Raw genomic sequence first — 57,671 nt, 5'->3', positions numbered from 1 at the left:
GACAGTTTGTACCTGAAGCAATTAGTCGAGCAAGGAGAGCTTGGAGAAATTTATCTGGGCAAAGCCATTGCTCTACGCCGTCGCGCGGTTCCGACTTGGGGAGTATTCTTGGATGAAGAGAAGCAGGGCGGTGGTCCTCTTATTGATATTGGCACGCATGCACTAGACCTGACACTCTGGCTGATGGATAATTACAAGCCTAAAAGCGTACTAGGTTCAACTTTCCATAAGCTAGGGGATCGTAAAGATGCGGCAAATGCCTTTGGGCCTTGGAACCCTGAGGAATTTAAGGTAGAGGACTCAGCTTTTGGTTTTATTACGATGCAAAATGGAGCTACGATTGTACTGGAATCCAGCTGGGCATTGAACGTTGTAGAGTTTGGCGAAGCGAAGACACTGTTATGCGGTACCGAAGGCGGAGCCGATATGCAGGATGGATTGCGCATTAACGGAGAAAAGAACAGCCGTTTGTTTGATACGAAAATAGATCTGGATGCAGGTGGTGTTGCCTTTTACTCTGGGGAGACGGAAAATGAAGCAGACCGCGAAGCCCGCCTGTGGATCGAATCTATTCTGGACGACAAAGAACCTCTTGTGAAGCCGGAACAGGCACTGGTTGTTACTGAAATTTTGGAAGCTATCTATGAATCGGCACGTACGGGAAAAGCTGTCTATTTTGACTAAGCCGTAATTATCCCGAATAGACCATCGTTATAATGAAAGCAGCTTTTTTCACATATGATACAGGGGGGATTTCTTTTGAAACTTGGAGTATTTATGGTGTTGTTCGGTGGCCGTTCGCTGGAGGAAGCGTTGGATTATGTGGCTTCTCAAGGATTGGATGCTGTAGAAATCGGTACAGGCGGCAACCCGGGGGATAAGCATTGTAAGCCGGATGAATTGCTGGAGAATGATGCAGCGCTCAAAAATTTTAAAAAGGCAGTAGAGTCCCGCGGACTAACGATTAGCGCACTTAGCTGTCACGGCAATCCTCTTCATCCGCAAAAGCATTTGGCCCAGGCTGATCATGATACGTTTCTTAAAACCGTTCGATTGGCAGAAAAGCTGGAAGTTCCAGTTGTGAACACTTTCTCCGGCTGTCCGGGAGATCATGAGGATGCGAAATATCCAAACTGGCCTGTGGCTCCGTGGCCTAATGATTTTCAAGAAGTGTTGAAGTGGCAATGGGAGAATAAAATTATTCCTTACTGGACCGAGACGGGGAAATTTGCAGCAGATCATCATGTTAAAATTGGATTGGAGCTACACGGAGGCTTCTCCGTTCATACACCAGCGACCTTGCTTCGTTTACGTGAAGCTGCGGGAGAGGTTATTGGTGCTAATCTCGATCCGAGCCATATGTGGTGGCAGGGAATTGACCCTGTGCAGGCAGTTCAAATTTTGGGCCGAGAGGGAGCTATTCACCACTTTCATGCCAAGGATACGACGATTGATCCGATTAATGTAAATAAATATGGACTTACCGATATGCAGGAATATACGAAAATGCTAGATCGCGCTTGGCAGTTCCGTACTGTGGGTTATGGACATGATGTAAAAACCTGGGCAGATATTATCAGTGCTCTGCGCCTGGTGGGATACGATCATGTAGTGAGTATTGAGCATGAAGATGGTCTGATGTCCGTGGAAGAGGGCTTTACTAAGGCTGTCCACAATCTTCGCCAGGTACTGATTGAAGAACCGCTGAGCGAGATGTGGTGGGTCTAACCTAATAGGGGGAAATGTTGATGATTAACGTCACCATTTGGAATGAATTTTTGAACGAAAAGTTGAATGATGAAGCCAAACAGATATACCCTGACGGGATACACAAAGCGTTGGCTGACGGCCTGGCAGGAGAGGGATTTGCCATTCGAACAGCTACACTGCGTGATGATGCAGAGCATGGTTTGGGAGAAGAAGTCTTGAATTCCACAGATGTGCTGCTGTGGTGGGGGCATAAAGCCCATGATCAGGTGAGCGATGAAGTTACGGCGCGTGTTGTCAAGCGAGTGCAGGAAGGAATGGGCTTAATCGTGCTGCACTCAGGCCATTTTTCCAAGCCATTCAAAGCCCTGATGGGCACTAGCTGCGATCTGAAATGGAGGGTGGCAGGTGAACAGGAGATTATTTGGTCGGTGAATCCGTCACATCCCATTGCAGAAGGCATTGACGCCAAAATATTGTTGAAGCAGGAAGAGATGTATGGCGAGTTCTTTGATATTCCAGCGCCAGATGAATTGGTATTTGTTAGTAACTTTGAAGGTGGCGAAGTATTTAGAACCGGATGTACTTTCCGTCGAGGTAGTGGTAAAATATTTTATTTTCGCCCAGGCCATGAGACCTATCCGACTTATTACCAGCCTGATATTTTGAAGGTTATTGCCAATAGTATTCGTTGGACTTCTCCAACAAGTATTAACAAACCAATATATGGTAGAAGTGAACCGGTAAGACCTCTCGGTGGAGTGTTGGTATAATGACAATCATCACATTTTGATGAGCTATATAATGAATAGATTGAAAGGCGGAACCTCTAGGGGATTCCGCCTTTTTTGATTTAACGATTTAGACATATACCTGCTGTGTTGGTTTGTTGTATAATCAGTTTTGGTCATGGCAACTTTATCGGCGCAGGTATTTAATTTAAGAAGAAAGTGTTTTCTTTCGGGATAAAGTATGCTAAAATGATATATACTAACAAAAGGAAAGCTTTATCAAACCGAAATGCAAAAGAAGGTGAAAAATTTGGAGAGTCAACCGCAATGTACAAAAATGTGTCCGCGTTTTGAAACCGCCTTTTCATGTTTGGGCAAGCGTTGGAATGGATTAATTATTCAATCCATGATGAGCGGTCCTAAGCGGTTTAAGGATATTTCCAATCTGATTCCCACAATGAGTGACAAAATGTTATCAGAGCGGATGAAAGATTTGGAAAATGAAGGAATTCTTACACGTCATGTATATCCAGAAACTCCTGTCCGCATTGAATACGAGCTAACAACCAAAGGCCGTGCACTTCAGCCGGTTATGGAACAGATTCAATTTTGGGCTGAGGAATGGATTAGATGAGCACCAAACTAAATAAGTGTTTTTCATAGCAAAACAGCCTTTTCCTAGAAAAAAGGCTGTTTTTTATATTGCGTTTAGGACTACTTATCCATTTTGCAGAAATGATGTGCTTAGGCAGCACGACTTAATAGCCTTTGACGCGCCCTGCAACTGAGAATAATGCTGCTGTTGCACGGCGAGGCACACGGGTTTGAATATCCAGCGCGGCCGAACGGAATGTACCCAGACAGGAATGACAAAGTCTCCCTGCATAAATAGGGGAACGGCAGGACTCACAAGGATAATCAAGCTGACTGTATGTGGAGGGAAATTTGCCTGCTCTTACCCAATCTGTGAGCAATTCTATAGGTGTACCAGTTACGTCACTGAGCTGGCGAGTATGAGTAGAAGGATGCTTCCATAGATAGTTAGAACAGCGGTCCAAGAATATATTTTCTTCCTGAATACAAGTACTACAGAGGTTTCTAAGGTTTTGACGAAAAACGGAACCGCATTTTGGGCAATTAGAAGTATGTATCTCCATGGAAACCAGTCCTTTGTATCGAAATAAAGTGAAATTTTAAAATTTATTAGTTACATATTACTATGACATTATACCTATATCAATCTTTATTTATAGAATCTTTGACCTTTAAGTGTATGTTAAAATCTGTGTTGACATGACTCTGTTACTTATGTATCATTACTTACATAAAGTTACTTGATGAATAAAATAAATTGTTGATGATAAGGGGATCTTTATATGATGCCATCTTTATTTTTGGCCCATGGCTCACCGATGCTTGCTATTGAACAGACGGACTATACTTCATTTTTAGAGCAACTGGGGAAAAGTATTCGTCCTAAAGCAATAGTTATCTTTACTGCTCATTGGGAAACACAAACGTTGACGATCAGTTCGATGGATGACGTGTACGATACCATTTATGATTTTGGCGGTTTTCCACCGGAACTGTACACAGTGAAATATCCAGCACATGGTTCTGTGGAACTGGCCAATAAGCTGAAAAAATTATATGAACAAAAGGGCATTGACGTAGAAACTGATCGGGTGAGGGGTTTGGATCATGGATCTTGGACATTGTTGCATCGTATGTATCCTGAGGCAGACATTCCGGTAGTTCAGATCTCTGTAAATCCATATCTCTCGCCCAAAGCACAATATGCTATTGGTGAAGTGCTGCGAGGACTGGGAGAACAGGATATTCTGGTCATTGGTAGTGGCGTGACTGTTCATAATCTGCGTATCGTCAAATGGGGGGAAACGAAAACAGAACCTTGGGCTATAGATTTTGATGATTGGATTATTGAAAAAGTACAAAGTAGAGATATAGAGGCTTTGGATCACTATGAAAGCGAAGCACCGTATGCTCGCCAGGCCGTACCCAGAGCAGAACACTTTGTACCGTTGTTTATTGCAATGGGGAGTGGCAATCCTGCAAACAAAGCCAAGGTTATCCATAGAAGCTATGAGATGGGGAATTTAAGTTATCTATGTTTACAGTTTTAAAGAGTGTTGCCAGAAGAAGGACTGTCATTAAAATGCTTCGCTACTGCTCCTGTATAAGTAGGGGAGTGGAAATAAATTAGGGAGTGTTATAAGCTATAGTGGCTTATAACACTCCCTTTTACATAAAAAAACGATTTATTATATCCGGCAAATCTCACGAGGGCATAGTTCACAATGACATACACCTTGCAGCATTTCCAAATCTTTGACAACAATCATACCATTATCATATTCAACTGCATTTTTCTTACGTAGATCACTAAGCATCCGGTTTACGCTTTCCCGGGTCGCACCGATCATATTTGATAAGTCAGTATGAGTAATTTTTTTATGAATCAGGATATGTTCGCCGTGAGGCTCACCATAGGTATTGCATAGACGAATGAGCGTTGAACATAAAGCGCCTGGCTTGCCGTACATCATCAAATCGCGGAACTTAGTCTGAGTAATGCGGTGATGTGAACCCATCCATTTCATAAAGTCAATCGCAAAATCACAATGCTGGCAAATAAGCAGTTCCAAATCTGTATGATCGATTACGCCAATATCACTGTCTTCCAGAACCTCAGCAGAAAAGGAATGCTTAGTACCGAAAAATGGATCGGCTTGACCAACAAGATCGCCGCTTTGATACATATATAGAATAAGTTCCTTGCCCTCATCCGTTGTTTTGGTTACTTTCACGCGTCCGCGCTTAATATAAAACAGCTTATCCGCTGTATCTCCTTCCCAGAACAGATGCGAGCTTTCTGGCATAACTCGATCTTTCATCATTACTTGCAATCGGTTGAAGCTGGCCTCCGAGAAGCAACAGGTGTTGCCGCGGGCTTCCATTACATTTGTAGGGTTTCTCATCGTCCATTTCCCCTTTGTATCCTATGTTTTTTATCTGCAACTTGATCAATTCAAATTCATTATATACTTGTGCAATGAGTTTTTGGGGCAAGAAGAGGGGGTAAAAGTGGCAGAATTCCAAACTTTGTGATTTAATTCACTTCATAAAATAAAATTTTAAATAGATTGTGAAAAAAATCACAATATATCTTGAAAAGCTGTGTTACGATCAGTGCGTGAACAAGAGATAGTACACGAGATAACAGGAGGATGAGGGAAATGGCTGTTAAAAACGAGGTTATTCAAAAAGAGCAAAGCGCAGAGCAGTATATTCAAACGCTGATTGACCGGGGGAACCGGGCACAGCAAGCTTTCATGAGTATGAATCAGGAACAGATTGACGAAATCGTACAAGCTATGGCACTCGCAGGGATGGATAAACACATGTACCTGGCGAAGTTGGCTGTTGAAGAAACAGGACGCGGTGTGTACGAGGACAAAATCACCAAAAACATGTTTGCAACAGAATATATCTATCATAGCATCAAAAATGAAAAAACCGTCGGTGTCATTGAAGACAATGATTTTGACAGTTTTCAAAAGATAGCAGAGCCAGTCGGTATTATCATGGGGATCACTCCAGTGACAAACCCGACTTCGACTACGATGTTCAAAGCGCTGATTGCCATTAAAACACGTAACCCAATCATTTTCGGTTTCCATCCATCTGCTCAATCGTGTAGTGCGGAAGCAGCCCGCGTCTTGCTCGAAGCAGCTGTTAAACATGGTGCTCCGGCCGATTGTATTCAATGGATTGAAGCACCTTCGATGGATAAGACCAATGTATTGATGAACCACCCTGATGTGGCGCTAATTTTGGCAACTGGTGGATCAGGCATGGTTAAGGCAGCTTATAGCTGCGGTAAACCAGCACTTGGTGTAGGTCCTGGTAACGTGCCTTGCTTTATTGAAAAAACAGCAGATATCAAACAGGCCGTGAACGATCTTATCCTCTCGAAATCTTTTGATAACGGTATGATTTGTGCTTCGGAGCAAGCGGTTATTATCGAAGAGCCAATCTTCGAACAAGTGAAAAAATTGATGATCGCTAACGGTTGCTATTTTGTAAATAAAGAAGAAGCAGCTAAGCTCACTCAAGGAGCTATGAATGTCGAGAAATGTGCAGTGAACCCAGCTATTGTCGGGCAGTCTGCTGTGAAAATTGCTGAAATGAGTGGTATTACAGTACCAGCAGGAACTAAAATTTTGGTCGCTGAGATTGAAGGGGTAGGAACAAAATTCCCATTGTCTGCGGAAAAATTGAGTCCTGTATTAGCTTGCTATAAAGTAAAAAATGCGGAACAAGGTATTCAACGCGCTGCTGAAGTCGTGGAATTCGGGGGCATGGGTCACTCGTCCGCTATTCATTCGAACGATGAGGATGTTATCGCTCGGTTTGCAAACCGTTTGCAAACAGGACGTATCATTGTAAATGCACCTTCCACACATGGTGCGATTGGCGACATTTACAACACCAATCTTCCTTCGTTGACACTTGGTTGCGGTTCGTACGGTCGTAACTCGACTTCGTCGAACGTATCGGCAGTCAATCTGATTAATGTGAAAAGGGTGGCGAAACGGACGGTGAATATGCAATGGTTCAAAGTACCTTCCAAAATCTATTTTGAAAAAAATTCGACACAGTATCTTGCTAAAATGCCTGATATCACACGTGTAGCTATTATCACAGACCCTATGATGGTACAACTGGGATATGTAGATCGTGTTATTCATTATCTGCATCAGCGCCAAACACCAGTAGCTATCGAAGTGTTCTCTGAAGTAGAGCCAGATCCATCGACAGTTACGGTAGAACGTGGTACTGAAATGATGAGACGTTTCCAACCGGATTGCATCATCGCACTGGGCGGCGGTTCGCCAATGGATGCCGCTAAAGGCATGTGGATGTTCTATGAATATCCAGATACTGATTTCAATAACTTAAAACAAAAATTCATGGATATCCGTAAACGGATTTACAAGTACCCACGTCTGGGCCAAAAAGCACAATTTGTAGCTATCCCTACAACATCGGGTACAGGTTCCGAAGTTACATCGTTCGCAGTAATTACGGACAAAAACCTGGGCGACACGAAGTACCCACTGGCTGACTATGAGTTGACTCCTGATGTGGCAATTATTGACCCAGTGTTTGTATATTCGCTGCCTAAAACAGCTGTAGCGGACACAGGTATGGACGTTCTGACACATGCTATCGAGGCTTACGTGTCCGTAATGGCTAATGACTACACAGATGGTCTGGCAATTAAAGCCATTCAATTGGTATTCCAATACCTAGAACAATCGGCTCTGACCGGTGATAAGCTGGCTCGTGAAAAAATGCATAATGCTTCCACACTTGCTGGTATGGCGTTTGCTAATGCATTCTTGGGCATTAACCACAGTCTTGCACATAAATGGGGTGGACAATACCATACAGCGCATGGCCGCACGAATGCCATTTTGATGCCGCACGTTATTCGTTATAATGCGAAAAAACCGACAAAATTTGCTTCGTTCCCTAAATATTCGCACTTTGTTGCGGATGAGCGTTATGCAGAAATCGCGCGCATACTGGGACTGCCTGCACGCACCACCGAAGAAGGGGTTAACAGCTTGATCGAAGCGATCCGTAAAATGAACAAAACACTCGGTATCGAGGAATCGTTCCAACAAATCGGTTTCGATGCGAAAGATTTCGAATCACGTGTAGATTATCTGGCTGACCGCGCATTTGAAGATCAATGTACAACTGCGAATCCTAAGTTGCCACTGGTTACTGAGTTGGCTGATGTCTATCGCAATGCCTTCTACGGACGTTTTGACCAATAATATAATAGGTAAGAAGAGGCTTGTGAAAAAGCATTTTCTCGTTCAATACCGATGCAGGCTCTCTATATAGAGGGCCTGTTGGTTTGGGAAGGGAGGTGAAAGGCAAGGCTAAGGATATAGGCGCGAAGCTAGGGAAAATAAAGTGACAAAAATCACTCATATTGTGATTTTTGTCACATACTACACTCTATCATTATTCTACAATAAGGGTGTAAGAAAGGTCCCGACACTGAGCGTAAGGCATCGGTGAACAGGCCGGGCTCAAGAAATAGCTTTATCGTGAAAAAAATCACAAGTCCGGAAGACCAAACAATTTGGAGGGATTTACATGTCGGTGATTGAGAGAGAATTACAAGAGCAACAATCTGGCTGGAGAGGTTTTAAAAAAGGCAAATGGACTAAAGAAGTCAACGTCAACGATTTTATTGAAACCAATATCTTACCTTATGTTGGCAATGAAGAATTTTTGGTTGGTCCTACGGCCAACACAACTGCATTGTGGGATATTGTATCCGATCTTACCAAAAAAGAGTTGGCAAACGGCGGCGTGCTTGATGTAGACGTGAATACGCCATCCACTATTATTTCACATAAACCGGGTTATCTAGACCGGGATAAAGAGCAAATTGTCGGTGTACAAACAGATGCTCCATTCAAACGTTCTTTACAGCCGTTTGGCGGAATTCGAATGATGATCGACGCTTGCAAAGCCTATGGTTTTGAAGTGCCAGAAAGTATCATTGATATCTTCACTCATATTCGTAAAACTCACAACCAAGGTGTATTTGACGCTTATACAGATGAAATGAGAGCAGCTCGTAAAGCTGGTATCATTACTGGTCTGCCAGATGCATACGGCCGTGGTCGTATTATCGGTGACTATCGTCGTGTAGCTTTATACGGTGCAGACTTCTTGATCCAAGATAAAAAGCTGCAACTGAAAAGCCTTGAAGTTGATTCCATGGAAGAAGACGTAATTCGTCTGCGTGAGGAAATTTCCGAGCAAATTCGTGCTTTGAATGAACTGAAACAAATGGCTGCTGAGCACGGTTTTGATATTTCAAAACCTGCTAACAATGCGAAAGAAGCTTTCCAATGGGTATATTTTGGATATCTTGCAGCAATCAAAGAACAAAATGGTGCAGCAATGTCCTTAGGACGTGTATCTTCCTTCCTTGATATTTACTCTCAACGTGATATGGAAGAGGGTACAATGACAGAAGAACAAGCTCAAGAACTGGTCGATCATTTTGTTATGAAATTGCGTATTGTTAAGTTCTTGCGCACACCTGACTATAATGAACTGTTCAGTGGAGATCCAACTTGGGTTACTGAGTCCATTGGTGGTATGTCCGTAACTGGAGAAACTCGGGTAACTAAAAACAGCTTCCGTTTCCTGCACACCCTCTACAATCTGGGACCTGCACCGGAACCGAACCTGACTGTACTGTGGTCGGAAAAATTGCCTGAAGGCTTCAAAAAATATTGTGCGAAAGTTTCTATTGAAACTAGCTCCATTCAGTACGAGAATGACGATCTGATGCGTCCGATTTATGGAGACGACTATGGTATTGCTTGTTGTGTATCGGCAATGAAAATCGGTAAACAAATGCAATTCTTTGGTGCTCGTGCTAACTTGGCTAAAGCTCTGCTGTATGCAATTAACGGTGGTAAAGATGAAAAATCTGGCGTCCAAGTAGGGCCTGAATTCCCAGCCATTACAGGTGAAGTTCTGGATTATGAAGAAGTGTTGAGTCGCTTCAAACCTATGATGGAATGGTTGGCAAAACTGTATATGAACACTTTGAATGTTATTCACTACATGCATGATAAATATAGCTACGAACGCATTGAAATGGCGTTGCATGATCGTGATATTCTCCGCACCATGGCTTGTGGTATTGCGGGTCTGTCAGTTGCTACCGACTCCTTGAGTGCCATTAAATTTGCAAAAGTTAAACCAATCCGTAACGAAAAAGGGATTGCTGTGGACTTTGAAATTGAAGGCGAATACCCTTGCTACGGTAACAACGATGACCGTGTAGATAACATCGCTGTGGAACTGGTAGAGAGCTTCATGAGCATGATTCGCAAGCATAAAGCTTATCGTAATGCGCTTCCTACTCAATCTGTACTGACTATTACTTCTAACGTGGTGTATGGTAAGAAAACAGGTACAACACCGGATGGACGTAAAGCAGGCGAACCGTTTGCACCAGGGGCAAACCCAATGCACGGCCGTGATAAAAAAGGTGCTTTGGCATCTCTGAGTTCCGTAGCCAAATTGCCTTATGAACACAGTCTGGATGGTATCTCGAACACCTTCTCTATCGTGCCTAAAGCACTGGGTAAAGAAGAAGAAACACGCAAAACAAACCTCGTTTCGATGATGGATGGTTATTTTGGAAGCCACGCACATCATCTGAATGTCAATGTGTTTGCTCGCGAACAACTGTTGGATGCAATGGAACACCCAGAAAACTATCCACAGCTGACGATCCGTGTTTCCGGTTATGCCGTTAACTTTATCAAGCTGACTCGTGAACAACAATTGGATGTTATTAACCGTACTTTCCACGGTACAATGTAAATAAGTATTACAATGACGCACGCATAGCGGATGCGGGAAGGATGATGCAACATGTTGAAAGGACACATACACTCATTGGAAACCTTCGGGACCGTCGATGGTCCCGGCATCCGCTTCGTGCTCTTTATGCAAGGATGCTTGTTGAAATGTCAGTATTGCCATAATCCGGACACTTGGGCCTTGAATGAAGGCAATCCAATGACCCTAGAGGAAGTATTGGCTGAAATTGAACCGTATTTAGCCTATTACCGTTCTTCGGGAGGCGGATTGACCGTATCCGGTGGAGAACCGACATTGCAAGCTCATTTTGTAGCAGAGCTGTTCAAAGAAGTGAAACGTCGCTGGAATTTGCACACGACACTGGACAGTAATGGCTTTAATGATGCGGGCCGTATCCATGATCTGCTGGACGTAACAGACTTGGTGTTACTTGATATTAAGCATATTGACAACGACAAGCATATTAAGCTTACAGGCAAGTCCAACGACCGTATGCTAAGCACAGCTCGCTGGTTGTCTGAGCAAGGGCGTAAAATGTGGATTAGACACGTATTTGTACCGGGTATTCATGATGACGAGCAAGATTTATTGAATTTGGGACGGTTTATCGGAACGTTGAACGGAGTCGAGAAATTCGAAATTTTACCTTACCATCAAATGGGTGTTTACAAGTGGGAAATGCTCGGTAAGGAGTATCCGTTGGAGGGAGTTCCATCTCCTACAGACGAAGAAGTTCAACGTGCTTACCGACTCATTGAAGAGGGTCGTCTGGAGACTGCAGGAAAGAATGCTGTCTGTCGTCCATCATAATGTAAATGGTGCAAAAGCTATTTCTTAGTAATGAAGCCGCCGCCACATCAGGTCAGATGGGTGGCGGTTTTTTGTTGTTGAATTTTTTGCAGTCACAGGAGAAAGTTCCCTTTTTTTCATGATAAGCAAAATTTCCAGAAACTTTTTAACAACTGACGCGTCTAATAGTATGACTTTTTACGGGAATGATAATAATTTGGTGATAGAAGGAGACAGACAATGAATTTCAAGAAATGGACCATGCTCACCGCTTTGGCGGTAGCTCAGGTGGCCGCAGTAGCCCCTGTAGGAGCAGAAGCAGCATCAACAACCGTTCAATCCACCGATTCGGTTAGCGCACAGCAGGCTCAGACCAATGTTGCTGATTCCAGCGTTCAGAATAGTATCGGAGCTCAAGAGGGAACAGGCACACAAAACAACACGGTAACACCAGATAACACAGGCGTAACCAATGATCCATTGACTGGCCTACCTACGGATACAACCAACGGATCGAACGTATCCAATGATGTATACGGTGGAGACGGAACGATCACCAATCCTGGTGGAGCTCCAACAAACATGGGTGCTAATCAACTGATTTTGTATTTAAACAGCGCGAAAATGGAACAAAACGGACAGGTGTATACGGCAACTCAGCCGATGACTGTTAAGGACGGAGTTTCCTATGTAGCTATCCGTTCACTTGTCAGCCGTGTCGGATTGCAGTTTAGTTATGACACTGCCACCAAAGAAACCGTAATCACACAAGGAACAAATGTCATGCGCTTCAAAACAGACAGCAAGGTTTATACGGTTAACGGTGAAGCCAGACAAATGAAGGGACCGGCTTTTCAGCAAAAGAACGTATTTATGGTGCCGTTGACCTCGATTACACAGGCCTTAAATATTCCTTATACTGTGAATAATACGACTAAACAAGTTATCATGGATTTGAATCAGAAGCCTAAAGCTTCCTTCACGGTTCAGCAAAAAGATATCTATGCGGGCGAAACCCAAGTTACGTATTTGACGAAGGAATCTTCTCCTACAGGTCTACCGATTGTGAACCAACGTTGGGAAGGTAAGCAGGACGTATTTCAGGAGCCGGGTACATATGTAGTTACCTATTCTGTTCTTGACTCTGCTGGAAACTGGAGTGATCCTTACTCAGTTACAATTACAGTAAGACCGCCGAACCAACCGCCAGTCGCTCTGTTTACTACAGATAAAAAAGAGTACAAGATGGGTGAAAAGATCACCATTACGGACCTGAGTACGGATGATGAGAATGCTATTACTAAGCGTGATTGGGAGAACAAGAAACTTGCCTTCTTCCAACCAGGTGATGTAACGATTACGTTAACCGTGACTGATAAGCACGGCGCAACAGGTACCAAAAGTGAAACGATTAAAATTACGAATGAACTGCTGTACAACGAAGATGATTTCAATAAAATCTTCACACCATATGGTGATAAATATACAGTAGACGGCAGTCAGGTGCCTACCATGGCTACCATTCCTTTGACAAGTACATCTTCACCGCGTCTTTTGATCCGTGCTAACAGCCCGGAACGTGTATTTCAGGACGGAATTGTGTATCAGGAAACCGGATCAGGAAGCACGCGCATACTCGTCCATCATGTGAATGAAACGGGTCGAGATGTGAAAATGTACGTGATTGCAACCAACAACAATATTACTCCTGCCAACATGAATGTCGAAAATTCCGGTTTTGCCGGACCATCTGAATTTGCAACGGCTGCGGGTAAAGTCTCGATTCAACGATATTTTCAATCCATGCAGGATGGAAGCAAGCGTTCTAGCACAGTTCTAAATCCTGGCGAAAGCCGCGTTATTTTACAGGATCTGAACGCACAAAAAATCAAGCAAAAACAAGTCATTTCTCTGTTATCCGATTTATATACGGATCAACCTATTCAATACACGGTTATTGTGTTAGATGCAAATACAGATCCGTTGACCGTGTTGCCTACTTTGGCAAAACTGCCTAAGGACGGTATTCATAACCGTGGAACGTACGCTAATTCGGATATCTCACTCAATTATACCGAAGAGGTTGGTAAAACAGCTCAACGTATCGTTCTTGGCGATAATAAGGTAGACCCGAACCTGATTGGTACGGATGGTCTGGACGGCTCTTCTGCTTCCAATGCCGGTAATTTTGGTGTTGTATATAAAGTTAAATTGGATCATGTAGCGCCGTATTCACTGATTACGTTCAACCCGCGTGGAGGCGAATATTCCGGCTATGCGATGGTAAACAATCAGGTTGTGGGTATCCCGACAAACGGCTCGGTATGGGCTCCAAATGAGATGAGTGTGCTGTATCGCACAGGGCATATCGAGGAAAGTGTAGAGATGTATTTCACTGCTGCTGCAGGAAGTAACTTGCCGGTTTCCGTAGTAGTTATGCCTTTACCAGCTATTAAAAATTAATATGAATTAACCGGTACTGTTTACCGGCTTAGACCTTGGGTCTCGTCATTCACCGTTTAAAAGTCGATGTCACTTGCAGAATATAGGCGTTCTCCTGCTGCGAATTTGATCGTAGCGCTGGAGAGCGTCTTTTTCTTATGTATAGATGCGAATATCTCTTATAATATTGACTTTAATCGTGGTATAATAAATAGATGCAAGCCTAAGCCTGCATCAGAAAACCTGAAACTACAGACAGGGGAGGGTGAAACGCATGCTGACAAAGGATGAGATTATTGCAACAATGTCCGCTCAGGGGCTGCGTATTACAGATCAGCGCAAAACGTTGGCCACGTTATTTTCCGAGAATGAAGGGTATCTGTCCCCCAAAGACGTTTATGAATATATGGGTAAGAAGTACAGTGGACTTAGCTTTGATACAGTTTATCGTAATTTGCGTGTAATGCAGGAATTAGGTGTGCTGGAACAGGTATCTTTTGAGGATGGAATGAAGTTCAAGGTGAGCTGTAATGAGCATCATCACCATCACCATATGATTTGCTTGAGCTGTCAGAAAACATTACCGATTTCTTTTTGCCCAATGCAAATGACGGATACAACGGATCAATTCCAAATCGTCGAGCACAAGTTTGAAATTTTTGGTTATTGTAAAGAATGTCAACAGAAGAATGGACATACTGATAGTAATTCGGATGGGGGATTCAGACAGACGAGCAGTCACACTCACACTCACAGCCACGGGGGCTACTGAAATGAAAATCACCACACGCAGAGTGGTACAGGCTCCGATTAAGTTTTATCGTTCCTATATTTCACCGTTAAAGCCGGCTACCTGCCGATTCTATCCAACGTGTTCAGCGTACGCGTTGGAGGCGGTAGAAGTGCATGGTGCGCTCAAAGGTTCATGGCTTGCTACTAAGCGTATAGCCAAATGCCATCCCTTTCATCCAGGAGGCGTAGATTTGGTTCCTCCTGCAAAAAAGGAGACAGACAGGTCTAGCGAAGATCGTTTGGCTACTCATTCCGAGAAGAGTCTGACTTGACAGCGCTATGCGGATTTGGTTATATTTTGGTTAATATTGTTTTCCTGCGAAGGGATGAGTAGGGTGAATTGTCCAGTACAGAGAGCCGGGGTTAGCTGCAAACCGGTCTGGAGCGAAGCCTGAATATGGTCCTGGAGGAACCTTTTTCGAGCGTATTTGCCACAGTTATTTGTGCACGGGAGGCAAACGTAAGGGGGAGGCGTGTTCCAGCGTTAATGGGCGGTCAGATGTGACCGGTGAAGCCTGTAGTCTGCGAGGATACAGGAAAATTGGGTGGTAACGCGTGAGGTGACTCTCGTCCCATAGGGGCGGGGGTCTTTTTTGTGCCCAATTTGTTCCAAATTCATAAATTGGAGTACCATCATGTCAGCAGGTCTTATCGAGCTGCCGTGAACAAAACAGGAGGCAACATACATGTCCAATGAGAACACATTTTACATTACGACACCGATCTATTATCCGAGCGACAAGCTACATATAGGTCATGCTTACACGACAGTTGCGGGAGATGCAATGGCCCGTTACAAGCGGCTACGCGGTTATGAAGTGCGTTATTTGACAGGAACGGATGAGCATGGTCAGAAGATTGAGCAAAAGGCAAGTGCAGCTGGCAAAACGCCACAACGTTTCGTAGATGACATTGTGGCAGGCATCCAAGACCTGTGGCGGAAGCTCGACATTTCCAATGACGATTTTATCCGTACTACGGAGGAACGTCATAAGGCTGTCGTACAGGAAATTTTTGATCGTTTATTAAAACAAGGCGATATTTACAAGGGAGAATACGAAGGCTGGTACAGCATCCCTGACGAGACGTACTACACAGAAACTCAGCTGGTTGACGTGGTGAAGGACGCTAAAGGCAATGTGACTGGAGGTAAGAGCCCGGATAGTGGACACCCTGTAGAATTGGTCAAGGAAGAGAGCTACTTTTTCCGCATGAGCAAGTATGCTGATCGGTTGCTGCAATTTTATGAAGAGAACCCGCAGTTTATCCAACCGGAATCCCGGAAAAAAGAAATGATTAACAACTTCATCAAGCCGGGGCTAGAGGATCTGGCTGTTTCCCGTACAACTTTTGACTGGGGTGTTAAGGTCAAGGGGGACCCGAAGCATGTCGTATACGTTTGGATTGACGCACTTTCCAACTACATCACAGCCTTGGGATATGGTTCTTCTAATACTGAGCTGTACGATAAATTTTGGCCAGCAAATGTGCATATCGTGGGTAAAGAGATTGTACGGTTCCACACGATATATTGGCCAATCATGCTGATGGCATTGGATCTTCCGTTACCTAAAAAAGTATTTGCACATGGTTGGTTACTTATGAAAGATGGTAAAATGTCGAAATCTAAAGGCAATGTGGTAGACCCGGTAACGTTGATTGACCGTTATGGTCTGGACCAACTTCGCTACTACTTGCTGCGCGAGGTGCCTTTTGGGGCAGATGGAACATTTACACCAGAAAGTTTTGTAGATCGAGTTAATTCGGATTTGGCAAATGATCTGGGCAACTTGTTGAATCGTACCGTGGCGATGGTAGATAAATATTTTGACGGCAAGGTTCCGGCTTATGAAGCAAATGTAACAGAATTCGACGGAGCTCTGGAAGACATGGCAACATCGACTTATAGCAAAGTAGAAGAAGCCATGGAAAACATGGAGTTTTCCGTGGCATTAACGGCGATTAGCCAATTTATTAGCCGTAGCAACAAATATATTGACGAGACGCAACCATGGAATTTGGCTAAGGATGAGGCAAAACGTCGTGAATTGGCATCGGTTATGTTGCATTTGGTAGAAAGCTTGCGCATCGCTTCCATCTTACTTCAGCCATTCTTAACCCGTGCTCCTCATAAAATTTGGGAACAGCTCGGTATTAGCCAAGGTGAGCTGACTACATGGGATAGCGGCAAGCAGTTTGGTCGTATTCCGGAAGGAACACAGTTGGTCAAAGGTAATCCGATCTTCCCACGTCTGGATTCAGAGCAAGAGGTTGCTTTTATCGTGGAAGCAATGACAGGAGGTAAGAAACCAGAGGAAGCTACGACACAAGTTCAACCACAGAATGCATCTGAGACGAGCCAGGAAGCGCCGGAGGCAAAGGAAGAGATTGGCATTGAGGATTTTGCCAAGGTAGAACTGCGCGTTGCTCAGGTCGTCGCTTGCGAGCCTGTGAAGAAGGCAGATAAACTGTTGAAGCTCCAACTTGATCTTGGTTATGAGCAGCGGCAAGTAGTATCAGGGATTGCGAAGTTTTATACACCTGAAGATATCATTGGGCGCAAGGTGATCTGTGTGACCAATCTTAAGCCGGTAAAACTTCGGGGAGAGCTGTCGCAAGGTATGATTTTGGCAGCTTCACATGGAGATCAGCTTACGCTCGCCACCGTACCGGAAGGTATGCCGAATGGTGCAGTTGTAAAGTAGTACGCTAGTTAATAAAAGAACGTAATGAGCGTATGCCCGAGAATCATTCTTCTTGGGCATGCGCTTTTTGGCGTGCATCATATTTTGCTCCCGCTACACGTATGTTTAGTAGGCAGGGCTTGTTTGCTCGTGTTCACTTAAGACAGGGGAGGAAATGAGGATGACAGATATTAACGCCGGATTGGCGATCGTAGCCGGACTGGTTTCTTTTTTTTCACCGTGTTGTTTACCGCTGTATCCATCTTATTTATCGTATATGACAGGGATGTCTGCGCGTGAACTGGCTGAAGGACGGCATAAGGCCGAGGTTCGTTATCGTACGATGGGGCATACACTTGCTTTTGTACTGGGCTTTTCGGTCGTTTTCTATTCACTGGGTGCAGGTGTCGGGTTGCTTGGAGAATGGTTTGCCAATTATGGGGATACGCTAAGAGTGGTAGCAGGGTTACTTATTTTACTAATGGGACTGGTATCTCTCGGTGTGGTAAGTCCTTTGATTCTAATGAGGGAGCATAAGCTTCGCTGGACATGGAAGCCTGCCGGGTACGCCGGTTCCTTTGTAATCGGAATTGGTTTTGCGGCAGGCTGGTCGCCCTGTATCGGTCCCATGCTAACAGCTATTATCGCTTTGGCTGCAGTAGAGCATCACATTTGGTTCAAACTGATTACAGGCTATGCGCTCGGGTTTGCGATTCCATTTTTTGTATTAGCTTTGCTGGTAGGCTCTGTTCGGCTATCCTCTCGCTATACCTCCATCCTCATCAAAACAGGTGGCATACTACTTGTTATCACTGGCATTTTACTGGTAACGGATCATATGACCGATGTAACGCTATTTTTACAACGGATTACCCCGGGTTGGATGCTAGTTATGTGAAATACTCAATACGACTTAAAGGAAAATGTTCAAAAATACGCTCTGTGATAAACTCTCGCAGTGCATTTTGCTGTTCATCGGGATAAACGTATTTGTTTTGTCCCCAGCGTCCCCATTTTTTCTTGCGTTTCTCTATGTCCATCTCCAGCTTGGTTTTCGGATAACGTTTCTCGATGACAGCTTTGGATGTTTTGGTGAAGCGATGCTGTATTAATTCGAACGTCAAATCTTTTGTAGCATGCTGGGGCAAGGTTTCTCCCAATTTGCGCAGTAACTCGCCGTAACCTTCTTCCCAGCCGTCATACCAGATGATGGGTGCAATGATGAACCCAAGCGGATAACCGGCTCGTGCGATTTTGCCCGCGGCTTCAATACGTTCCTCGAAGCGGGAAGTTGCAGGTTCAAACTGTTTAATAACATAATCGGAATTAATGCTAAAGCGGATGCGAGTATGACCATTATGTTTAATATCCAGCAATGGATCAACATGATGATATTTAGTAACAAAACGCAGACGGCCAAATTCCTCATCTGCCATGAAACGAATCAAGTCTCCAAGCGTTCCGGTGATATGCTCCAAACCAACCGGATCGGAGGTACAAGCTGCTTCAAAACGGGTAATTTCAGGCGCACGCTCCTCGATATAAGCTTTAGCTGCTGATAAGATATCGTCAGTGTTGACATATACACGAATATACGGCTTTGCTCCCAAGGTTGTTTGTAAATAACAGTAGTGACAATGCCCCATGCAACCAGTCGAAATGGGGATGGCATATTCAGCAGAAGGCTTGGATTGATCAAAAGTTAACGTTTTACGGATACCAACTACCAAAGTTTTTTTTGCCATTCGGTACTTTTCAACTTCAGTTTCACCTGGTAAATTGGTAATTCGGTTGTGAGAGGTAGTCATCCGGTACGGAATATCCTTGGCTTTAACCCAATCCATAATACGCTGGCCCTTGGGATAATTTAGTGCGTCTGGCTCAAAAAACACCAGGTCAGGCAAAAATGGCTTGGTTCCTCTGGTTTGGACAGGAGTACGCTCAAGCGTAGACATGGCTAACGCTCCTTTCAAAATAAATCCACAGTGCTCTGGTGTCCAACTTTAACATATTGCCGCAGAAGTAAATGATACAGGGACGACGATATTAGTGTACCCGGCTTAAATTGAACAAATCGTGGCAATAGATGTGAGTGAAGGGATGAGACTTGCCAATGGGCAATGATAACATGTATCATTACATAGTAGGTTTAACGCAGGAAATGAAGGCGGTAAGCGCCCGTTCAATAACAGAAAAGAGGGAAACAAGTGCCAACGCCAAGCATGGAAGATTATTTGGAACGCATTTACCAACTGATTGATGAGAAGGGATATGCTCGTGTCTCGGACATCGCAGAGGGTTTAGAGGTGCATCCTTCGTCCGTCACCAAAATGATTCAGAAGTTGGATAAGGACGATTATCTTGTATATGAGAAGTATCGGGGACTGATTTTGACACCAAAAGGGAAAAAGGTCGGCAAACGGTTGGTTGATCGCCATCAGTTATTAGAGCAATTTCTGGATATGATTGGGGTTGAGAAGGACCTGATATATAAAGATGTGGAAGGTATTGAGCATCATTTGAGCTGGGATTCCATCACCCGTATCGAAACATTGGTTGAATATTTTCGTCGGGATGAAGATCGCTTGCGCCAGCTTCATGACATACACAAGGAATTGAGTGGAGATTCCTAAAAGCATCTGTCCTTATGGACGATGCTTTTTTATTTGTCCCGACCGCAACAAATATCCGGTGATTAGCGTCTATCCATTATATAGCAGGACAAGATAGGGGTTAAAATTAACAGGGTTAGCGGAGGATTGTAATAATATGAATCGAAAGAAAATAGTGGCATTGGCTGCAGGCCTACTCTTAGCAGTGCAGACTGCCATCGTTCCTGGAGTTCAAGCAGCTCCAACTGGTGATATTGAAATTATATTGGACGGACAGTCCCTGCAAAGCGACGCGTCACCGTATATTGTACAGGGAGCCAATGTTACGATGGTTCCTTTGCGCGTGATTAGTGAGGGAATGGGCGCTCAGGTCAACTGGTCGGAATCGTCCGGTATGGTAACGATTACGGCTCAGAACAAAAATATATCTATGGAGAACGGTGCACAAAGCGCTACGGTGAATGGCAAGTCAGTTCGACTGGATGCATCTGCCCGTATGACAAGCGGGAGAGTCATGGTGCCTCTGCGTTTTGTTGGAGAAGAGTTGGGATTAAAAGTGGATTGGCAAGCTTCAGAGCGAGTCATTACGTTAAGCAGTGGTAAGGAAGGTGTCTCAACGGGTGGGAGTAGCTCAGCGGGAAACAGTGCTTCCACATCAGATACGTCTGCATCTGGCAATCAGGAGAGTGTAAGTACGGATCAGGGAGCCAGCGATAATGAGCAGACGGTTGTCACTTCACCGTCAACGTCTACTAGTGAGGACGGTTCAAGTTCTTCACAGGCAAATGTTGTTCAGGTAAAGGCTTCAACTTCCATGCGTGGGGCATGGATTTCTACCATCAATGGAGATTGGCCTTCTTCCGCTGCCCGAAGCAGCTCCGAGAAGCAAAAGCAGGAGTTTACTAAAATGCTCGATGATTTGCAGGGGATGGGCATCAATGCGGTATTTGTTCAGGTTCGTGCCAGCGGTGATGCGCTCTACCCGTCGAGTCTCGTACCCTGGAGCAAGTATTTGACCAACACCCAAGGTAAAAATCCAGGCTATGATCCCTTGAAATTTATGATTAGCGAATCGCATAAGCGAGGGATGGAATTCCATGCCTGGTTTAATCCGTTCCGTGCGAATTCTACAGGAACAACCAGCGGTTTGGCTGCAAACCATGTGGCTAATCAGCACCCGGACTGGATTGTTAAGAATGGTAGCCAATTGTACATCAATCCAGGAATTCCGGCTGCACGTCAGCATGTCATTGCGGCGATTATGGAGGTCGTGGACGGATATGATATTGACGGCGTCCATTTGGACGATTATTTTTATCCTTACAGCGGGACTTTTGATGATGATGCGACCTTCAAAGCATATAATGCCAACAAAATCTCTAATAAGGGCGACTGGCGGAGAGATAATGTGAACAGTTTTGTTCGCGATTTGGGCAAAAGCATTCATGCCAGCAAGTCTAAAGTTCAATTCGGAATTAGCCCATTTGGAGTGTGGCGCAACAAATCTCAGGACTTAACGGGTTCAGACACGAAGGCAGGCGTTACAGCGTATGATACGACGTTTGCGGATGTGAGAACCTGGATTAACAAAGAATGGATTGACTATGTAGCTCCACAAATTTACTGGAGTATCGGTTTCCCTGCGGCTGGATATGACAAGCTTGTCGCATGGTGGTCCAATGAGGTCAAAAATTCAGATGTTAAGCTATATATCGGTCATTCTCCGTATAAAATCGGCACCCCTGAAAAGGGCTGGCAAACGGCTCAAGAGCTAATTAAGCAGCTTGAACTGAACAAAGATTATAAACAGGTCAAAGGGGATATTTACTTTAGTGCACAGCATTTGCGTAAAAATCCATATGGACTCATTCAGCTTCTTCAAAATTATTATCAAATGTGATATAAATTGGATCATATAGGTTCTATTTGGGCCTCCGTTCTCATAGATAAGCAGTAGAACTGCTTACTCCCAAGAGAACGGAGGTTTTTTGATCTATGCTGATCAATGCTGTGTTCCAGGGTGGAGGGGTTAAGGGAATTTCGCTGGCGGGTGCAGTTAAGGCTGCGGAGGAGCATGGAATTGTATTCAATCGTTTAGCAGGTACATCATCAGGTGCTATTGTAGCTGCTTTATTGGCTGCGGGATACTCTGCGGATGAAATGAAAGCCGTAATTGAGAAAACCCCCTTGGTCAAGTTGTTACGACGTTCTCCAGTGTTCAATATTAAGTGGATTGGACCAGCAGCTCGTATCTTTCTTAAAAAAGGTCTCTACTCAGGGGAGGCACTGGAGCACTGGGTACGTGAGCTGTTACGAGCTAAGGGAGTGCGTACGTTTGCGGATTTACCTCCTGGCAAACTGCGCATTATTGCATCAGATATCACGAATGGACGCATTCTGGTGCTACCTGAGGATATCAAACGTTTTGGTATCAATCCCTCTTCACTGGAGGTAGCCAAGGCCATTCGGATGAGCACAAGTATCCCTTATTTTTTTGATCCCGTTATGTTAAGGCTTGATTCTGCACTTGCCAAGGGAAAGACCTTTTCTCAGCAATTTATATTTGTAGTTGATGGGGCTTTACTAAGCAATTTGCCTTTGTGGCTTTTTGATGAGCCTGTAAATGAACGTGAGGCCAAAACGATTCCAACGGTAGGGTTTCAAATGGTGGGCAAGACGGGTACGGAGACCAAAGTTTCTTATATACGGGGTCCTTTGACCATGCTGCAGGCTATTTTCGATACCATGCTATCAGCACACGATGAACGATATATTGAGCAGGAGAATCGGTATCGGACGATTAAAATTCCAACATTGGGGATCCGCACTGCACAATTTAACATTTCTACAGTGCAAAGTGATTTGCTGTATGCTTCCGGTGTGCAGGCAGGGGATGCTTTTTTCCACAAATGGAGCATCACTTCTTACCAGCAGCAGTATAGCAAATACCAATTGATGAAGGATACCATGTACGCTATGAAATGAACACTAATTGGCAGTTAAAGTAATTTAAAAGGGTGTGAAAAAAGGAGCCTCTTCCCGGTCATATTTTAATACGCGGGTGACGGCTCCTTTGTGTTGCATTTTAAAGGATGATTATTATCGTTAATGATATTTAGGTTGTTCTTCTTCATTTTTGCCCTTGGAACCTTCAATCACATGAAAAGGATACGCTTTGCGCTTGCCCGTAGTCTGCTGCTTACGTGCGTTGGCTGTTTTGGCCATGGTGCGCACAGAGGGTTTGATTTTGGGAGTACGATTGCTTTGTCCTGGCAGGTATTTGTATAGCAGAAATATAACTGCAAAAACAAGGACGGGAATGAGTAAACTCATGAGAAAGCCCCAACTTCCTCTCCACAGCATATCCACAATCCCATATGCACCCAAAGCAAGGGTAAGCCAGAAAATAACAGCATGTCTGTTCATTATTCACTCATCCTTTCACAGGATCAAGGGCAGGACTGTTGAAGGTCTCCTTTACAGGTACATTTTCCAACTCAGCATCCAATTCAAGCATACGCTTAAATGAGGCAATGGATACCTCCACTTGATCATCAGTCGGTTCTTTGGTGGTAAGTAGTTGCAGCCACAGACCGGGGTAACCTAAATAACGAAGTACCGGAATTTCACGAAGAGCATTGGTCAGCTTGAGAAATTCAAAAGAAAGCCCCAGTACGATCGGAAGCAGTAGAAGCCGTTGCCCCATACGCTCCCACAGATTATCGTAGGTGAATAGGGAATAGACAAGTACCCCGATGATCACGGTCAGCATAATAAAGCTGCTACCGCAGCGGTAATGCAGACGGCTGTATTTTTGCACATTGGCCGGGGTTAGTTCTTCCCCAGCTTCGAATGCCGTAATTACTTTATGCTCTGCACCGTGATATTGAAACAATCGTTTAATTAACGGAGTTTGGGAAATACCCCATAAATAAGCCAGCAGCAGAATCAGCTTAATGGCTCCTTCGGCGAGGTTATGCAAAATTTGGCTGTGAAATAAGCTGCCGAACAGGAAATTCTCTACAATAACCGGAACGAGGGTTAACACAATTTTGCCGAACAAAAAGGAGATAATCCCGACTGCCGCTACACCGATCATCATACTCAGACTCCAGCGAGATTCTTCTTTTTTCTTTTGCTCAGCGCGTTCTTCCGGATCTACTTCATCATCAGCATACGCATCAGCTGAATAGTTCAAATGCTTGGTACCTTTGGCGCTGGAGTCGATGATGCTTACAATCCCCCGCAATAAAGGAATTCTGCGGAATTTGGATACCCAGGATTGCTCCTTGCGTGGTACTTCCAAATATGTGATTTCGCCAGTTTTGCGGCGAACTGCCGTGACATTGACACGCTTGCCGCCGAACATGACACCTTCAATGACTGCCTGACCACCGTAGCTCACAGGCTTGGATGCTTGTGACAACCGTCTCACCTCTCTTAATACATGCTTTTTTGTATATTGTATCGAATTTGGAAGGGAATATCTAGTTAGATGAAACTGGTGTAACCACAGGCTTATAAAAAAAGCATTTATGGAGCGTCAGACTGCTCACATAAATGCTACTCATTATAAAACTTCGGAAACAACCTATTGCGTAATTGCCCCAACAACCTGGTCAACTAGTCCTTTTGATGAGAGGGGGCCGCCAAATGTCCATGTCGTACCGTTCAGTGGATAGGTGCGTTTTTCTTTAACGAAATTCAGACCGTTCCAGACCGAATTATTTTTCATAGGTGCCCCGAAAACATCATCGTCCGGCTGCACAATATAGATAAAGTTACTGTCCTGAACGGCTGACAGAGCTTCAATGCCTACAGTTGAAAAGCCATACGATTCAACCTTGCTCGGCTTCCAATCGTTAACCAAACCGATCTTCGCCAGTGTTCCCACGACGACTGAATTATCTGAAAACATACGGAGGCTGGCTGCATTTTGTGAAGTGAAAGCCTGTGTCAGTATAAAATGAAAATCCGACTTGTCTGCAGCGGCGAGCTTCTGTTTGGCTTCGGCATAATGCTGATCCAGATCGGCAAGCACCTGCTTAGCTTTATCCTCTTTTCCAAGAGCGACTGCAATACTATTAAAAATCTTTACCATCTTATCATAGTCGTAGCCGTTACCATCGTTCAGGTTATATTCAATCGTCGGTGCGATGGCCTTGAGTTGCTCATAGATTGCTTCATTCCCATCAAAGTTGGATATGATGAGATCCGGCTTTAATGGGAATGAAGCAATCGCTTCCAGATTTGGCTCGTTACGCGTACCGACATCGACCACGTTACTGTCCAGTGTCGCCTCTGGTGTCACATACACCTTATAGTTGGCATTGTCAGCATTACCCACCGGCTGAACGCCCAACGCAATCAAATCCTCTGTAAAAGTCCATTCCAGTACTACGACACGCTGTGCGGGCTTGTTGAGCGTGATCTCACCACGATTATGCTTTACCGTCACAGGACCGGTCGCTGTGTCAGTCGGTTTACTATCCGATGTGGCTACCTGATCTTTGTCCGATGCATTGTCGGCTGCTCCGCAACCTGCCAGAGTGAGCGTAAAAACCATTAACAATAAAATCCCGATGAATCCCTTTTTCATAGAAACGTTCTCCCGTATATATGTTTTCAGAAAATGATAATGATTATCATTTTCATCATTATATTATGATAGAGGATTGAAATTTTGTCAATGTAAAAAACGGGTAGTACCCTCAATTGGAAAGTGCCATTATTCAGCATTCCTGTTCATTGTTAAACTCTCCACCCTTGGAGCATACTACCAGCAAAATGGAATGCAGAACCCGATGGAAGTACATGCATTTCCGATTGCAATAGTCTTTACGATGGGAAAAAGTTTTCATATTGAAAGGGGATTAAACAACATGAGCGAAACCTTCTCTATACCCAAGATAGGACATGAACAGGAGCAGCCTCGTGGATCTCAGGATCAACGTAATCATAACGACAGTGGTAGAGGCAGGCAGCAGTCAGGCAAAATACATACGCCTCTCATTCCTTTTGCGCTTGAGTTGGGTTTTTTTTCGGGTTTGCTCTGGGGATTGCTGCGCTGGCTGTTTTATAAGTTGCACTTTACCGTAGTAGCGCCTGGCTTTCTCGCAGAGCCTTTTTTCAAGCATTCATTTATGAACACCATGGCGGGACATCTGGTAGGGCTACTGTTTTTTATTGGATTATCCGTCGTAGCTTCACTGGTGTACACTCTGTTGCTGCGCAGATTTAAGGGTCCTTTACCCGGCATTGTGTATGGCCTGATTTGGTGGGTTGTTTTATTTGTATTAACAGGTCCTAAGCTAGGGATGATGAATGCTCCTGATCGGTTAACATGGAATTCCTTATATACGGAAATTTGTGTGTTTTTACTGTGGGGACTATTTATCGGATATACCGTTGCTGTCGAGTATACGGATGAAAGAAAGCGCGAGCCTGAGAAAGCTGAGGGCTGAACGTAACAAAAACTTCTCAAGCGCCTATTCCCTGTGTTAAAATAGCATTTGGTTATTTGACAGAGGGGAGCGGAATGAAAGATGAAGAATGACCGGGTGTTAAAGCTGCGGCAGGCGCTGGGCGAGCATAATCTGCGGGCTATGCTGATTACTAGCCCTGTCAATCGTCGATATTTGACAGGCTTCACAGGTTCGGCAGGTTATGTGCTGATTACGGAATCCCATAGCTATTTGCTGACTGACTTTCGCTATATGACGCAAGCGACCGAACAAGCCGAAGGCTTCACGGTAGTGCAGCACGCTGCACAGGTCATGGAAACGGTGAAAGAATTGCTGTCTTCCCATCAGATCAGCGAAACAGGCTTTGAGCAAGACGCTGTAACTGTTGCGACGCATAAAGCTTATAGCGAAGATTTGTCACCTATTTCACTGGTTCCGGTGTCGGGCATTGTAGAGAAATTACGGGTGTACAAGGATGCGGAAGAGCTGGAAGTGATGCAGCGGGCAGCGGATTTGGCAGATGCTACTTTTGCACACATTTTACCTTACATCAAGCCAGGTGTCAGCGAGCGTGAGCTGGATCTGGAAATGGAATTCTTCATGCGCAAGCAGGGAGCTACATCCTCTTCATTTGACACAATTGTGGCTTCTGGAGTTCGTTCGGCATTGCCTCATGGCGTAGCCAGTGCTAAGTTAGTACAAGCAGGCGAGCTGATTACGTTTGATTTTGGTGCGTTGCTGGATGGCTATTGCTCCGATTTGACACGTACAGTGGCCACACAAGGGGATTTAGCGCCCCAGTTGCGTGAGATCTACGATATTGTACTTAAGGCGCAACTTCACGCACTTGAACATATTAAGCCGGGCATGACAGGCCGTGAAGCGGATGCTCTGACCCGGGATATTATTGCAAGCCATGGCTATGGAGACAATTTCGGGCACAGTACAGGTCATGGTCTGGGTCTTGAAGTACATGAATCTACACGCCTGTCGAAGGCGAGTGATGATATTCTGGAGCCGGGCATGGTGGTAACGGTCGAGCCAGGTATCTATGTGCCTGGATTGGGCGGTGTACGGATCGAGGATGATATCGTTATTACAGATAGCGGCATCAAATTATTAACACATTCGAGCAAAGAATTTACAGTCGTTTAATAACGATAACAGTCCTGTAGGAGGGGTATTTTAGTGATTAACGTTAATGATTTTAAAACAGGTTTGACCGTCGAGGTAGACGGAGATATTTTTACGGTGCTGGATTTCCAACACGTAAAACCGGGTAAAGGTGCAGCATTCGTACGCTCCAAGTTGAAAAACTTGCGTAACGGTAACACTGTTGAACGTACATTCCGTGCGGGTGAAACGATCGGTCGGGCGCAAATCGAAAATCGCGGTGTATCTTATCTGTATGCTAGTGCAGACGATCATACATTCATGGATAATGAAACATATGATCAATTCACATTGTCCAGCGATCAATTGAAATGGGAACTTAACTTCCTGAAAGAAAACATGAATGTAAATATCGTCAGCTATAACGGCGAAATCTTGGGTATTAACCTGCCAACCAGCGTGGAACTCAAAGTAATCGAAACAGAACCAGGTATTAAAGGTAATACAGCTACAGGTGCTACCAAAAATGCCAAATTGGAAACGGGTTTGAATGTTCAAGTTCCTTTGTTCATTAACCAAGATGACGTATTGTTAATTGATACACGTGACGGTAAATACATGTCTCGCGCATAAAATTTGCTGCTTTTAGATTTCCTCTGTCCTTGTAAGGGCAGGGGATATTTTTATAAGCACTAATATTAAAAAACAATGGCTCCGCACAGCACTTTCATATTATACTGTACTAAAGTTATTCCGCAGGATGTCACGTTCAAGTCGTTGGGTGCCATCTCAAGGTTACATACTGAGTCTGAGGGAGTGAATATCGTTGTCTTTGTATGTCATGAAATTCGGAGGCAGTTCCGTCGGTGACACGGAGCGCATGAAACGCGTGGCAAAACGCGTTGTTGAGAAACAGAGTGAAGGGCATCAATGTGTAGTGGTCGTTTCCGCAATGGGAGACACGACAGACGAACTGATTGACCAGGCCAAATTGTTGAATGAGCAGTTGCCTGCACGTGAGTTGGATATGTTGATGACGACAGGTGAGCAAATTTCAATCGCCTTGTTGTCGATGGCTATTCAGCAGTTGGGTCATGAAGCGGTATCGTTTACGGGATGGCAGGCTGGTTTCCGTACTGAATCTGACTTTGGTCGAGCACGAATTACGGACATTCAACCTCAGCGAGTGCTGGAAGCACTGAGCAGCAACAAGATCGTTGTTGTAGCTGGCTTCCAAGGGATGTCTGCAGAGGGAGACATTACAACGCTGGGACGTGGTGGCTCTGATACGACGGCGGTTGCGCTGGCGGCGGCGATTCAAGCGGATGCCTGTGAAATTTACACGGATGTGGACGGCATTTATTCAACAGATCCACGGATCGTGAAGGTTGCTCGTAAGCTAAAAGAAATTTCTTATGATGAAATGCTGGAATTAGCTAATCTGGGTGCAGCTGTATTGCATCCTCGTGCGGTAGAATATGCCAAACATAACCGGGTACCGCTGATCGTGCGGTCCAGTTTTAACCATAATGAAGGAACGGTCGTAAAGGAGGATGCAGTAATGGAACAAGGCGTTGTAGTCAGTGGGATTGCATATGATAAAAATGTAGCAAGAATCAGTATTTTGGGCGTCGCCGATATTCCCGGCGTACTGGCGAAAGTATTTGGAACACTGGCGGCAGCCAAAATTGATGTAGACATTATTGTACAGAGCGGGGTTGAAGCTGGTAAAGCGGATTTCTCCTTTACAGTAGCTCTGACGGATCGTGAAGCGGCACTGAAGACGCTGGAAGGTATTCGTGGAGAGCTTCCGTACCGTGAAGTAACGTCTGAGGAAAACTTGGTGAAGGTTTCCATTGTAGGTGCAGGAATGGTTAGCCATCCGGGTGTTGCTGCGCAAATGTTTGCCGTACTGGCAGAGCAAGGCGTTAGCATTAAAATGGTAAGCACATCTGAAATCAAAGTATCGTGTGTAATTGAAGCGGGTAAGCTTCATGAGGTTATTCAGGCGTTGCATACAGCTTATAACCTGGACACCGAGGAGCAAGCGTTTGTGGGTGGACCGCAAGACCGTCGTTAATAACTGCAACGTGATCTAGACACTGAATATGGCTAATGTGAACGATGCTTATGACAGTAAAGGTTGATACATTATATGCCCTCTATTTATAGTTTGATAAATCATAGAATACAGCAGTAGGTTAAGAGGTTGTTCCATCAGTGAGAGTTAAACTGGGGGGCAGCCTCTTTTTTTCTGAATCTATCTTTTCTACCCAAGGGTTTCCCTTAGCCGACAAGGCTTTGAGAGGCCCTTTTTTATTTGTGAAAATTAGAGAATGGTGCTTAAACAAGCGGGGGAAAGGTCTGTTGAGCGTTGATAGGAGTTAGCAAAAGTTTGCCTAGGTTTTCAATATATTTTCGGCATAAAAAGCGAGAGTCAACCATAGACTTGTCTTAAAGAAAAAGGACAACTGTGAGGGGGCTGCATCGGTATGGAATGGCTGGAGTTATTTCCCGAACCGTTGCACGGTATACTCGGAAGGCTTCCAGAAACGGTATTTGAGCAACTGGAAGAAATCCGGGTCAGGGAAGGAAGGCCGTTGGAAATTAATGCAAATGGTGAACATCATTTTGTAACGTCTGCTGGTCAGCTGACTTTGAACCATGTGGAAGCCTATAAGCCTGACCGTGAGGATGCCCACCGACTGCTGGATTTTATCAGCAATCATTCCCTCTATACGATGGAAGAGGAGCTTCGTAAAGGGTTTATTACGATCCCTGGCGGTCATCGTATTGGCTTGGCAGGGAGAACCGTACTCAACCGAGGACGAGTGGAGCATTTGAGGGATATAAGCAGCTTTAATGTAAGAATTGCGCGTGCAATTCCCGGCATAGCTGATCGGATATTGCCTTATGTAGCAGATCGAATGTCCGGGAAAATCCGGCATACCCTCATTTTGTCCCCTCCTCAGCATGGCAAAACGACACTGCTTAGGGACTTGGCTCGGCAACTCAGTTACGGAGGGATGGAAAGCCATGGGGGGCGACGGAATGGACTCAAGGTAGGCATTATAGACGAACGCTCTGAGATCGCTGGTAGTCACAAAGGTATCCCCGGTTTTGATGTCGGGCCTCGCACCGATGTATTGGACGGATGTCCGAAAGCAGAAGGCATGATGATGATGATCCGCTCGATGTCACCGGATGTCCTCATTGTTGATGAAATCGGACGACCGGAAGATGCGGAGGCGGTGCGCGAAGCGCTTCATGCAGGCATTGCAGTCATTGCTTCCGCACATGGTCGCGATGTGGCTGAAATGGCGACCCGGTCTGCTTTTGCTGGATTAACTACAGGACAAGAGCTGTTTCAACTCTACGTCATGCTGGAGCGGACGAGCCGGGGCGTCTCATTCCGACTGGCAGATGCCAAGCAACGCAGGATTACACTATCTGGAGAAGGGCAGAATGGGGGCATCTCCTATGCTTAAGCTACTGGGGGCAGCCTTGGTTATACTGGCCGCTACGCTGGCAGGTTGGCAACGGGCAAGGCAGTTTGCAATGAGGCCGCGGCAAATCAGGGAGTTGATTCTTGCGCTGCAAAGATTGACCACCGAGGTTTCTTACGGGGTGTCTCCGCTACCAGATGCTTTCGCCAAGACAGGAGAGCCCTTGCGAGAGCCCTTACGCACTCTGTTTCAGCAAGCCTCACGCTGGATGCACCCCTCTTTTGGCCTGACTGCCAGAGAAAGCTTGCATAAAGCCATTGAAGACTCGTGGAGCCGTTCCTCTATGAAGCAAGCCGAGAAGGAAGCGATGCGGCAGCTTGCTTACAGTCTTGGAACCAGCGACCGTGAAGACCAGATCAAGCACATTGCGTTGACCATCCAGCAGTTATCCCATGAAGAAGCGCAGGCGCAGGCAGATCAGGTGAGGTACGAGCGTATGAGCAGGAGCCTGGGACTGCTGATCGGAGCATTGATCGTCATTTTGATCTATTAGCGGGGTGCTCGAATGAATTTAGAAGTGAACGCAATTTTCCAAATTGCCGGAATTGGCATTATTATCGCTATGATTCATACCGTATTAAAGCAAATGGGCAAAGAAGACATGGCGCACTGGGTAACGGTCATCGGCTTCGTCGTGGTCCTGTTCATGGTGGTGCGAATGCTGGATAACCTTCTGCAAGAGATCAAATCTATCTTTCTTTTTCAGTAGGTGGACACATGGAAATTATTCAGGTGGTGGGCTTCGCCCTCATTGCCACAGTCCTTATTTTAGTCATTAAGGAACAGAAGCCGATGTTTGCCTTTTTGATTGCAACAGCTGCGGGAATCGTCATTTTTTTGCTGCTGATTGGCAAGATCGGATCTGTGGTTGCTGTACTGGAGCGACTGGCCCGGTCTTCAGGCATGGACATGATCTATTTTAAAACCGTCTTGAAAATAATCGGTATCGCTTATATTGCTGAATTTGGAGCGCAAATCGTTCGGGATGCAGGACAAGACGGGATTGCTTCCAAAATTGAGCTTACCGGAAAGGTACTCATTATGGTGCTCGCAATCCCAATTATCAGCATTATTATTGATACCATTCTGAAGCTGATGCCCGCCTGAGGGGGTGATGCCATGAAAAGGCTGGGGGGCATGCCGAATCTCAAAGTAATTGCAATGTTGCTGCTATGTCTATGGTGTGCCTCGGCTGCGTTCCTCTTTGCAGATACACCGACAAACGAATGGATCAGACAGCAGGCGGAGCAAATGCCCAAAGATGAAGTAGAACATTATTGGGACGGGCTCATGCAGCAATATGGCGGATTTTTCCCTGATCAGAAAACGCCTTCCTTCATGGACATGCTGCTTCCAGGCGGTGAAGGGTTCAGCATAAAGGGTGTATTGAGCGCTATAGCTGATTTTTTCATCCATGAAATCCGAGTAAATGCCAAGTTGCTCGTCACCATCGTCATGCTCAGCATTATGAGTATGGTGCTGGAAACGCTACAAAGCGCTTTTGAAAGCAAACAGGTCAGCAAAGTGGCCTACGCTATCGTATACATGGTCATTATCATTTTGGCGATTAATAGCTTTAGTGTAGCGATTGGTTATGCCAAAGAAGCGATTGATAGCATGATTCACTTCATGATGGCAATGTTGCCTTTGCTGTTTACCATGCTAGCCTCGATGGGGAACGTCGTAACAGTTTCGGTGACCCACCCGCTGATTGTATTTATGATCAACACAGTCGGAACAGTCATTCATACGCTGGTTTTCCCGCTGCTGTTCTTCTCGGCTGTGCTGTACTTGGTCAACTCGCTGACGGGCAAATACAAGCTGACCCAGCTAGCCGATCTGTTGCGGAACGCTGGAGTAGCAGTGCTGGGAGTGCTGCTGACCATTTTTCTAGGAGTCATTTCGGTACAAGGCTTGACATCGTCCGTTACTGACGGATTAACGATCCGTACAGCCAAATATATTACAGGTAGCTTTGTTCCGGTGGTCGGCAAGGCGTTGGCAGATGCGACAGATACAGTTATTTCGGCTTCGCTGCTCGTTAAAAATGCCATTGGTCTGGTAGGAGTCATTATTATTTTGTTCCTATGCGCCTTTCCCGCCCTCAAGATTCTGACGCTGGCGCTCATTTATAAAGTGACAGCAGCGATCATGCAGCCTTTGGGTGATACGCCTATCGTGGCATGTCTGGATGCGATCGGCAAGAGCATGATTTATGTTTTCGCGGCGCTGGCAGCAGTGGGATTGATGTCCTTCCTTGCAATTACAGTCATGCTCGCAGCAGGCAATATGACAGTCATGATGAGGTGAACCAATGCACGTAAACCAACAAGGGGGGAGGAGAGTGACGTGACCTGGCTGGGAGGCTGGCTCAAGGAACTGGTGCTAATCGTGTTGCTGGCTTCTTTTGTCGATATGATCTTACCGAGCCGATCTATGGAGAGATATGTCAAACTCGTTCTCAGCCTGCTTATTCTGCTGACGTTGCTGTCTCCGGTCGTGCGCTTACTGAGCACCAGTCCTTCCGAGGTTCTAGGGCGAGCATTGGATCTTCAACGTCAGGCTGAGACAGGCAAGAGGGAACCGACATTGGAGGAGATTCTAGCAAAAGGCAGCCAGTTAAAGCTACAGCAAGAACAAAGCTCCATGCAATGGGCTGGCAAAGAGGTAGCTAAGGAAATGAAAGGACAGTTGGAACAGTATACTGGGTTAGCAATTCAGTCGGTCCAGGTTACCCTTGCAAAGATTCAACAGGAGGAATCAGGGCTGGAGGCAGGAACGGGTGTCCAGTCGGTAGTGGTCCAATTGGCAGAACAGCAGCCAGAAAAAGAAAAGAAAAACACAGACGTCTCGCCTGGTGCAGATGTCAAGCCGATTATGGTGGAGCCTGTAGCCGAAAAGACAGTGAATATTCGTGTAGAGCCAACACATGCAAAAACTTCAGATTTTAATGAAGGAACGCGAGAAGATGATCGTAATCCTGACAAAACTGTTGAGGACGGAAAGCCAACAGATACGAAAGCATTTGGCTTAATTACAGGACTTTTACGTGAAAAATGGGGGATAGATAGCAAAAATGTTCAGGTGCTTTCTTCGCAGGATGGAACACATGAATGGTAACAGGAGGTGAGCAGAAATGAGCAAATGGCTGAAAAAGCTGGAGCAATGGCTGGGTGGAGGGGCGGATGGGGCGAAAAGGTTCAATTCATTTCGTTGGTTGCTTATTCTTGGCCTTATCGGTGTAGCGATTATGCTCTTTAATTCATTCGTTAATGTAAAAAAGGTTGATCCAGAAAACGTAGGGCGTGAGCCGCCTGGCGTGATGAAAAATGAGCCTACGTTAGAGACAACAACAGGTGAAGAAAGTTCTTTTGCCGGGATTGAGAAGGTTTTTGAGGACAATATGAAACAGATGCTGGAGCAGATTGTTGGCGTAGGAACCGTTGATGTCATGGTTACGGTAGACTCCACCGAAGAAGTTATCGTTCAACGCAATGTAAAGGACATGCAGGAAGAGAACAATGAGACGGACGCCAATGGTGGACAACGGCACACTACTCAATATACACGTGATGGCGAAATTGTCACCTATGAATCATCTGGTGGTCAGCACACCCCGATTGTGACAAAAAAAGTAAAACCGCAGGTGAGGGGAGTGCTTGTTGTGGCTATGGGGGCAGAAAACCCTACAGTGAAGCAGCTAATTGTCGATGCTGTACAGAAGGGGCTAAATGTACCTTCCTACAAAATTTCAGTCGTACCGCGCAAGCAGGGATAATTTGGAATTCAGGAACAAAGAAGTTTATATTTTAAACCATTAATGAATATGGAGGACGGAACATGAATAATAAAAGACAAACCGTTTGGCTGGTGTCCATGCTGAGTTTAATGGTCGTGCTGTCTGCGTATTATTTGTTTACGGAGGACTCAAGCCCTGCAAATCCACCAGTAGCCGATAGTGAACAAGTGAGCAAGGTTAAGCAGGATGCCGCACAGGAAGCAACGACGAAGGCAGAGGAACAATTGAACGAACTGAAGGTAAACGAAGTAGTGACGAATGGAGAAGTAACTGATGGAGCATCAGCAAATTCCACAAAGTCGGATACGGCTTCTACAACTGACCCAGCAACAGAAAACTCAAAAGGCGACAAAGGTACGGCAGCTACCCCTACTACTGAACCGGCGACATCCAATCAAAACACAACAGCGACTAAGACGGACGCGACAGCACAAAGTGACGACAAAGCAGCCTCTACAGCCAAAACCGACCAGCAGGTACTGGATCAAGTGGCAACTGATCAAGCTGCCCAACCTACAGCAGCAGCTGTGATTGACAACTATTTGCTGGAACGGGACGTGGAAAATCAGAAGAAAAATGATGAACTGACTACCGCAATGAACGACAGCACACCAAAGAAAGCTGCGGAGGCTCAAAAGGAATTACATGTACTTGAAGATAAGCAGGCTAAAATTACTGGAATTGAAGAAGAGCTTCAGCAACAGTTCGCCAATGCGGTCGTCCGTGAGGAAGACGCTGATAAATACAAAGTAGTGGTTCTGAGTGAAAAATTGGATGCTAAGCAAGCGGTAACAATTGTCGACAAAGTCATGAAGGAACTGAACGTAACGCAGGATAAGATCAGTGTCCAATATGTTACACAATAAGACAAAAAACGCGAAAAAGCCCGGATTTCTGCATTATTCCGGGCTCTTTCTATTTTTAATGATTGTGATATAATACATAAAGCTGTTTCAACAATGTTATCAGCAACCGGCAAAATGCTGAAGGAGTGATTAATAGAGATGTTTAAATTAAGCGAGATTAAGGAATTGATCAAGCTGGTGGATGAAACGTCTGTGCATGAGCTTGAAATTGAAAATGAAGGAACTCGCCTGTTGATCCGTAAACCGGGCAAAAGCGAAATCGTTACAGTACAGGCTCCTGTGGCAACACCTGCTTATGCAGTGGCACCACAAGCTGTTATTCCAAATCCACAAGTACAGTCCGATGTTGGATCTACAACTGCTGGAGAACCGAGGGAATATGCAAGCAATCTACATAAAATCGTATCTCCGATGGTAGGCACTTTCTATAGTTCTTCATCACCGGATACGGCTCCGTATGTGAGTATCGGCAGCAAAGTGGGCGAAAAAACAACGGTATGTATCATTGAAGCGATGAAGCTGATGAACGAGCTGGAAGCTGAAGTGAAGGGCGAAATTGTGGAAATTTTGGCCGAAAACGGACAGTTGGTCGAGTATGGCCAGCCATTGTTCCTTGTGAAACCGGAGTAAAAAGCTTGTTTGCACCCTCTTTTGAGGGTTCGGCAAGACTGCTCCCAGGGAGGATAAAGTCATGACATTTCAAAAAGTATTGATTGCGAATCGTGGAGAAATTGCGGTTCGTATCATTCGCGCTTGCCGCGAAATGAATATTTCGACAGTTGCTGTATATTCGGAAGCTGACAAGGATTCGTTACATGTGCGTCTCGCAGATGAGGCTTACTGTATCGGACCGACGCTATCTAAGGACAGCTACCTTAATTTTACGAATCTGATGAGCGTTGCTACATTGACTGAATGTGATGCCATTCATCCAGGTTACGGATTTTTGGCGGAAAACGCAGACTTCGCTGAAATTTGCGAATCGTGTAATATTACGTTTATTGGTCCTTCTCCTGAAGCCATTAACAAAATGGGAGATAAAGCCGTTGCCAAGCAGACCATGAAGGATGCCGGAGTTCCGGTTATTCCGGGTTCAGACGGGCTGGTTGAGGATTTGCAGGATGCGATCGGCATCGCACGTGATATCGGATATCCGGTAATTATCAAGGCCACAGCAGGTGGCGGAGGTAAAGGTATTCGTATCGCCGAAGATGAGGATAACCTCATTCAGCAAATCACTACTGCTCAGCAGGAGGCGCAAAAGGCATTTGGCAATGCGGGTGTGTACCTAGAAAAATATTTGACCGGTATGAAACATGTGGAAATACAAATCATAGCGGACAAGCATGGTAATGTTGCCCATTTGGGCGAACGGGACTGCTCTGTGCAGCGTCGTCGTCAGAAGTTGTTGGAGGAAGCACCATGTCCTGTACTTTCACAGGATGTCCGTGAAGAAATGGGTCAGGCAGCTGTTCGTGCAGCTTTGGCCGTTCAATACTCTGGTGCAGGTACTCTCGAATTTTTGCTCGGCCCGGACAACAATTTCTATTTCATGGAAATGAATACACGTATTCAGGTAGAACATCCCGTAACAGAAATGATTACCGGTGTAGACCTGATTAAGGAAATGATTTCTGTCGCTGAAGGGCATCCGCTTTCCTTTACGCAGGAAGAAGTCACCATCAATGGTTGGGCGATAGAGTGCCGTATTAACGCTGAGGATCCGGATCGTAATTTTATGCCTGCACCGGGTAAAATCGGATTTTATCTGCCTCCAGGCGGTCCTGGGGTACGGGTAGACAGTGCAGTATATCCAGGTTATAGCATTCCTCCTTATTATGACTCTATGATCGCCAAGCTGATTGTGTGGGCACCTACACGGCAGGATGCAATTGCCAAAATGAAGCGGGCTTTGACTGAGTTTGCTATTGAGGGCATACCCACAACGATTTCTTTTCATCAGCGCTTGCTAGAGCATCCGACCTTTATTAAAGGCGATTTTGATATTAAATTTTTGGAGGAAAACGAAGTTTAATCGGTATATTTCCTCCGTTTGTCATAATGAACGCCAAATGATATAGTATGGATAATAAGTGAGCATGTCTGCTTTGAAATCCAAAGCTGGAATGAAACTTATTTTGACCGAAAGGTGTTGAAGGTATGAGCACAGTGCCAACCGAATTCGAACGTACAGAAATTGGGGAGATTCAAATTGCCCCAGAAGTTATTGAAGTCATTGCCGGACTGGCTACCGTTGAGGTACCGGGCGTTGCGGGAATGAGTGGCGGATTTGCTGGTGGGTTTGCCGAACTGCTAGGCCGCAAAAATTTATCTAAAGGTGTAAAAGTGGAAGTCGGACAGCGTGAAGCTGCTGTAGACGTCTCCGTCATTATTGAGTACGGTAACCGTCTGCCTGAGGTGGCTGCTGCTATTCAGCATAATGTTAAGCGTTCGATTGAGAACATGACAGGTCTTAACGTTGTTGAAGTGAACGTGCAAATTCATGATGTTCAATTCAAAAATGCCGATAAAGTAGAAGAGCCGGAAGTGCTGGGCGCCGGACGGGTTAAATAGAGCGATACTTTGTACAAACCCCCGACCCTTATGGGTCGAGGGTTTACTCTAATTTAAGGAGGCTGTGCGTTTCGTGGCTAAAGTTATGGACAGACTTCTGCTGTTCTTGTACAGCTTAAGTATCGGAATTATTTCCATTCTCGCCATCCTCCTCCTGAGCGGGGCCATTCCGTATGTTTTAAGTATTGAGGATGAGCGAGTAGTGTGGTTTACCAGCCTGATTATTGCAGGGGTTCTGTTGTTATTGAGTCTTCGTTTTTTTTATATCTCTATTCGACGGAACCAAACCGTACAGCATTCTATTGATCAACGAACGGAATACGGTGACATTCAGATTTCAGTGGATACCATTGAAAATCTGTGCCTCAAAGCAGCTTCCCGATTTCGCGGGATGCAGGATTTGAAAGCACGCGTTCGTGTGTTGGATTCGGGACTTGATATTACGATTCGGGCGGTTGTAGACGGGGAAAGCTCCATTCCGGTGTTAACCTCCGAGGTACAAAAGGGGGTACACGATCATGTGGAAGAAATTACAGGAATTCCTGTGTCCAATGTATCGGTGTACATCGCTAATGTTTCTCAGTCACCCAGCTTTAAGAGTCGTGTGGAATAGAGGTGATTTTCCCTGATGCCCTGGAAAGAAATATGGGGAAGTTACAAGGGCCGGATCATGGGGATCACGGCTGGTATTTTTTTCGGTTTTATTTATTTGTGGGCAGGCTTTTGGAATATGTTGTTCTTTGCATTGATGGTGTTCATCGGATATACGCTAGGAAGACGTAGCGATTCAGCGCTCGGTTCATTCCTCCCTTGGAAGGAATGGGGCGATTGGTTGTCGCAACGTTGGCGTCCTTTTAAATGAACCCTGTGATACGTGTTCTCCAAAATAGAGCTGTAGCTTCTTTGCGCCCAACGTTTTGGAGGATGCGTTCACAGGTTTTTTTGTGGAAATTGGTTAGAATGAAAAATAGATATAGGCAAGCGTAGGAGGCAGGGCATGAAAAGACGTCTGGCGAGGGAATTAGCGGTACAGAGTATGTACCATATGGAAATGAATGAAGTGGATGCGGCAGCAGCCGTGGACATGTTGCTTCAGGAAGCCGCTGAGGAAAACGAAGCGGAAGTTGTCGTTAAAAATGCAGCAGTGTTAAGAGCGTATGTCTTGGAGCATGTGCGGGGTACGTGGGAGCACAAGGAAGCCATTGATGGGCTGCTGGTGGATTATCTTAAAGGCTGGCAGATCAGCAGACTTTCACGTGTAGATCGTCAAATTTTAAGGCTTGCGGCATATGAGATGATTTTCCGTGAGGATGTTCCAGCCAAGGTAGCTGTTAATGAAGCGATTGAGTTGTCGAAGCACTTTGGTACCGAGGAATCCGGTAAATTTGTTAATGGTGTACTGGGACGAGTGATACAAGAACTGGAGCAATTGAAAGCACGTTTTTAAGTAGAGACTACTGAATCAGGTTGGAGAGTGGTAAAACATGTCAGCACCGATCATTGATGGTAAACAAATCTCTCAGGATATTCGCGCAAGCATTCAGCAAGAGGTCATTCGTCTGAAAGAGCACAGCTTTCAACCCGGACTGGCTGTTGTATTGGTAGGCGAAGATCCCGCTTCGCAAGTGTATGTTAAAAACAAGGAAAAGGCATGCCATGATCTCGGCTATTACTCCGAGGTTCATCGGTTGGCAGCAGATACTTCGCAGGAAGCATTACTGGAACTGGTAAACAAGCTGAACCATCAAAGTACCATCCATGGAATTTTGGTGCAACTGCCGTTGCCAAAGCATATTCATGAAAAAGCTGTCATTGACGCGATTGCAGTGGAGAAGGATGTGGATGGATTCCATCCGGTGAACGTAGGGAATTTGGTCATCGGTGACGATAGTCTATTGCCTTGTACTCCTGCTGGAGTCATTGAGTTAATTAAGCGTGCTGGAGTGGAGATAGCCGGTAAACATGCGGTAGTTATTGGTCGCAGTAATATCGTGGGCAAGCCAGTGTCTTTATTGTTGCAGCGTGAAAATGCTACGGTTACGATGTGCCACTCCCGTACAGCGAATATTGCGGACCTAAGTCGACAAGCAGATATCTTAGTCGTTGCGATCGGCAAAGCCAACTTTATTGATGCTTCGTTCGTGAAGCCCGGAGCGGTAGTGATAGATGTAGGGATGAACCGTCTGGAGAACGGAAAGCTGGCGGGGGACGTTGATTTTGAGAGCGTGAAGCAAGTGTCTGGTCCGATTACGCCTGTTCCCGGCGGAGTAGGGCCGATGACAATTACGATGCTGATGCAAAATACGCTCGTAGCGGCCAAGCGGTCGCACGGTTTGGCATAAGGACAGCTGCCTGTGGCTGAACAACGTATTTACTCTATAAAGGACCTGAATCGTTATATCCGGATGAAATTGGAGTCGGATCAGGTGCTGTCTGATGTATGGATACGCGGGGAAATTTCTAATTTTACGCATCATTCAAGTGGTCACATGTACTTTACGCTCAAGGATGAGGGGAGCCGCATACGTTCGATTATGTTTGCAACCCATAATCAGCGGCTCCCTTTCGTACCGAAAGAAGGTACGCGTGTTATTGCCCGGGGAAACGTATCCGTGTACGAACGAGATGGACAATATCAGTTTTATGCGACTCAAATGCAGCCTGATGGTATAGGAAGCCTTTATTTAGCTTACGAGCAGCTCAAGCAAAAGCTGGATGCAGAGGGACTGTTTGATACTGCTCGTAAGCGTAACCTCCCTGCCCATCCAGTAACCATTGGCGTGATTACGTCACCGACTGGAGCGGCTGTGCGTGATATTATTACGACACTTCAACGGCGATACCCGCAGGCTGGAATTGTGTTGTATCCTGTGCTTGTACAAGGAAAAGGTGCCGCCCCCTCGATCGTCAAGGCAATTGAAACTATGAATCGTATGCAAGAGGTTCAGGTGATGATTGTCGGACGGGGAGGTGGCTCGTTGGAAGAACTGTGGGCGTTTAATGAGGAAGCGGTTGCGCGCGCCATTTACGCATCGGTCATTCCGGTTATTTCGGCAGTTGGACACGAAACGGATTTTACCATTGCCGATTTTGTGGCTGACTTACGTGCGGCAACGCCAACCGCAGCAGCCGAGTTGGCCGTGCCTAATCAGGCAGAGCTACGGGATCAGCTGCTCCAGCGGGAGCAACGGTTGCGTAACGCCCTCCGGCAGCGGCTGGAAACCAGCCGTGTACGCTTGGCGAGGCTTCAGCGTTCACCAGTCCTGCTGCACCCACGCCGCTATATGCTACAGCATGCAGAGCGAATGGACATGCTGCATCAGCGTCTAATCCGCGCAGCGCGTAACCGTTCTCGTTTGAACGCAGAAAAGAACGCACGTATGCGTCAGGTACTAGAACGGTTTAATCCGCGTGAACAAATTCGTTCAGCACGCAAGCAGACGGATATGGCGCAACGTCAGCTGGAGTCTGCGATGCGTGCTATTACGAAAACGGGACGGCAGCAGTTGCACACGGGAATTCGTCAACTGGATGCGCTGAGCCCACTCAAAGTCATGGCCCGAGGCTATAGCTTGGTATACGATGAGCAGGAAAAACGGCTGATTAAGTCGCTCAAAGACGTACAGCCGGGAGATTCCATCAAGATTAAAGTGAGTGATGGGCAGTTGGACTGCCAAGTATGGGGAATGAAGGAGGACGCGAAGCACGGTGGCGAATGAAACGGAATTGAATTTTGAAGCGGCTATGGCTGCTCTTGAAGAAATTGTCGGACAACTGGAGCATGGAGACGTTCCTCTGGAGCAAGCCATTGATTTGTTCCAGCGAGGGATGAAGTTGTCTCAACTTTGCAGTCAGAAGCTGGAGCAGGTTGAACGTAAAATTGAAATGATCGTCGAAGAGGATGGAGATTTGCGCAAGAAGCCTTTTGGTGGGGGACTGGATGAAAACGGCGGTGAAGGACTTGAATAGACCGTCGTTCAAGGAATATTTGACCGGGACGACGGATGCGGTTTCGTCCGCACTGACCGAGCAATTCCCGGCCGATTGGGACATTCCCGATGTTCTTCGAGAATCCATGAATTATTCACTCACCGCAGGCGGAAAACGGCTGCGGCCTCTGCTTGTGATCGCTGCTGCTGAAGCATTCGGTGGAAGCAGGGAAGCTGCGCTGCCAGTGGCATGTGCGGTAGAAATGGTACATACGTACTCCCTCATTCATGACGACTTGCCAGCCATGGATGATGATGACTATCGGCGAGGTAAGCTGACGAATCATAAGGTATACGGCGAGGCGGTTGCCGTCCTTGCGGGTGATGCTTTGTTGACCCATGCCTTTTACAGTATTGTGCAAGCAGGACGGCGTCACGGTGTTTCGTCTGATTCGCTATTGTCCATAGTTGAGGATTTGTCCGAAATGAGTGGCGCGCGGGGCATGGTAGGCGGACAGGTCGCCGATATGTCAGGCGAGCAAGGAATGACGGGGATCGAGGAACTGGAATATATCCATCTTCATAAAACTGCTGATTTGATTATTTTCTCGCTCTTGGCAGGTGGACGGATTGGTGGGGCGGACAAGGGTCAATTAGAGGCGCTTCGCCGCTTTGGACGAGACTTGGGGCTGGCTTTTCAGATACAGGACGATATACTGGACCTCATAGGCGATGAGAGTAAAATGGGTAAGAAAACGCAAAGTGATGTTGAACAAGAGAAGGTCACCTATCCGTATTTCATTGGTATGGACGCATCTTTGCAGCAGGTAGAGGAACTCACCGCATCTGCTAAAAGAGTGATAATAGAGAGTGGTATTCCCGATTCTTCTCGTTTGCTGGAGATAGCCGATTACCTGATGAAGCGTGATCATTAGTTGCGTTGGAGCTGTTTTGACTTGTCTGCGTTTAAGCACAGTCAAAAAGTGTGATATAATACTTGTTAACTTTACTCACAAACTTGAAGGAAAGCGGGGAGATATGCGTGCTGCTTCCACACATAAAGCAACCAGGCGATCTGAAATCACTGTCGGTTGAGGAGTTGACTTCTCTAGCCGAGGAAATCAGGAGCTTTTTGATTGAGAAGCTGTCCGTGACTGGGGGGCATCTGGCATCGAATCTGGGAGTGGTTGAGCTCACGATCGCCCTGCATTATTGCTATAACAGTCCGAAGGACAAGATGATTTATGACGTTGGGCACCAAGCCTACGTACACAAAATATTGACAGGGCGAATGGACCGTTTTGATACACTTCGTCAGCGTGATGGACTTTGTGGTTTTGTAAAAAGAAGTGAGAGCGAGCATGATGTTTGGGAAGCCGGTCATAGCAGCACTTCTCTGTCGGCCGCAATGGGAATGGCTTTGGCTCGAGATTTGAAGGGCGAGGACAATAAAGTCATTGCAATGATCGGAGACGGCGCGCTGACTGGGGGGATGGCCTTCGAAGCGTTGAATCATATCGGACATGAGCGCAAAAATTTAATGGTAATTCTGAATGACAACGAAATGTCCATAGCACCTAATGTAGGGGCCATGCATAATTATTTGAGTAAAATCCGCTCGGACCGCCATTATTTGCGGGCAAAAGATGAGCTGGAAGTTTTGCTGAAAAAAATACCCGCGATCGGCGGTAAACTTGCCAAATCGGCTGGCCGTGTCAAGGACAGTCTTAAATATATGATGGTGCCTGGTGTACTGTTTGAAGAGCTGGGACTTACGTATCTCGGTCCAGTGGACGGACATGATTTGCCGAAGCTAATCGAAACCTTCCAGCAGGCTGATAATGTCACTGGCCCTGTATTGGTGCATGTCGTAACCACCAAGGGCAAGGGCTATAAACCTGCGGAAGCAGATTCACACAAATGGCATGGAATCAGTCCCTACAAAATTGAATCGGGTCAGGTACTCAAAGCTGTAGGTAATCCGATGTATACGGAAATTTTCGGTCGAACGTTGATTGAGCTGGCTGAGCAGGATGAGCGCATCGTTGCGGTCACACCCGCTATGCCTGGCGGATCAGGTTTGGTACCGTTTAGTAAAGAGTTTCCTAGCCGTATGATTGACGTCGGCATTGCTGAACAGCATGCAGCTACCATGTGTGCTGCGTTGGCAATGGAAGGGATGAAGCCGGTGTTTGCGGTGTACTCCACTTTTATGCAGCGTGCTTATGACCAGATTGTGCATGATATCTGTCGTCATAATGCGAACGTAATGTTCGCGATTGACCGTGCAGGTTTTGTTGGGGCTGACGGGGAAACTCATCATGGCGTGTTTGATGTGGCATTCTTACGTCATATCCCCAATCTTGTGCTTATGATGCCAAAGGATGAGAACGAGCTACGTCATATGATGAAAACAGCGCTCGACTATGAAGATGGTCCAATTGCTTATCGTTACCCACGTGTTAATGTGGTTGGCGTGCCGTTGGATAAAGAATTACAGGCTATTCCCATCGGCAGTTGGGAGCTCCTGCGTAAGGGTGAGGGCTTTGCTGTAATTGCATCAGGACCGATGCTCCAGGTGGCGACAGAGGCTGCGGAGGCGATGAAACGGGAAGGTTTGCAAGTGGGCGTCGTGAATGCTCGTTTCCTGAAACCTTTGGACGAGGATATGTTGCGTGAGCTGGCTCGTCAGCATACGAAGCTGATCGTATTGGAAGAAGCTTCTGAAGCAGGAAGCTTGGGTAGCGCTGTACTGGAATTTTACGCTAAAGCCGAAATACAAGAGGCACAGGTGCGCCTAATGGGGATTCCCGATCTGTTCGTGGAGCATGGCTCCATCAAAGAGCAGCGTGCTGAAGTAGGTCTCACCATTGAAGATGTATGCTTAAAGTTGCGTAAATGGGCTGCTGAGCCAGCATATGGCATGGGACAATCTGTATAGGGTAACTTGAAGTGAAGACCATGACGTTTATAAAAAGTATGACAAGAGCAGCCTGGCTGCCTAAAGGGAGATTAACATGTCTGTTCCGAAGGAACGCATTGATGTATTACTTGTAGAACAAGGCTTTTTTGAAAGCCGTGAAAAAGCTAAAGCTGCGATTATGGCTGGGCTAGTGCTGGCGGACAGCGAACGGATCGAGAAGGCGGGGATGAAGGTACCACGCGCCAGCGAGCTTAAAGTTAAGGGTTCGGTGCATCCGTATGTAAGCCGTGGAGGATTGAAGCTGGAGAAGGCCATCCGTCAATTTGAGCTGGATATGAAGGGCAGGACAATGCTGGATATTGGCTCGTCCACTGGAGGTTTTACGGATTGTGCGCTTCAGCATGGAGCTGAATACGTATACGCCATTGATGTGGGTTATAACCAGCTGGATTGGTCGCTTCGTAATGATGAACGAGTATGCGTAATGGAGAAAACGAATTTCAGATATATGACACCCGCGGATTTGAATGGTTCCGTGCCGAATTTTGCTAGTATTGACGTTTCCTTTATTTCATTACGTATTATTTTGCCCCCGTTGCTTGCCTTGTTGCATCAACCTGCTGATATTGTAGCTCTAATCAAGCCGCAATTCGAAGCTGGACGCGAAAAGGTCGGAAAATCCGGTGTGGTCCGTGATCCTGCTACGCATAAAGAAGTGTTGCAGACCATTCTGATGTTTGCACATGAGCTTGGACTTACGCTGCAAGGTTTGGCTTATTCACCTATTACAGGTGGAGAAGGCAATATTGAATTTTTAGCGCATTGGCGTTTGGATGGGTTTCCTGCTGCAGAATCGCAGTTGGAGAAGATGGATTTCAGACCACTGATTGAACGTACCGTTCAGGAAGCAGGTCAGACTTTTAATAATGGTCCATCGCGTAAGTAACATTCAGGGGTTCTCCATGAGTTCTGTGAACTTAAGGGAACCTCTTTTTGGTGTGAGGGATTGATTATAGAACTCACGTTCGCCTATAATGAGATGTACAAAGGAAAAGGGATTTTACATCTTGTCCTAGAATATGTCCATGAGGTGATCGGTCCATGGACACAAGATATGATACGGTTATCATCGCTGTGATCGGGGTGATATTAGGAATATGGGCTTTGTATAGCCTACGTGCCTGGTTGAAGGAGCCAGAGCCGCTTGTGCTAAAGACGATACCGATTAACGAGGACTTGGACGAAGGACCTGCCACACACCTACTCGAAGAAGCAGGATATGAAGTAGTGGGCGGGAAGATGAAAATACCGCTTGCTTTTAAAGTGAACGGACATACCGTGTATAGCCGTTTGTTTATAGACTACGTGGCTGTACGAAACGGTTCGACATATATGGTCAAAACGTCACGCCGCAAGAAACCAATGGAGTGGAGTGGTCCTGATTTAAGGGACAGGCTCATGCCGTATTTATTGCTCTATCCGGGTTGCGCGGGTGTATTGTACGTTGATACGGACGAGCGAAGTATTCGCCTTATTACATTAGTGGAAGACCTCGAAGAAGAGGAATATGAAGGTTAATCCATAGGAGGATTATATGAAGGGTCAACGACATATTAAAATTAGGGAAATTATTTCACAACATGAGATTGAGACGCAGGATGATCTGGTTGAAGCATTGCGTAAGGCTGGTTTTCAGGTCACACAGGCGACCGTATCGCGTGATATCAAGGAGCTACTGCTCATCAAGGTCCCAATGGACGATGGCAGATATAAATATTCGATGCCTTCAGATCAGCGCTACAATCCAGCCCAGAAACTGAAACGTACGTTGGTTGATAACTTTTTGCATATTGACTACACAACCAATCTGATTGTGATGAAGTGTCTGCCGGGAACAGCCAACTCGATTGCTGCTTTATTGGACAATATTGAATGGTCCGAAATTATGGGTACGATTAGCGGAGATGACACCATTTTGATTATTTGCCGATCGGAAGAAAACAGCGAAGCTATCGTGAATCGTCTTATGGGCTACATTTCCTAATTATAATGGCTACGCATATTAGGCGTTTTAATTTGTACATCATAGAGGTGAAAGAACGATGCTGGTCACTTTGTCTATACGGAATTTGGCGGTCGTAGAGGCCGTCGATGTTCATTTTTATAAAGGGTTTCATGTGTTGAGCGGGGAAACAGGTGCTGGTAAATCCATTATTATCGATGCGCTTGGGCTAATTGCAGGCGGTAGGGGCTCTGCTGATTTAGTACGTTACGGTTGTGATAAAGCAGAGATGGAAGCCTTGTTTGAACTGCCAGTAAAACATCCCGTTTGGAATACACTTGAGGAACAAGGGATTAAGGCTAATGCGGAGGAGCATTTGCTAATTCGTCGTGAACTTACGGTTCAGGGAAAAAGCTCTTCTCGAATTAACGGCCAGATGGTTAATTTAACGATGCTGCGTGAGGTAGGTGAACAACTCGTCAATATACACGGGCAGCATGAGCATCAAAGCCTGCTACGTGCAGATCGCCATCTGGCGCTGCTGGATACGTTCGGTGATTCGGTGATCGGTCCGGTCAAAACGCTTTATCGGGAGCGTTACAATGCTTTTGTCAAAGCGGAAAAAGAAGTAAGAGAACTGCAAAGCTCCAGTCAAAAGGCTTATCAGCTTTTGGATATGTACCGATTTCAACTAGAAGAGATCGCTGCGGCGGAGTTGAAATTGGGAGAAGATGAATTATTGGCAGAAGAACGGGTCAAGCTATCCCATAGTGAGAAAATGATGGATGGGATATCAGGAGCATACGAACTCTTAAGCGGCAGAGGTGGACTGGATACGATCAATAACGTGTTGTCCAGATTGAACGATGTCCAAAACTATGACAGCAAAAGCCTTCAGCCCATTGCAGAGCAGATTCAGTCTGCTTTTTACCAGTTGGAGGACGCAGCATTCCAATTACGTTCTTATCGTGAGGATATTGAATTTAATCCAGGCAAGCTGCATGAAGTGGAACAACGTTTGAATCAAATTACCGGATTACAGCGAAAATATGGTGATAGTATAGAGCAGATTTTGGAATACTATAGCCGTATTGAGCAGGAAACCGATCTGCTGGAAAATAAAGATGAGCGGCTGGAGCAGCTCATTGCAAAACGGGACGAGTTGCTGTCCGATTTGCTTGAGATTTCGGAAGAGCTTACAGAAGCACGTGAAATTTGCGCTGAAGAGCTTGCAGAGCAAGTGGAGCAGGAGTTAAAAGACCTACAGATGGAAAGAACGTCACTCAAGGTGCGCATTGATCCAATTGAAGATCCACGCGGATATGAGTACAAAGGTCTGAAGGTAAGACCTACCAAGCAGGGCATTGATAATGCTGAATTTCTTATTTCCCCTAATCCAGGTGAGCCATTACGTCCACTTGGTAAGATCGCTTCAGGCGGTGAGCTATCACGTATCATGTTGGCGATGAAAAGTATTTTTGCGCGTCATGATCAAATTCCAGTACTCATTTTTGACGAGGTGGATACTGGGGTGAGTGGTCGTGCAGCTCAATCCATTGCCGAGAAGCTATATCGTTTATCTTCCGTTTGTCAGGTGTTCTCCATTACTCATTTGCCACAGGTGGCATGTATGGCAGATCATCAGTACCTTATTGAGAAAAATGTTCATGACGGACGGACCATGACTCAAATTGAGGGACTTACGGAGGACGGGCGTGTTAAAGAATTGGCACGGATGCTGGGCGGTGTGGAAATTACCGAAAAAACATTGCATCACGCACAGGAAATGCTGAATTTGGCGGAAGGAAAGAAAGCCTGAAAAGAGCGGCCGGCGTAATGTTTAACAGTTATAAAAGCCTGGGGGCAAGGTTACCTTATAGGTACGCAATTGGCGACCACCTTTACTCGTCAAGCGAAAGAAGCAAAGGGAGCGTGACAGCCATTGAATTTTTACTCCAGGATCAAATTGCTCGGTCTTTTGCTTGTTTTTCTTATGTGTTCTATCGGTAACGCTCAGCATGTGCAAGCAGCGCTGCCTCCACAAGCTTCTTTGGATTTGTTCGGTTCTAAAAGCGTGAGGACAACCCAAGAAAGTGTAATTCCCGATTTAAAAGTATACCCGGGAGGGCAGACGATTGGGGTTAAAGTAAAATCTTCAGGAGTGCTTGTCGTCGGTCACCATATCATTCAGGAAAGTAATGATCGTAAGGTATCACCTGGTGAAACAGCGGGGATTCGCCTAGGGGATCGGATTACACACATGAACGGCAAACCACTCAATAGCCTGGCAAGGGTTGCTGAAGTAGTAGACGAAGCAGGTAAGAATAAAAAGGCGCTCGACATTACGCTTTGTCGAGGTGAGCAGACCATTTCCACCAAGTTAACACCAGCATATGATCAGGATGATAAAGCATGGCGGCTTGGGTTGTATATTAGGGACTCGGCTGCAGGTGTAGGTACATTAACGTTTTACGCACCAGACCAAGGTGTATACGGGGCCTTGGGCCACGTAATTACCGATATGAATACCCAAACCCCTATTGTCGTGGGAAGCGGAGAGATTGTGCAGTCCAATGTGACATCAATTGCGAAAAGCCAAAGTGGGGAACCAGGAGAAAAACGCGCTCATTTTCTCAAAGATCATCGGGTATTAGGAAATATTGAACGAAATACGAATTTCGGAATCTTTGGGAAAATGTCAGATGAGCCGCAATATGGATTGTATTCGACTCCTATTCCGGTGGCTCTTGCGAATGAAGTAAAGGAAGGACCTGCAGAAATTTTGACTGTACTGGAAGGGCAACAAATTCAGCGGTTTCAGGCGGAAATTGTACACATTTCTCAGCAGGACAAACCGGCAACCAAAGGACTTGTGATTCGTATTGTAGATCCAAAGCTGTTGGATAAGACCGGGGGAATCGTGCAAGGAATGAGCGGTAGTCCGATCATCCAAAATGGTAAGCTTATCGGGGCTGTAACACATGTATTTGTGAATGATCCTAAATCAGGTTACGGTTGTTTTATCGAATGGATGCTGCGCGATGCAGGAATCATGCAGAATAACGTAAGCTTAAAATCATCTTCTAATCTTAAGGCGAGCTAGTGGCCTTAAGATTTTTTTGTCGAAAAGCAGGGGAATAGCTCATAATTGCAAGATAAAGAATCAATTATAATAGAAACTATAAAAAAAATAAATAAAAATAATTTTCGACAGAAGGAATTCATAATTCGATGTCGAAATCATATACTCCGACAAGAAATATTTATATACTGTAAACAGATATCACAATGGAATATCACTCAATGAGGAGGAAGTACATTGCAAAAAATTGAGGTATTGTTGGCTGATGACAACCGGGAATTTACGAATTTGCTTGCTGAATATATTTCCGATCAGGAGGATATGGAAGTTACAGGAATCGCCTATAACGGCGAAGAAGTGCTCCAACGCATCGCAGAATCCCGCAACATACCTGATGTACTTATTTTGGATATTATTATGCCTCATCTGGATGGTCTGGGTGTATTGGAGCGTTTGAGAGAAATGAACCTGACTCCACAGCCGAAAATCATTATGCTGACTGCATTCGGTCAAGAAAATATTACACAGAGGGCCGTACAGCTCGGGGCATCTTATTATATTTTGAAGCCGTTTGACATGGAAGTGCTGGCTAACCGTGTTCGCCAATTGGTGGGACCTCAGTTAGTTAACAGCAGTCCGGTGACCATTTCATCCATGCGGTCCAACGTTGTACCTATGGGTAAGACAAAAAACCTGGATGCCAGTATCACGGCCATCATACATGAAATTGGTGTACCAGCTCACATCAAGGGCTATCAATATTTACGTGAAGCCATTACGATGGTGTACAATAATATCGAAATTTTAGGAGCCATCACCAAAACATTATATCCGGCAATTGCCGAAAAGTTCAAAACGACGGCATCTCGCGTAGAACGCGCCATTCGTCATGCTATCGAGGTAGCATGGACCCGCGGAAATATCGACAGCATTTCACACCTGTTCGGTTACACCATTAATATCAGTAAGTCCAAACCAACCAATTCAGAGTTCATAGCGATGGTGGCAGATAAGCTGAGAATTGAGAACAAGGTGTCCTGAAAGGGCCAGAATGATTGATGAAGCAAGGAATTCTTGGGTTTTGACGTTTATCAATGATAATTGTAGGGACGGCTACGAATCTCCACAACAGCCGTCCCGATACCGATATACTTCTGAATAGTGGACAACTAATACCGCCTTTTTATTGGTTCTTCCAGACACCAGTAAAGGAGCGGTATTTTTTATAATTAAAACAATCTTTCAAATGAGGTGAATCGGATGTCTTTCCGTACTGTTCGAAGTATTTAGTTTCCGGGTTGGAAAAAAACGCGTACCAGCCGTCAAGGGGGGAGTCTATCCTTTTGACTAAACAAACTAAAATTTTGAATATCGGTCTGCTAGCCCGTAGCTTTTATCCTTATTTGGAAGGTGAAAAGTAAATGAATTCAATAGAGTATAAAGAGTTTTATGATAAGATTGGAAAAATCAACGGATGGGATTTCAGTAACGTGAAATGTATCTCCAAAGGCGTAAAATGGGACTTCTACAATGAAGTAGCGAAGACATGCAAGAAGTCGGACATATTGCTTGACATCGGTACTGGCGGCGGGGAAGCCATTTTATCAATAGCAGATTCTGCATTACTTCTAGTTGGGATTGACCATTCCACCGGAATGATTGAAACAGCAACCAAGAATTCTGCTGAATCAGACATAGCAAATGTTCGTTTTCTCCAGATGGGTGCTGAAAATCTAAATTTTCCTGAGAACTTCTTTAATGTAATCTCTTCTCGACACTCATGTTTTTATGCAAAAGAAATAGAAAAGGTGTTAGTAAAGGGTGGTATGTTCCTGACACAGCAAGTAAGCGAAAACGACAAATTAAATATTAAAGAAGCGTTTGGAAGAGGACAGGCATGGGGTGCTAAGAAAGACTCGTTAAAAGCTAAATATATTACGGAATTAAGTGATGCGGGCTTTAACGACATACAGTCATTTGAATTCAATGCAACCGAATATTATCAGACTCCTGCAGACTTAATATTTCTCTTGAAATACACTCCAATAGTTCCTAACTTCGGAGAAAAAGAAATTGATTTTCAAATACTCCAACAATTTATTTTGGAAAACCAAACCGAAATAGGAATAAGGACAAATTCAGAACGATTTATGGTGATTGCTAGGAAGTAAAACATAAAGAGATACCCGTTTTGGGTATCTTTTTTTTAAACTTAGAAGTTTGATGCAATAAGTGAATAAAGATTTGCAGCATCTCTCTTGCTATATATGACGGTACAATTGTTGGGAATTATAAAACATAATACTCTACAAGAGGTATATAATATAAACCTGAATTAGTTCCGCTAACCATCACAAAGAAAAATTTTCCTTTTGTAGACAGTTCTGAAATTCTCTTTAATTTTGATATAAACTATGTGTCGTTTCTTGTCGATATAGTATCTAATATAAAGAGAACTGAGGAGCGAATATATGAAATTTAACATTCGAACAAAATTGATATTGGGTTTTCTTGCGGTAATAATATTATTGATTGTCATTAGTACAACATCTATCTCAAAAATGAAAAATTTAGGCGACACTTCGATGGAAATAGATAGCCATTGGATGCCAAGTGTGACTATCCTGGGAACACTAAATGGTGATATATCTGATGTAGAGCGGATCTCATTAAACATTATTGTAGAACGCGACGCGGAGGAAATGGAGAAGGTTCAGGCCGAATTTGATAAGGTTCTAAAAAAGGTTGAGGACGGCCGAAAAACATACGAAAAATTAATTGCTACCCCTAAAGAACGCGAAATGTATGAAGAATTCTCCAAAAATTATACGGAGTATTTGGCTAAGTTGCCAGAAGTGATTGAAGCGGGTAAAGCTAATGATTACACTCAATCAAGCATCCTTCATCAAGAGTCCTATAAGTTATGGTATAGTTCAAACGATATGATCAGTCAGCTCATTAAATTGAATGCAGATGGATCTAAACAAACTACGAAAGAAGCGGTTGACAACTTTATTTCAGGTAGACAACTGGTCATCGTTTTGAGCGTTGCAGCCGTTATATTAGCATTGATCATGGCAATCATCATAGCCCAAATTATTTCTAAACCTATCTTGCGAATCAGTCGTGCTGCTGAAAGTATCGCATCGGGTGATCTTACAAGTGAAGCTATCATTGTGAAGGGCAAGGACGAAATCAGTACGTTGGCACATTCTTTCAATGTCATGGTTGAGAACCTTCGTGAACTGATTCAATCTGTGAGTAAGACGACTGAGCTGGTAACCACTTCCTCAGAAGAATTGACGGCCAGCGCAGAGCAAAATAGCCAAGCTTCTGCACAAATAACCGAAACGGTGCAAGAAGTAGCTACTGGAACAGGAGACCAGGTGCATATGGTGACGAAATCGTCCCAAGCTATTGAGGAAATGTCTATCGGTGTTGAGCAAATCGCCATCCGTGCGCAAAATGTATTTGCATCTGCGCAAGATGCGGCCCATAAATCGGCTGAAGGTAACCAGATGATTCAACAGGCAGTTACGCAGATGAATGCCGTGAATGATTCTATGAATGGATTGGCAGATCTCATGGCTGGATTGGGAGAGCGCTCAGACGAAATTGGCAAGATCATTGATGTTATCACCAATATTTCTAGTCAGACCAACCTTCTTGCCTTGAATGCTGCGATTGAAGCGGCACGTGCAGGAGAACATGGTCGCGGATTTGCTGTAGTTGCAGGCGAAGTTCGCAAGTTGGCTGAACAATCGGCTCATTCTGCTCAACAAATTACGGAGCTTGTGGGATTGATTCAAAAGGATACTACCCATGCTATTGAGGCGGTAGCGTCCAACGGGAAGGATGTCATGACAGGTCGTGAAGTTGTACAAAATGCAGGCGCATCCTTTGAACTCATTCAGGAAACCGTAAATAAAGTGGCCAGTGAAATTGAAGAGGTCTCTGCTGGATCGGAACAAATGTCTGCAAGTACCGATGAGATTGTTGGCTTTGTTAAACAAATTTCAGCAATTGCTGAGGAGGCTGCAGCCGGGACACAGCACGTGTCTGCTGCGACTCAAGAACAACTGGCATCGATGGAGGAAATTGCTTCCTCTGCAAGAAACCTGTCCAAAATGGCAGAAGATCTGCAAGGACAAATTGGTAAATTCAAAGTATAATTCATATACTGCTTTTTATGTCTCAGAGGAATAGCTGCTCTATTGTGAGCGGCTTTTTTCTGTTTTTTATTAATACATTGCAATTAAAGAGTGGAGATAAGAAGAGCCTGTAATTGGAACGATATGATATAATGGTGGGAAATTCTTTGGGTTGGAGTGACATCATGGACAATAAGACTGAACTTAAAGCAAGTGACCTACGTCAGTTAGCGATAGATAAAATCATAGCCACACCATTTTTGAATGATTTTAAGTATCTGAAAAGCAGAAAAGTTTTGAAAAAAGACACCAAGGAATTTATATTTGAAATTTATTTTGGTGCGACTAAATATGGTGCATTAAAAGTTTATATTATCGTGGAATCCAAAAAAATAAAAAAGAAGTATAGTACGGGGGCTTGTTTTCAGAGTGAGTTGATTGCTCTGACTAAGAAATATACGGGAAACAGGGATTACCTTGTGTCCACAGAAGCAGAAAGAGAGCGCGTGATCCAAGAGATTATTGAAGATATCTACACTTTCGCGTTGCCTTTTTTCAAGCGATTTGAACATGTAGAAACACTAGCTGAACAAGTACATAAGTCAGGTTTTTTACCGCATCGCAAACGCTTTGATAAGTTTAATCCGTTGACGAAAAGATTCATTGATTTTTATTATCAAGGGGAGTAATGTAGCCATCTGAGGCATTTTTGTTCTTGTTCTCACCATTGAGCAGTAGATAAGCATTTTGATAAGAGAACGATTTCCCTAGAGTAGATATTATCGTTTTTCAAAAGGATGATGTACAATTTGTAAAACGGTCAATGTACTCCTCAGGAGAAGATGATTTACCTAACATGCTCAATTTCTTGCTAAGAGGCGAGTCGGATGTTGTAGTGGAGGGTACGGTTTTTATGTGGGTAGGCATTGGATGAACAGCACAGAGGCTGTACACACGGGTATATTTTAATGAATAAAACTATAGGCTAAGTCATCGCATTGAACGGGCTAGTGGTATTAACCCAATTGATTCTAAAGCAAAGGCGGGGATGAGAGCATGTGGAATAGTCTGACTTGGGTGTTCTTCGGCGTGTTGTTGGTGGCATTGGGTTTGATTGTTAAAGCAAGGCGTAATCGCAGCAGCAACAAACAAGTGAATGAACAGCGGGGCAGTAATGTCGTTGAATTTCGTCCTCGTAAGTCTGCTCGACAATCCCGCACTGGAAATGAATCTAAGTCTAAAGGGTCTTCCGGTTCACGCGTGAATACAAAAGCAGCAGGTATTCAGGCCCAAACTGGATTTGGACTGTCTGACTCAATCCAGGGCACTGGCAAGCAAAAATGTTCCTTTTGTAAAAAAGAAGAGAAATTAACCTTCTATGCGGATGACAATGGATCGCTGTATGGGGTCTGCAAAGAGTGTAAACATAAGGCGGAAAGACAAGATATGTTGCCACTTTAGTCTATACAGACTGTTGAGGACCATCATTAAGAGAATTCTTAAACTAATAAAAACTCCCAACCCATGTAGTAATTGGTTAGGAGTTTTTTGCCTATGTTCTACATTGTTATCTAAGTTGCCTGTCAATTAATTCCTCAAGCGCATCTGCTATGTGATCTGGTCCATAGGATAGCTCTTCCCGGCTTAAGCTCAACCAGGCATGACGCTCATCCATATCAAAGGCACTCTCCAGCCAACCAGACAACCCTCTGCCCCTGCGGTCTACTTCTACAAGCACATGCACACCCTCGGGTTCCAACTGCATAACCAACTCTAGTTCCTCGATATCCCGTGCATATTCCGAGCCGGGCGTAAATTCAAACTCCTGCACGAATGGAACACTGCGTCCAAGCTTGGGGTGACGTTCGCATGAGGAGGAGCGGAATCGGAAACCCAACAGGTGAACCGCCTCAAACACTGTATTCATATAGGGATGTGGCTCAATTTTGAGTGAATCACGATCGGTCGGGTCCAAAGCCATGCCAATATCTAATGCTGTTTCCAGCCAGACGGGCTGTTTGGCGTGAGTAACAGGAGTTTCCAACGGCAATCTGAAGGAAAAAGGAATTTCAAGCTCTTGTCCTTGCTCTAGATGAAAGCCGTCAGATACCTTAATTCGTGCAATGCAGCAGGTGGTGGTAGTTTTTTTATCATCGTGCTCCACGATATATTCAGTCTTGAGCTCGATGTCAATTTTGCCGATTTCCTGATCAATTTTGCCGCCTTTGATGCGCATGACGCCACTAAGTTCTTCCCCAGGCACATATACGGCTTGATCCACCAGCGTATCGACTTTAGCTGAACCGATTCCTGCGCTTGCTAAGATTTTGTTAAAGAAACTCATTATTCCTTCCCCCCATATAATCTCATGGTCATGATATACAAACGAAGACTAAAAACTTGTACAGCTTAACCGGATATACGGGGGAATGATTCGAATCGTTCCAAAAAAATGCAAGAAAAAAGTCACTGATACTCACGTAGGCATATTGCAGTTTGTCGATCCATCTGTCTACTAATCGCAGTTCACTTTATGAGGAGGTATAAAGCAATTTCGACAACGAGGCTCATAAGCCTCAGAGTCGCCGATCATCACAATAGGTCCCACAGTGGAAGGTTTACCATTTACCATACGTTGCGTAAATACTGCTTCCGAGCTGCCACATACAGCGCAAAAGGAAGTCAGCTTCTCGATGTCATCCGCCATGGCGAGCAGACCACCGACATAGCCGAATTCCTTGCCTCGGTAATCCAGATTCAGCCCATCGGCAATGACATGCTTGCCGCAATAAGCTAGCTCTTGTACGAGCGACATAATATGACGACTGAAAAACTGGACTTCGTCAAAGGCAACCACGTCGGCATCTTGTGTTTCTTGCAAAATACGCTGAACGAGCTCATCTGTGAGTTTTCTGGGGATAGAGATAGCGGGCAGCCGATATCCGATCCGGCTTACTATTTCGTCCTCGGCATAACGATTATCTTCAGCGGGTTTGTAAGCGACCACTTTACGATGCCCGTATTGGATTAGTTTTTGACAGCGGC

General features: G+C 45.1%; 57 protein-coding genes (2 of these 57 only partly in view). 49 read left to right on the top strand and 8 right to left on the bottom strand.

Annotated elements, in window-relative coordinates:
- The 4 genes from NSS94_RS14940 to NSS94_RS14925 form a co-directional block, all read left to right on the top strand.
- A protein-coding gene (locus NSS94_RS14940; protein WP_029517229.1) for a Gfo/Idh/MocA family protein crosses the window boundary here: on the top strand, positions 1 to 684 show its 3' portion. 399 nt of this gene lie to the left of the window's left edge; only the last 684 of its 1,083 coding nucleotides appear in the window; its start codon lies off the left edge, out of view; it ends in the stop codon at positions 682 to 684.
- Between the two features lie 75 nt (positions 685 to 759).
- Complete coding sequence (locus tag NSS94_RS14935; protein WP_029517230.1) at positions 760 to 1,728, top strand: sugar phosphate isomerase/epimerase family protein; 969 nt, start codon at positions 760 to 762, stop codon at positions 1,726 to 1,728.
- 20 nt (positions 1,729 to 1,748) lie between these two features.
- On the top strand, positions 1,749 to 2,480 hold the full coding sequence (locus NSS94_RS14930) for a ThuA domain-containing protein (protein WP_029517231.1): 732 nt from the start codon (positions 1,749 to 1,751) through the stop codon (positions 2,478 to 2,480).
- 247 nt (positions 2,481 to 2,727) lie between these two features.
- Positions 2,728 to 3,072 (top strand): winged helix-turn-helix transcriptional regulator, encoded by a 345-nt coding sequence (locus tag NSS94_RS14925; RefSeq protein ID WP_034095058.1) that lies wholly within the window; start codon positions 2,728 to 2,730, stop codon positions 3,070 to 3,072.
- Positions 3,073 to 3,196: 124 nt separating this feature from the next.
- Here NSS94_RS14925 and NSS94_RS14920 read toward each other — a convergent pair whose 3' ends face one another.
- On the bottom strand, positions 3,197 to 3,496 hold the full coding sequence (locus NSS94_RS14920; protein ID WP_223821919.1) for a hypothetical protein: 300 nt from the start codon (positions 3,494 to 3,496) through the stop codon (positions 3,197 to 3,199).
- 318 nt (positions 3,497 to 3,814) lie between these two features.
- Between NSS94_RS14920 and NSS94_RS14915 the strand changes: the two genes are divergently transcribed.
- Complete coding sequence (locus NSS94_RS14915; RefSeq protein ID WP_029517232.1) at positions 3,815 to 4,582, top strand: DODA-type extradiol aromatic ring-opening family dioxygenase; 768 nt, start codon at positions 3,815 to 3,817, stop codon at positions 4,580 to 4,582.
- Between the two features lie 138 nt (positions 4,583 to 4,720).
- Here the strand turns inward: NSS94_RS14915 and NSS94_RS14910 are convergent, their stop codons facing one another.
- Positions 4,721 to 5,437: a Crp/Fnr family transcriptional regulator gene (locus NSS94_RS14910; protein WP_013310849.1), complete on the bottom strand. Its 717-nt coding sequence runs from the start codon at positions 5,435 to 5,437 to the stop codon at positions 4,721 to 4,723.
- A 258-nt stretch (positions 5,438 to 5,695) separates the two neighbouring features.
- Here NSS94_RS14910 and adhE point away from each other — a divergent pair, with 258 nt between their 5' ends.
- The 8 genes from adhE (at position 5,696) to NSS94_RS14870 (ending at position 18,503) form a co-directional block, all read left to right on the top strand.
- Positions 5,696 to 8,308: a bifunctional acetaldehyde-CoA/alcohol dehydrogenase gene (gene adhE / locus NSS94_RS14905; protein WP_029517233.1), complete on the top strand. Its 2,613-nt coding sequence runs from the start codon at positions 5,696 to 5,698 to the stop codon at positions 8,306 to 8,308.
- Positions 8,309 to 8,636: 328 nt separating this feature from the next.
- Positions 8,637 to 10,898, top strand: a complete 2,262-nt coding sequence (gene pflB / locus NSS94_RS14900) for a formate C-acetyltransferase (protein WP_029517234.1) — start codon at positions 8,637 to 8,639, stop codon at positions 10,896 to 10,898.
- A gap of 51 nt (positions 10,899 to 10,949) precedes the next feature.
- Positions 10,950 to 11,708, top strand: coding sequence for a pyruvate formate-lyase-activating protein (gene pflA / locus NSS94_RS14895; RefSeq protein WP_029517235.1), 759 nt, complete (start codon positions 10,950 to 10,952; stop codon positions 11,706 to 11,708).
- A gap of 219 nt (positions 11,709 to 11,927) precedes the next feature.
- Complete coding sequence (locus NSS94_RS14890) at positions 11,928 to 14,150, top strand: copper amine oxidase N-terminal domain-containing protein (RefSeq protein ID WP_029517236.1); 2,223 nt, start codon at positions 11,928 to 11,930, stop codon at positions 14,148 to 14,150.
- A 253-nt stretch (positions 14,151 to 14,403) separates the two neighbouring features.
- Complete coding sequence (locus NSS94_RS14885) at positions 14,404 to 14,901, top strand: Fur family transcriptional regulator (RefSeq protein ID WP_029517237.1); 498 nt, start codon at positions 14,404 to 14,406, stop codon at positions 14,899 to 14,901.
- Position 14,902: 1 nt separating this feature from the next.
- Complete coding sequence (yidD, locus tag NSS94_RS14880; RefSeq protein ID WP_029517238.1) at positions 14,903 to 15,193, top strand: membrane protein insertion efficiency factor YidD; 291 nt, start codon at positions 14,903 to 14,905, stop codon at positions 15,191 to 15,193.
- A gap of 414 nt (positions 15,194 to 15,607) precedes the next feature.
- A complete protein-coding gene (metG, locus tag NSS94_RS14875; RefSeq protein WP_029517239.1) occupies positions 15,608 to 17,626 on the top strand; it encodes a methionine--tRNA ligase in 2,019 nt (672 codons plus the stop codon).
- Positions 17,627 to 17,786: 160 nt separating this feature from the next.
- Positions 17,787 to 18,503, top strand: a complete 717-nt coding sequence (locus tag NSS94_RS14870; protein WP_029517240.1) for a cytochrome c biogenesis CcdA family protein — start codon at positions 17,787 to 17,789, stop codon at positions 18,501 to 18,503.
- Here the strand turns inward: NSS94_RS14870 and splB are convergent.
- The gene (gene splB, locus NSS94_RS14865) at positions 18,496 to 19,560 is read right to left on the bottom strand and encodes a spore photoproduct lyase (protein ID WP_023989268.1); all 1,065 of its coding nucleotides are present in this window, start codon (positions 19,558 to 19,560) and stop codon (positions 18,496 to 18,498) included. The genes NSS94_RS14870 and splB overlap by 8 nt on opposite strands.
- A 252-nt stretch (positions 19,561 to 19,812) precedes the next feature.
- On the opposite strand from splB, the gene mntR reads away from it, so the two are divergent.
- From mntR to NSS94_RS14850, 3 genes are all read left to right on the top strand, one after another.
- Entirely contained in the window at positions 19,813 to 20,238 is a 426-nt protein-coding gene (gene mntR, locus NSS94_RS14860; protein ID WP_029517241.1) for a transcriptional regulator MntR, read from the top strand.
- 136 nt (positions 20,239 to 20,374) lie between these two features.
- Positions 20,375 to 22,117: a family 10 glycosylhydrolase gene (locus NSS94_RS14855; protein WP_069012734.1), complete on the top strand. Its 1,743-nt coding sequence runs from the start codon at positions 20,375 to 20,377 to the stop codon at positions 22,115 to 22,117.
- A gap of 95 nt (positions 22,118 to 22,212) precedes the next feature.
- Positions 22,213 to 23,202, top strand: a complete 990-nt coding sequence (locus NSS94_RS14850) for a patatin-like phospholipase family protein (RefSeq protein ID WP_165147072.1) — start codon at positions 22,213 to 22,215, stop codon at positions 23,200 to 23,202.
- 120 nt (positions 23,203 to 23,322) lie between these two features.
- Here the strand turns inward: NSS94_RS14850 and NSS94_RS14845 are convergent, their stop codons facing one another.
- From NSS94_RS14845 to NSS94_RS14835, 3 genes are all read right to left on the bottom strand, one after another.
- Positions 23,323 to 23,643, bottom strand: a complete 321-nt coding sequence (locus tag NSS94_RS14845; protein ID WP_029517244.1) for a hypothetical protein — start codon at positions 23,641 to 23,643, stop codon at positions 23,323 to 23,325.
- Between the two features lie 7 nt (positions 23,644 to 23,650).
- Positions 23,651 to 24,643, bottom strand: a complete 993-nt coding sequence (locus tag NSS94_RS14840) for a DUF1385 domain-containing protein (RefSeq protein ID WP_069012733.1) — start codon at positions 24,641 to 24,643, stop codon at positions 23,651 to 23,653.
- A 165-nt stretch (positions 24,644 to 24,808) separates the two neighbouring features.
- Positions 24,809 to 25,816 (bottom strand): ABC transporter substrate-binding protein, encoded by a 1,008-nt coding sequence (locus tag NSS94_RS14835; protein ID WP_341039556.1) that lies wholly within the window; start codon positions 25,814 to 25,816, stop codon positions 24,809 to 24,811.
- Positions 25,817 to 26,099: 283 nt separating this feature from the next.
- On the opposite strand from NSS94_RS14835, the gene NSS94_RS14830 reads away from it, so the two are divergent.
- The 33 genes from NSS94_RS14830 to NSS94_RS14670 all read left to right on the top strand — a co-directional run bounded on the left by NSS94_RS14830 (position 26,100) and on the right by NSS94_RS14670 (position 56,087).
- Positions 26,100 to 26,681 (top strand): YqhR family membrane protein, encoded by a 582-nt coding sequence (locus NSS94_RS14830; protein WP_340885767.1) that lies wholly within the window; start codon positions 26,100 to 26,102, stop codon positions 26,679 to 26,681.
- Positions 26,682 to 26,762: 81 nt separating this feature from the next.
- The gene (locus tag NSS94_RS14825) at positions 26,763 to 27,836 is read left to right on the top strand and encodes a M24 family metallopeptidase (protein ID WP_340885765.1); all 1,074 of its coding nucleotides are present in this window, start codon (positions 26,763 to 26,765) and stop codon (positions 27,834 to 27,836) included.
- A gap of 33 nt (positions 27,837 to 27,869) precedes the next feature.
- Entirely contained in the window at positions 27,870 to 28,427 is a 558-nt protein-coding gene (gene efp, locus NSS94_RS14820; protein WP_029517249.1) for an elongation factor P, read from the top strand.
- Positions 28,428 to 28,620: 193 nt separating this feature from the next.
- Positions 28,621 to 29,874: an aspartate kinase gene (locus tag NSS94_RS14815; RefSeq protein ID WP_069012730.1), complete on the top strand. Its 1,254-nt coding sequence runs from the start codon at positions 28,621 to 28,623 to the stop codon at positions 29,872 to 29,874.
- A gap of 412 nt (positions 29,875 to 30,286) precedes the next feature.
- Positions 30,287 to 31,282 carry a stage III sporulation protein AA gene (gene spoIIIAA / locus NSS94_RS14810; RefSeq protein WP_069012729.1) on the top strand — a complete coding sequence of 332 codons (996 nt, stop codon included), beginning with the start codon at positions 30,287 to 30,289 and terminating at the stop codon, positions 31,280 to 31,282.
- Positions 31,275 to 31,793 carry a stage III sporulation protein SpoIIIAB gene (gene spoIIIAB, locus NSS94_RS14805; protein WP_029517252.1) on the top strand — a complete coding sequence of 173 codons (519 nt, stop codon included), beginning with the start codon at positions 31,275 to 31,277 and terminating at the stop codon, positions 31,791 to 31,793. Before spoIIIAA ends, spoIIIAB begins: the two co-directional genes overlap by 8 nt.
- Positions 31,794 to 31,805: 12 nt before the next feature.
- Positions 31,806 to 32,009 (top strand): stage III sporulation protein AC, encoded by a 204-nt coding sequence (gene spoIIIAC, locus NSS94_RS14800; protein ID WP_010345636.1) that lies wholly within the window; start codon positions 31,806 to 31,808, stop codon positions 32,007 to 32,009.
- 8 nt (positions 32,010 to 32,017) lie between these two features.
- Positions 32,018 to 32,407 carry a stage III sporulation protein AD gene (gene spoIIIAD, locus NSS94_RS14795; protein ID WP_013310826.1) on the top strand — a complete coding sequence of 130 codons (390 nt, stop codon included), beginning with the start codon at positions 32,018 to 32,020 and terminating at the stop codon, positions 32,405 to 32,407.
- Between the two features lie 12 nt (positions 32,408 to 32,419).
- Positions 32,420 to 33,610, top strand: a complete 1,191-nt coding sequence (spoIIIAE, locus tag NSS94_RS14790) for a stage III sporulation protein AE (RefSeq protein WP_029517253.1) — start codon at positions 32,420 to 32,422, stop codon at positions 33,608 to 33,610.
- A gap of 39 nt (positions 33,611 to 33,649) precedes the next feature.
- Positions 33,650 to 34,420 carry a stage III sporulation protein AF gene (gene spoIIIAF / locus NSS94_RS14785; protein WP_340955813.1) on the top strand — a complete coding sequence of 257 codons (771 nt, stop codon included), beginning with the start codon at positions 33,650 to 33,652 and terminating at the stop codon, positions 34,418 to 34,420.
- Between the two features lie 16 nt (positions 34,421 to 34,436).
- Positions 34,437 to 35,078, top strand: a complete 642-nt coding sequence (spoIIIAG, locus tag NSS94_RS14780) for a stage III sporulation protein AG (RefSeq protein ID WP_029517255.1) — start codon at positions 34,437 to 34,439, stop codon at positions 35,076 to 35,078.
- A gap of 62 nt (positions 35,079 to 35,140) precedes the next feature.
- Complete coding sequence (locus NSS94_RS14775) at positions 35,141 to 35,965, top strand: SpoIIIAH-like family protein (protein WP_165147060.1); 825 nt, start codon at positions 35,141 to 35,143, stop codon at positions 35,963 to 35,965.
- Between the two features lie 138 nt (positions 35,966 to 36,103).
- Entirely contained in the window at positions 36,104 to 36,595 is a 492-nt protein-coding gene (accB, locus tag NSS94_RS14770; RefSeq protein ID WP_029517257.1) for an acetyl-CoA carboxylase biotin carboxyl carrier protein, read from the top strand.
- 61 nt (positions 36,596 to 36,656) lie between these two features.
- The gene (gene accC, locus NSS94_RS14765; RefSeq protein ID WP_029517258.1) at positions 36,657 to 38,000 is read left to right on the top strand and encodes an acetyl-CoA carboxylase biotin carboxylase subunit; all 1,344 of its coding nucleotides are present in this window, start codon (positions 36,657 to 36,659) and stop codon (positions 37,998 to 38,000) included.
- 125 nt (positions 38,001 to 38,125) lie between these two features.
- A complete protein-coding gene (locus NSS94_RS14760; protein WP_029517259.1) occupies positions 38,126 to 38,539 on the top strand; it encodes an Asp23/Gls24 family envelope stress response protein in 414 nt (137 codons plus the stop codon).
- Between the two features lie 73 nt (positions 38,540 to 38,612).
- On the top strand, positions 38,613 to 39,152 hold the full coding sequence (amaP, locus tag NSS94_RS14755) for an alkaline shock response membrane anchor protein AmaP (RefSeq protein ID WP_029517260.1): 540 nt from the start codon (positions 38,613 to 38,615) through the stop codon (positions 39,150 to 39,152).
- Between the two features lie 15 nt (positions 39,153 to 39,167).
- A complete protein-coding gene (locus tag NSS94_RS14750) occupies positions 39,168 to 39,401 on the top strand; it encodes a DUF2273 domain-containing protein (RefSeq protein ID WP_023989248.1) in 234 nt (77 codons plus the stop codon).
- 135 nt (positions 39,402 to 39,536) lie between these two features.
- Complete coding sequence (gene nusB, locus NSS94_RS14745) at positions 39,537 to 39,986, top strand: transcription antitermination factor NusB (protein ID WP_013310817.1); 450 nt, start codon at positions 39,537 to 39,539, stop codon at positions 39,984 to 39,986.
- A 37-nt stretch (positions 39,987 to 40,023) separates the two neighbouring features.
- Positions 40,024 to 40,881: a bifunctional methylenetetrahydrofolate dehydrogenase/methenyltetrahydrofolate cyclohydrolase FolD gene (gene folD / locus NSS94_RS14740; protein ID WP_029517261.1), complete on the top strand. Its 858-nt coding sequence runs from the start codon at positions 40,024 to 40,026 to the stop codon at positions 40,879 to 40,881.
- A gap of 63 nt (positions 40,882 to 40,944) precedes the next feature.
- A complete protein-coding gene (xseA, locus tag NSS94_RS14735; protein WP_238437765.1) occupies positions 40,945 to 42,258 on the top strand; it encodes an exodeoxyribonuclease VII large subunit in 1,314 nt (437 codons plus the stop codon).
- On the top strand, positions 42,248 to 42,508 hold the full coding sequence (gene xseB, locus NSS94_RS14730) for an exodeoxyribonuclease VII small subunit (protein ID WP_013310814.1): 261 nt from the start codon (positions 42,248 to 42,250) through the stop codon (positions 42,506 to 42,508). Before xseA ends, xseB begins: the two co-directional genes overlap by 11 nt.
- Positions 42,480 to 43,403 (top strand): polyprenyl synthetase family protein, encoded by a 924-nt coding sequence (locus NSS94_RS14725; RefSeq protein ID WP_069012726.1) that lies wholly within the window; start codon positions 42,480 to 42,482, stop codon positions 43,401 to 43,403. Before xseB ends, NSS94_RS14725 begins: the two co-directional genes overlap by 29 nt.
- Positions 43,404 to 43,510: 107 nt before the next feature.
- On the top strand, positions 43,511 to 45,409 hold the full coding sequence (gene dxs, locus NSS94_RS14720) for a 1-deoxy-D-xylulose-5-phosphate synthase (protein WP_318627127.1): 1,899 nt from the start codon (positions 43,511 to 43,513) through the stop codon (positions 45,407 to 45,409).
- A 76-nt stretch (positions 45,410 to 45,485) separates the two neighbouring features.
- Positions 45,486 to 46,337 (top strand): TlyA family RNA methyltransferase, encoded by an 852-nt coding sequence (locus NSS94_RS14715; RefSeq protein ID WP_029517267.1) that lies wholly within the window; start codon positions 45,486 to 45,488, stop codon positions 46,335 to 46,337.
- A gap of 155 nt (positions 46,338 to 46,492) precedes the next feature.
- Positions 46,493 to 46,969, top strand: coding sequence for a hypothetical protein (locus tag NSS94_RS14710; RefSeq protein WP_029517268.1), 477 nt, complete (start codon positions 46,493 to 46,495; stop codon positions 46,967 to 46,969).
- Between the two features lie 16 nt (positions 46,970 to 46,985).
- Complete coding sequence (gene ahrC / locus NSS94_RS14705) at positions 46,986 to 47,435, top strand: transcriptional regulator AhrC/ArgR (RefSeq protein ID WP_013310809.1); 450 nt, start codon at positions 46,986 to 46,988, stop codon at positions 47,433 to 47,435.
- Positions 47,436 to 47,493: 58 nt separating this feature from the next.
- Complete coding sequence (gene recN / locus NSS94_RS14700; RefSeq protein WP_029517269.1) at positions 47,494 to 49,212, top strand: DNA repair protein RecN; 1,719 nt, start codon at positions 47,494 to 47,496, stop codon at positions 49,210 to 49,212.
- A gap of 123 nt (positions 49,213 to 49,335) precedes the next feature.
- A complete protein-coding gene (spoIVB, locus tag NSS94_RS14695; protein WP_069012724.1) occupies positions 49,336 to 50,496 on the top strand; it encodes a SpoIVB peptidase in 1,161 nt (386 codons plus the stop codon).
- Between the two features lie 216 nt (positions 50,497 to 50,712).
- A complete protein-coding gene (gene spo0A / locus NSS94_RS14690) occupies positions 50,713 to 51,516 on the top strand; it encodes a sporulation transcription factor Spo0A (RefSeq protein WP_029517271.1) in 804 nt (267 codons plus the stop codon).
- Between the two features lie 380 nt (positions 51,517 to 51,896).
- Positions 51,897 to 52,646, top strand: coding sequence for a class I SAM-dependent methyltransferase (locus tag NSS94_RS14685; protein ID WP_029517274.1), 750 nt, complete (start codon positions 51,897 to 51,899; stop codon positions 52,644 to 52,646).
- 300 nt (positions 52,647 to 52,946) lie between these two features.
- Complete coding sequence (locus tag NSS94_RS14680) at positions 52,947 to 54,647, top strand: methyl-accepting chemotaxis protein (RefSeq protein WP_029517275.1); 1,701 nt, start codon at positions 52,947 to 52,949, stop codon at positions 54,645 to 54,647.
- Between the two features lie 134 nt (positions 54,648 to 54,781).
- Positions 54,782 to 55,315 (top strand): hypothetical protein, encoded by a 534-nt coding sequence (locus tag NSS94_RS14675; protein WP_341039553.1) that lies wholly within the window; start codon positions 54,782 to 54,784, stop codon positions 55,313 to 55,315.
- Positions 55,316 to 55,682: 367 nt separating this feature from the next.
- Positions 55,683 to 56,087, top strand: coding sequence for a hypothetical protein (locus tag NSS94_RS14670; protein WP_029517277.1), 405 nt, complete (start codon positions 55,683 to 55,685; stop codon positions 56,085 to 56,087).
- A 106-nt stretch (positions 56,088 to 56,193) separates the two neighbouring features.
- On the opposite strand, the gene NSS94_RS14665 is transcribed toward NSS94_RS14670, so the two are convergent.
- Entirely contained in the window at positions 56,194 to 56,970 is a 777-nt protein-coding gene (locus tag NSS94_RS14665) for a sporulation protein (protein ID WP_029517278.1), read from the bottom strand.
- Between the two features lie 171 nt (positions 56,971 to 57,141).
- Positions 57,142 to 57,671 carry the 3' portion of a thymidine kinase gene (locus NSS94_RS14660; protein ID WP_029517279.1) on the bottom strand. Its footprint extends 67 nt past the window's final position, so only the last 530 of its 597 coding nucleotides appear in the window; the start codon falls outside the window, past its right edge; the stop codon is at positions 57,142 to 57,144.

Origin of the sequence: Paenibacillus sp. FSL L8-0644 (assembly GCF_038008165.1) — a bacterium.
In the GTDB taxonomy this organism is placed as follows: domain Bacteria; phylum Bacillota; class Bacilli; order Paenibacillales; family Paenibacillaceae; genus Paenibacillus; species Paenibacillus polymyxa_D.
This window is presented reverse-complemented; position numbering and strand designations above follow the sequence as displayed.

Bases quoted from the DNA above. Each gene is read 5' to 3' on its own strand.
- NSS94_RS14930 (WP_029517231.1), top strand. From the start codon at position 1,749: ATGATTAACGTCACCATTTGGAATGAATTTTTGAACGAAAAGTTGAAT.
- NSS94_RS14925 (WP_034095058.1), top strand. From the start codon at position 2,728: ATGCAAAAGAAGGTGAAAAATTTGGAGAGTCAACCGCAATGTACAAAA.
- NSS94_RS14915 (WP_029517232.1), top strand. From the start codon at position 3,815: ATGATGCCATCTTTATTTTTGGCCCATGGCTCACCGATGCTTGCTATT.
- NSS94_RS14910 (WP_013310849.1), bottom strand. From the start codon at position 5,437: ATGAGAAACCCTACAAATGTAATGGAAGCCCGCGGCAACACCTGTTGC.
- adhE (WP_029517233.1), top strand. From the start codon at position 5,696: ATGGCTGTTAAAAACGAGGTTATTCAAAAAGAGCAAAGCGCAGAGCAG.
- pflB (WP_029517234.1), top strand. From the start codon at position 8,637: ATGTCGGTGATTGAGAGAGAATTACAAGAGCAACAATCTGGCTGGAGA.
- pflA (WP_029517235.1), top strand. From the start codon at position 10,950: ATGTTGAAAGGACACATACACTCATTGGAAACCTTCGGGACCGTCGAT.
- NSS94_RS14890 (WP_029517236.1), top strand. From the start codon at position 11,928: ATGAATTTCAAGAAATGGACCATGCTCACCGCTTTGGCGGTAGCTCAG.
- NSS94_RS14885 (WP_029517237.1), top strand. From the start codon at position 14,404: ATGCTGACAAAGGATGAGATTATTGCAACAATGTCCGCTCAGGGGCTG.
- yidD (WP_029517238.1), top strand. From the start codon at position 14,903: ATGAAAATCACCACACGCAGAGTGGTACAGGCTCCGATTAAGTTTTAT.
- metG (WP_029517239.1), top strand. From the start codon at position 15,608: ATGTCCAATGAGAACACATTTTACATTACGACACCGATCTATTATCCG.
- NSS94_RS14870 (WP_029517240.1), top strand. From the start codon at position 17,787: ATGACAGATATTAACGCCGGATTGGCGATCGTAGCCGGACTGGTTTCT.
- splB (WP_023989268.1), bottom strand. From the start codon at position 19,560: ATGTCTACGCTTGAGCGTACTCCTGTCCAAACCAGAGGAACCAAGCCA.
- NSS94_RS14855 (WP_069012734.1), top strand. From the start codon at position 20,375: ATGAATCGAAAGAAAATAGTGGCATTGGCTGCAGGCCTACTCTTAGCA.
- NSS94_RS14850 (WP_165147072.1), top strand. From the start codon at position 22,213: ATGCTGATCAATGCTGTGTTCCAGGGTGGAGGGGTTAAGGGAATTTCG.
- NSS94_RS14845 (WP_029517244.1), bottom strand. From the start codon at position 23,643: ATGAACAGACATGCTGTTATTTTCTGGCTTACCCTTGCTTTGGGTGCA.
- NSS94_RS14835 (WP_341039556.1), bottom strand. From the start codon at position 25,816: ATGAAAAAGGGATTCATCGGGATTTTATTGTTAATGGTTTTTACGCTC.
- NSS94_RS14830 (WP_340885767.1), top strand. From the start codon at position 26,100: ATGAGCGAAACCTTCTCTATACCCAAGATAGGACATGAACAGGAGCAG.
- NSS94_RS14825 (WP_340885765.1), top strand. From the start codon at position 26,763: ATGAAGAATGACCGGGTGTTAAAGCTGCGGCAGGCGCTGGGCGAGCAT.
- spoIIIAA (WP_069012729.1), top strand. From the start codon at position 30,287: ATGGAATGGCTGGAGTTATTTCCCGAACCGTTGCACGGTATACTCGGA.
- spoIIIAB (WP_029517252.1), top strand. From the start codon at position 31,275: ATGCTTAAGCTACTGGGGGCAGCCTTGGTTATACTGGCCGCTACGCTG.
- spoIIIAC (WP_010345636.1), top strand. From the start codon at position 31,806: ATGAATTTAGAAGTGAACGCAATTTTCCAAATTGCCGGAATTGGCATT.
- spoIIIAD (WP_013310826.1), top strand. From the start codon at position 32,018: ATGGAAATTATTCAGGTGGTGGGCTTCGCCCTCATTGCCACAGTCCTT.
- spoIIIAE (WP_029517253.1), top strand. From the start codon at position 32,420: ATGAAAAGGCTGGGGGGCATGCCGAATCTCAAAGTAATTGCAATGTTG.
- spoIIIAG (WP_029517255.1), top strand. From the start codon at position 34,437: ATGAGCAAATGGCTGAAAAAGCTGGAGCAATGGCTGGGTGGAGGGGCG.
- NSS94_RS14775 (WP_165147060.1), top strand. From the start codon at position 35,141: ATGAATAATAAAAGACAAACCGTTTGGCTGGTGTCCATGCTGAGTTTA.
- accB (WP_029517257.1), top strand. From the start codon at position 36,104: ATGTTTAAATTAAGCGAGATTAAGGAATTGATCAAGCTGGTGGATGAA.
- accC (WP_029517258.1), top strand. From the start codon at position 36,657: ATGACATTTCAAAAAGTATTGATTGCGAATCGTGGAGAAATTGCGGTT.
- NSS94_RS14760 (WP_029517259.1), top strand. From the start codon at position 38,126: ATGAGCACAGTGCCAACCGAATTCGAACGTACAGAAATTGGGGAGATT.
- NSS94_RS14750 (WP_023989248.1), top strand. From the start codon at position 39,168: ATGCCCTGGAAAGAAATATGGGGAAGTTACAAGGGCCGGATCATGGGG.
- nusB (WP_013310817.1), top strand. From the start codon at position 39,537: ATGAAAAGACGTCTGGCGAGGGAATTAGCGGTACAGAGTATGTACCAT.
- folD (WP_029517261.1), top strand. From the start codon at position 40,024: ATGTCAGCACCGATCATTGATGGTAAACAAATCTCTCAGGATATTCGC.
- xseA (WP_238437765.1), top strand. From the start codon at position 40,945: ATGAAATTGGAGTCGGATCAGGTGCTGTCTGATGTATGGATACGCGGG.
- NSS94_RS14725 (WP_069012726.1), top strand. From the start codon at position 42,480: ATGAAAACGGCGGTGAAGGACTTGAATAGACCGTCGTTCAAGGAATAT.
- NSS94_RS14715 (WP_029517267.1), top strand. From the start codon at position 45,486: ATGTCTGTTCCGAAGGAACGCATTGATGTATTACTTGTAGAACAAGGC.
- NSS94_RS14710 (WP_029517268.1), top strand. From the start codon at position 46,493: ATGGACACAAGATATGATACGGTTATCATCGCTGTGATCGGGGTGATA.
- ahrC (WP_013310809.1), top strand. From the start codon at position 46,986: ATGAAGGGTCAACGACATATTAAAATTAGGGAAATTATTTCACAACAT.
- recN (WP_029517269.1), top strand. From the start codon at position 47,494: ATGCTGGTCACTTTGTCTATACGGAATTTGGCGGTCGTAGAGGCCGTC.
- NSS94_RS14685 (WP_029517274.1), top strand. From the start codon at position 51,897: ATGAATTCAATAGAGTATAAAGAGTTTTATGATAAGATTGGAAAAATC.
- NSS94_RS14680 (WP_029517275.1), top strand. From the start codon at position 52,947: ATGAAATTTAACATTCGAACAAAATTGATATTGGGTTTTCTTGCGGTA.
- NSS94_RS14670 (WP_029517277.1), top strand. From the start codon at position 55,683: ATGTGGAATAGTCTGACTTGGGTGTTCTTCGGCGTGTTGTTGGTGGCA.
- NSS94_RS14665 (WP_029517278.1), bottom strand. From the start codon at position 56,970: ATGAGTTTCTTTAACAAAATCTTAGCAAGCGCAGGAATCGGTTCAGCT.